Source organism: Bradyrhizobium sp. MOS001 (assembly GCF_004634465.1).
GTDB lineage: Bacteria > Pseudomonadota > Alphaproteobacteria > Rhizobiales > Xanthobacteraceae > Bradyrhizobium > Bradyrhizobium barranii.
Genome location: NZ_SPVJ01000029.1, coordinates 57,672 through 105,409 on the forward strand (window position 1 = coordinate 57,672; position 47,738 = coordinate 105,409).

The window sequence follows — 47,738 nt, forward strand, 5'->3', positions numbered from 1 at the left end:
GCCGACGGCGGCATCGAGCGTCGCCAGCGTGGCGCGAACGATGCGCTGGTCCGGCCAGCTCGCGCGCCAGACGATGGCGACCGGGCAATCCGCGCCGTAATGCGGCGTCAGCTCGGCGACGACCTTGTCGAGCAGATGGATCGACAGATGGATCGCGAGCACCGCACCGGTGGCGGCGAACGACGCGAGCTTTTCGCCCTCAGGCATTGCGCTGGCGCGGCCCGGCGTGCGCGTCAGCACCACCGTCTGGGCAAGACCGGGAAGCGTCAGCTCGACCTCCAGTGCAGCTGCCGCAGCCGAGAAGGACGGCACGCCCGGCGTGACCGTGTAGGGAATACCGAGCGCGCGCAGGCGGCGAAGCTGCTCGCCCATCGCCGACCAGATCGCGAGATCGCCGGAATGCAAGCGAGCAACATCCTTGCCGTCGGCATGCGCGGCAGCGATCTCCGCGATGATCTCGTCGAGCGACAGCGGCGCGGTGTTGACGATGCGGGCGCCGGGCGGGCAATGCGCCAGCACGCCCTCGGGCACCAGCGAGCCCGCATAGAGGCAGACCGGACAGGCCGCGATCAGGTCGCGTCCGCGCAACGTCAGCAAATCCGGAGCGCCCGGTCCTGCACCGATGAAGTGCACCGTCATGCGCCGTCTCCTTCCGCGATCGCGGCGGTCGCGGTGCGATCCCGCGAGACCACCCGCGTCGCAATCAATCGCGCGCGGGGGCCAGCCGCAACGAGCGCCGCGGCTTCAGCGACCGAGCCCGTGCCGAACTTTTCCGCGACGAGTTTTGACTGCGTCGGCGTCTCGATGCCGGCCAGCATGTCCGCCGGAACCGGCTTGATCGGTACGCCGCATTCGCGCGCGAGCTGCTTCAGCACTTCCGCGTCGGCCTTGTCGCTGACAGTCGCGACCGCCGCGAGGCCTTCGGAACCACCGGCTGCCAGCAGCGCCTCGCGCAGCGAAGCCAGCGTGACATCCTTCTTGAATCCGAGTCCGGCGACTTTCATCGAACCGCACTCCATTGCACCACGGGCCGCGACGCTTCCCAGGACCTGTAGCGACCGAGCGGCGCTGCATGGGCAATCTCGACCCGCATCAACTCGCCGCCGTGGCGCTGGTGCAGTTCGCCGAGCAGCGCCTCCGTCTCCAGCGTCACCGCATGCGCGACGAGCCGCGCACCCGGCGAGAGCCGTGACCAGATGGCATCGAACATCGCGATATCGAGACCGCCACCGATGAAGACCGCGTCCGGCACTTCCAGCGCAGCGAGAGCTTCGGGCGCGGACGCCGCGATGACATTAATCCGATGCGCCAATCCAAACGCTGCAGCATTGCTACGGATATTCGCGGCACGATCCTCGCGTGCCTCGATGGCGCTCGCCGTCCCGCCGCACAGCGCCCATTCCACCGAGATCGAGCCAGAACCCGCACCGATATCCCACAGCCGCTCGCCGGGTCGCGGCGCCAGCGCCGAGAGCGCCAGCGCGCGCACCGGCCGCTTGGTAATCTGGCCGTCGTGAGCGAAGAGATCGTCTGACAGGCCTGAGCTGCGGGGAATGCCTTGCCCGCCCCTCGCCTCGACCGCTACTGCGACCAGGTTTTCGGCGAGATCGCCCTCAAAGCTGTCGGCACGATGCTCAGCGATGCCTTCGCGCGCCCCGCCGAGCGCGGCGAGAGTCCAGAACGCCGAGGCGCCCCACCCGCGCTCGCTCAGCCATTTGGCGAGCTCACCGGCCGCCTTGCCGTCGCGCACGAGGCAAACGATGCGCGCACCTCGCACGAGATGCGGTACGAGACGCTCGAACGGCGCGGCATGAAGCCCGAGACAGGCGATGGCTTCGAGGCGCCAGCCCAGCCGCGCGGCGGCGAGCGAGAAGGTCGATGGCGCCGAATGCGCGATCCACTCGTTGGCATCGAGCTTCTCGGCGAGACTTGCACCGGCACCGTGCCAGAACGGATCGCCGGAGGCGAGTACCACCGTCGGCCGGCCGCGGCAGCTCAGCACGATGTCTGCGTCGAACGGCACCGGCCACGGGCGACCGCGCCCCTCCACATCAGCAAGCGCGAGATGACGCTCGCCACCAAAAACAGTTTCTGCCTTCGCGAGCGCCTTTCGGCTTGCCTCGGACAGTCCGGCAAGGCCATCTTCGCCGATACCGATGATGGTCAGCCAGGGATCAGCCATGACGCGCGCCCTCATTCTGGGCGGAACCGCCGATGCGAGTTTGCTCGCCGCGGAAATCGCACGCGCGGGCATCGACGCCGTGTATTCCTATGGCGGCCGAACCCGCGCGCCCGCCGATCAGCCGCTGCCGACCCGCATCGGCGGCTTCGGCGGCGTGAGCGGGCTTGCCGACTATATTCGCCGTGAGCGCATCACGCATGCGATCGACGCCACGCATCCCTTCGCTGCCGAGATGAGCCGCCACGCGGTCCAGGCGTGCGCGCAAACGGGAACGCCGCTGATCGCGCTCGAGCGCGCGCCTTGGACGAAGGCGCCCGGCGACACCTGGATCGAAGTCGCCGACGTCACCGCCGCGCTCGCTGCGCTGCCCGAGACGCCGGCAAAAATGTTCCTCGCCATCGGCCGGCAGCACATCGCGCCCTTCGCGAGCAAGCCACAGCACACCTACACGCTGCGGTTCGTCGATCCGCCCGAAGCACCGCTGCCCTTCGCTGCGGACGTGATCGTGTCGCGCGGGCCATTCACGTTCGACGGCGAGCTCGAAATGATGCGCACGCGCGGCATCGCATGGATTGTCGCCCGCAATTCCGGCGGCGACGGCGCACGCGCCAAGATCGACGCGGCCCGCATGCTCGGCCTGCCCGTGATCATGATCGCGCGGCCAAAACTGCCCGAACGGTTGCGGGTTGAGAGCGTGGCCGAGATCATGCAGTGGCTCGGTCATCGCGCCTGCCTCGGGGCATAGACCCAGCGGCCGACGCGGCGCGTCTGCGAGTTGCCGACGATCACAAGCGTGCGCATGTCGGCCATCTCAGGCGTCGCTTCGTTCAGCGTGACGGTCTCGATCCTTTCATCAGCGGCGCTGATCGCGCGCGCGAAGATCACGAGGCGCTCGCCGCAGCCGGTGTCCTTCAACACCGCAAGCGCGCGGCCAAAACCCTCCGGCCGGCTTGCCGAGCGCGGATTGTACATCGCAATGGCAAAATCGGCTTCCGCGGCCAGCCGCAGGCGCTTCTCGATCACCGCCCACGGCTTGAGATTGTCGGAGAGATTGATCGCGCAGAAATCATGGCCGAGCGGCGCGCCGGCGCGCGCGGCCGCCGCCAGCATCGCTGTGATACCGGGCAAAACGCGAATGGGAAGCTCGCGCCATTGCGGCGCCTGTTCGAGCGCCTCGAACACGGCCGACGCCATCGCGAAGACACCGGGATCGCCGGAGGAGACGACGACGACCTGCCCGCCTTCGGCCGCAAGCCGCAGGGCCTCGCTCGCGCGCTGCAGCTCTTCGCGATTGTCGGAGGGGTGCAAGGTGAGCCCTGCCCGCGGCGGCACGCGCGCAACATAGGGCGCATAGCCCAGAATGTCGGTTGCGGCGGCAAGGGCGGCGGAAACCTCGGGCGTCACCAGCGCATCGCTGCCCGGCCCGAGGCCCGCGATGATCAGCGTGCCCGTCATTCGGCGGCGTCCAGATGCCGGCCCTTGCCGTGCACGAGCACAATCGCAAAATAGGGACAGTCGGCGGCATCGATATCGGCGAGCCGCACCACGCGCTCGCCCGGCATGGTGCCGCGCTCGACCAGCCAGGCATCGTCCAGCCGGCCGGCGGACGCCAGCGCGCGACGCACCTTTGCGAGATTGCGGCCGGTCTTCATGATGACCAGCGCATCGGAATCGCGCATGCGCCGCTCGAGTTCGTCTTCGGCGAGCGTCCCCATCAGCACCGTCGTCACGTCGTCGCCAAGCGCGATCGGCTGTCCGACGCCGTTCCAGCAGCCGACCATGCCGGGAATGCCGGCGATCACCTCGATCTCGACACGGCCTTGCAGGCGCGTGTGCAGATGCATGAAGGAGCCGTAAAAGTAAGGATCGCCCTCGCAGAGCACGACGACGTCCACCGCACGCGAAAGCCGCGCCAGCCGTTCCGCCCATTCGTCGTAGAAGCCGGCCAGCAGCTGCACATATTCCGGGCTATCGAAGGCGAGCTCCGTCGTAACAGGATATTCCATTGCGTATTCGGTGACGTCGGAGGCCAACATGCCTTCGACGATGCGGCGCGCCTGGCCGGGCCGGCCCTTCTTGCGAAAATAGGCGACATGCTTCGCAGCCCGCACCGTCCGGTCAGCGCGCACGCTCATCATATCAGGATCGCCGGGGCCGAGACCGCAGCAGATGATGCGTCCCATGGCTATTCGCTCCGGCTCGCCAGTGCATTCACGGCGGCGACCGTGATCGCGGAGCCGCCGAGGCGGCCCTCGACTGTCAGCGCCGGCACCGGCGGATCGGCCATCAGCGCGGCCTTGGATTCGGCCGCGCCGACGAAGCCGACCGGGCAGCCGATGATCGCTGCGGGCCGCGGGCAGCCCGGGTCCTCGAGCATGTTGAGGAGATGAAACAGCGCGGTCGGCGCGTTACCGATCGCAACGATTGCGCCGTCGAGATGCGGTCGCCACAACTCCAGCGCCGCAGCCGAGCGCGTATTGCGCATGGACTGCGCGAGCGCGGGAACGGCCTCGTCGCCGAGCGTGCAGATCACGGCGTTGGCCGCCGGCAGTCTCGCGCGCGTAATTCCTTCCGAGACCATGCGCGCGTCGCACAGGATCGGGGCGCCTCTCTGCAAGGCCGCGCGCGCAGCAGTCGCCATGCCTGATGTGAAGCGGATATGCGCCTCGAGGCCAACCATGCCGGCGGCGTGGATCATCCGCACCACCACCTGCTCCTCGTCCGGCGAGAAGCGCGCAAGATCCGCCTCGGCCCGGATGGTCGCGAAGGATTGCCGGTAGATCGCCGCGCCGTCGGTCTCGTAGGTGTGCGGCATCAGTGGCCTCCGACCAGGATGGAGGGATCGCTGACGATGTCGGCACCGTTGAGGCCGCGCAGAACCGGCTCGTCGCGGGTCGAGCCGTCGCGGACGAGATCGAATCCGGCGCTGGTCGCAACCAGCGTCACCGCGGACGCGCCGGAACGCGCGCAGCCCTTGGCGCAGCCGGAGACGTGAAGGCGCGTATCGAGGGCGATGCGCGGCGCAAGGGCGGAAGCGAGTGCGCGGGTGTCGGCATGCGCCTCGCGGCAACGCGGGGCGCCGCTACAAGCAATCACGCGCAACGCCGGATCGTAAGGCTCGGTGATGAGGCCTGCCCCGCTCGGCATCTCGCGCTTGCCCTCGCTCAACACCATCCGCCATGGCGTCATGCGCAGCGCATGTCCGCAGCCGGAAAATTGATGGAGCGTCGTGTGCAGCATCTGCCCGAACGCCACGCCGACCAGGGCGCCATGCGGATAATGCCCGGGTCGTGACGCGGCCATGACCGGAGCAGGCTCGGTTTCGCCGCTCAAAGACTCAGGCAATACCGAGCCTACCGCGATATGAGCTGCCATGCGCCCTCGCCCGCCCTTCGCGCCGCCGGACGAGATGAACCAGTTCGCGAGCGCGAGGGCCGTGCTTACGGTCTCACCGCGCGCGACCGAGCGGCCCAGCCTTGCGCCATCGGCCCGCACCAGGAGCCGGCCGCCGTGATCGCGCTCGATGCGCACGTCGGCGGAATCGCCGGCGAGTACGCGCGACTTTCCATCGTCGATGGCGAAGCCGAACTTTGTGGGGAGATCGAGCGTGCTGTCGGCGAGCGCTTCCTCAAGCTCCGCGGCGAGCGCCTGTGTCTCATCACCGCTGTTCCAGAACGGCGTCACCAAAATGTTGCGCCGGGCTTCGATGTCGGTATCGGGGTCGAGCAGCCGCAGCAACGCGAGTCCATCGAGCAGCCGGCGATGGCCTTGCTCGCTGACGCCTCTGATCTGGAGGTTGGCGCGGCTCGTCACATCGATGAGACCATTGCCGTAGCGTTCGGCGAGCTCAGCAAGCCCGGCGACCTGTGCAGCTTCGAGGCGCCCGCCGAACGGGCGCACGCGAACCACCAGCCCGTCGCCCGATTGCATCGGGCGCAACGCGCCGGGACACCAGCCCTTGATCGCGGCCGCACTCATGAAGCCTCCTTCAGCGCAGCCGCGATCGAATTGCGGCGCGTTCGCCAGAGCGAGGCTTCGTGCAGGCGTGTGAAGCAGGTCTCCATCGCGGCGAGCGCCGCCGGATTCTCGCGGGCCATGAAGGTGCGGACATCGGCGTCGCCGAGCGTCGCATCGTAGTAGAGATCGAACAGATGCGGCGGCACGGCGCCGGCCAGATGCGCGAAGGCGGCCATGTGCTCCAGCGTCGCGGTGATCTCGGCGGCACCGCGAAAACCGTGCCGCATCATGCCGGCGATCCAGGCCGGATTGGCCGCGCGTGCGCGGACGACGCGGGAGATTTCCTCGGTCAGCGTCCGCGCGTGCGGCTGCTCGGGCCGCGTCGTATCGAGGTGATAGAGCGATGGTCCTGCCGCACCGAGATGCGCTGCGGCCGCCGCGATGCCTGCTTCATGCGCGGCGTAATCCGCGGCGAGCAGAAGATCGGTCTCCGGCAAGTCCTGGACGTGCACGAAAGCATCGGCGGATGCGAGCCGCGTCTCGATGCCGGCCCGATCCGGCTGCATCGCACCGTCCGCGGAGAACGCCCAGGACGATGCCGACAGCCAGGCTTCGCCGGCGGCATCACGCGTCTCGGCCGTAAAGGCATCGGGGATCGCGGACAGACCCACGCCGTATTGGCCGGGGCGCGGCGCGAACACACGCGAGGCGCGGTGACGATAGGGATTCTCGTCGCCCTCCTCCTCGCGCGTTGCGAGCGCCTCGGCGGCGGCCTCGAACAATTGCGCAAGGCCGGAGAAGACATCGCGGAACAGGCCCGACACGCGCAGCGTGACGTCGATACGGGGGCGCCCGAGCTCCGTCGGTGCGATGATGTCATAGCCGGTGACGCGGCCGGAGGCGTGATCCCAGCGCGGCGCAAGGCCGGCGAGATGCAGCGCCATGGCAAACTCCTCGCCGGCGGTCCGCATCGTCGCGGAGCCCCAGAGATCGACCACGAGGCCTTTCGGCCAGTCGCCGTGATCCTGCAAATGGCGACGCAGCAGCTCTTCCGCGAGCCTGATGCCTTGCGCATGCGCCGACGGCGTCGGCACCGCGCGCGGATCAACGGCAAAGAGATTGCGCCCCGTGGGCACCACGTCCTGGCGTCCGCGATACGGCGAGCCCGATGGCCCCGGCGCAACGCGCTGTCCCGCTAGCGCGGCACGCAACGCATCGCGCTCCGCGTCGGCGCAGGTGCCGCGGCCGAACACGTGCAACCCGTCGCCGAACTGGCTCTCCTTGAGATCGCAGACGAAGCGATCGATCCGCGGGATCGCTTCCGCCGGTGCAGCCGATGCATCGAGACCGAGATCGTCTTCGAGCCCTGCCGCACGCGCTTCGTCGCGAATCGCGGCGATCAGACGCTGACGTCGGGCGGGGTCGAGACCATCGGCGGTCGAATATTCGTCCAGCAAACGTTCGAGCCGGCGCAGGCCGTCCGGCACCGCGGATTGTTCCAGCGGCGGCGGCAGATGGCCGATGGTGACGGCACCCAAGCGCCGCTTGGCCTGCGCGGCCTCGCCGGGATCGTTGACGATGAAGGGATAGATGACCGGCAGATCGCCGATCAGGGCTTCCGGCCAGCAATGTGAGGACAGCGCCACGGATCTTCCGGGCAGCCATTCCAGCGTGCCATGCGCGCCCATGTGCACGACGGCGTCAAAACCCTGCTGCCGGAGCCAGAGATAGAACGCGACATAGGCGTGGCGTGGCGTGCGGGCGAGATCGTGATAGTCGGCATCGCGCGTGGTCGCATCGCCGCGCTCGGGCTGAACCGCGATGATCGATTGGCCACTTGCGATGGCCGCGAACTGAAATGCACCGTCGCGACAGCTCGGGTCATCCTCCGGCGCGCCCCAGGCCTGCGCGAGATCATCCTGCAAGGCTTGCGGCAAGCGCGAGAGCGCCGCGCGGTAGTCGGCGACGCTCCAGGTCAAGTTCTGCTTGAGCAGCGTCTCGCCGAGCGCCTGAACCGGCGCAACATCGATGCCGGACTCGGTCAGGTCAGACAGCAATGCCTCGACCGACGCCAGCGCATCGAGACCAACCGCATGCGCGATCTGATGCGGACGGCCCGGGTAGTTCGAGAGCACGAGCGCCACCCGTTTCTCGGCGGCTGGCGTCTCCGCGAGGCGCCGCCAGGCCGCAACGCGCGCGGCGACGGCGTTCACGCGCTCCTCGTCAGGGCGGTGCGCCAGATGCGAAAATTGCAGATCGGGATCGCGCTCCGCCGCCGATTTGAAACTCACCACGCCCGCGAACAGGCGGCCGTCGACCTCCGGCAGCACCACATGCATCGCGAGATCGCCGGGCGACAGGCCGCGCAGCGACTCCGCCCAGTCTTCGCGCCGTGCCGATGAGAGCGCGACCTGGAAGACGGGACATGATGCAGCATCGAACGGTGTCGTGCCGTCGTCGCCCATCGCCGAGAACGCCGTCGCGTTGACGATCGCGGCCGGAGGATTCGTCGCGAAATAGGTCCGCAGCCAGTCCGCAACGCCCGGAGCCTTCAGCGAGGTGACGAACGCGCCGTACGCGTCAAAGCCGCGCTCGCGCAGCGCCGCGATCAGGGCGTCGACCGGCCCGGTATCCGCGGCGGTGAGATAGGAACGATAGAAGGTCACGAACGCGAGCGGCTTTCCCTCGCCTGCCATCGGCGCAGCAATGACGCCACGCGCGGGATCGTAAAAGCCCATCTCAGGCAGGTTCATCTCGCCGACGACCGGGCCTGCGTAAAGGCCCGAGGCCAACGCGAGCTGCGCGATCGCGGCCTGGGCTGCAACAGGACCGCCGGTGTCGCAGAGCACCTTGAGCCGGCGCAGCGTCGAAACCGGCAGGGTCGAGTAGGCATCGAGCCGCGTGTCGTCGCGGCCGTCGGCCGGCAGCACGGCCAGCACGATGTTGCGGTTCTTCGCAAGCTGCTGCAGGGCCGCGAGCCCGTACGGCCAATAGGACTCACCGCCGATCAGGCGCACCAGGATGCCGCGCGCCTGCGACAGCGTGCGCTCGATATAGGTGTCGACCGACAACGGATGACGCAGCTCCGCGAGATTGGCGAGCCGCAGCGACGGCAGGCTGTTACGGCCGCGCCGCCAGCCGGCCGCGAACGCGGCAAGGTCGGAATCCGAGTACGAGAGCACCACGAGATCGGCCGGGTCCTGGCCGATGTCCCTTGGCGTCGCGGTCTCCTCGAGACCGCGGCTCTCGCGGAAGACGACGTGCATCAGATACCAGATCCTGAAAGCCCAAGTCCGACCTTGATCGCGGCCTCGTCGATATCGCCGTGCTCGCCGATCACGACAAGCTTCGACTGCCTGAGAGCTGCGCCCCAGGGCTTGTCGAACTGGTGGCGCACGCGCTCGCCGACCGCTTGCAGCAACAGGCGCATCGGCTTGCCCGCGACCGCGATATAGCCCTTGACGCGCAGCACGTTCTGCTCGCGCGAAAGACGCTGCACCGACGCGACCAGTGCGTCGATGTCGCTGATTTCAGGAAGATCGATCACAACGGAGGCGAAATCGTCGTGCTCGTGATCCTCCTCGCCGTCGTGATGCGAGGGGCGCGCGGCGAGATCGTTCTCTGCGGCGGCGCCAAGGCCGAGGATGACACGCGCATCGATCGCGCCATCGGTGACGGATAGCATCGGCACGCGGCGCGGCATCTCGGCGGTAATGGCGGCCTTGGCGGCTTCGATCCCTGCGGCCCCCGCAAGATCGGCCTTGGTCAGCAGCACGATGTCGGCGCAGGCGATCTGGTCCTCGAACACTTCCGACAGCGGCGTCTCGTGATCGAGATTTCCATCCGCTGCGCGCTGCGCTTCCACGGCAGCCGGGTCCGGCGCAAAACGGCCGGCGGCAACAGCCTCGGCATCGGCCAGCGCGATCACGCCGTCGACCGTGATCCGCGAGCGGATCTCCGGCCAGTCGAACGCCTTCAGCAGCGGCTTCGGCAGCGCCAGGCCCGAGGTCTCGATCAGGATGTGATCGGGCCGCACCGGCCGCGCCAAGAGCTTTTCCATGGTCGGAATGAAATCGTCCGCAACGGTGCAGCAGATGCAGCCATTGGCGAGCTCGACGATGTTCTCCTCCGGGCAATTCGCATCGGCGCAGGATTTCAGGATCTCGCCGTCGACACCCTCGCTGCCGAACTCGTTGACCAGCACGGCGAGCTTCTTGCCGTCAGGGTTTGCGAGCAGATGCTGGATCAGCGTGGTCTTGCCGGAGCCGAGAAAACCCGTGACCACCGTCACAGGGACTTTTGCGAGCGAGTTCATTCGGCGGCCTCCGGCAACACGGCAATGGGGGGAATGCGGGCAAGCGACTGCTTGCGGAAGATTTCGGGACGGCTGCGCCAGGGCACGAGGCCGTCGGGCGCGGCGGCATAGGCCGCAGCACCCGCGACCACGTCGCTCGCATGGGCCTCTGACAGACGGCCATAGACATAGGACCAGCGGCCGGGCGCGCTGAGCGCAACCGAGCAACCCTGGCTGCATGCCGACAGGCATTCGACGGGAACCACATTGACGCCCTCGGGCACGCCGGCGTCGAGGATCGCACCATGCAGGCGCTTGCCGGGCGTCGTCTCACCCTCGTCGAGCGTCTGGCCGGCACGGCAGGTAATACAGACGTGAAGTGTGACGGTCATCGCCTCTTCCAGGATAAACAGCGGGAGGCGAAGAGGCACACGGACCATTCCCCCGAAGGTCCGTTTCCCCGTCGCGGAACACCCCGTCCGCCGGTCCAAAACTCGTCCGCGCTGGCAGGTCTCCCGGCTTGCGGAGCAGGGCTTTTGGCCCTTCGATCCCCGCCTTCCCGATCCCCTGGGGGATCAGTGGCTTCGGGCATCTCTCCGGTCACGGTCGCGGGGGCGGCTGCAGTTTGGAGCCGAATCTTGTCGATTCGGACCCTATCGCATTCCCTCTTCGCCTGTCATAGGACAGGAACCAACGCCGGGCCACCATTTGCCCCCGGCCGCCTCTTGTCAAGCCGAAGGACCCTGTCAGATGACGCCTGAACCGGATACCCAAACGGCCGAGGAAACCGACGCCCGCCACGCCGCGAAAATGGCGAAAATCAAGGTCGCCCGCGACAAGATCATGGCGACCAAGAGCGGCGAAAAGGGCCTCATCATCGTCCACACCGGCGCCGGCAAGGGCAAGTCCACCTCCGCCTTCGGCATGATCGTCCGCTGTGTCGCCCATGGCTTCCCCTGCGCGGTCGTGCAGTTCATCAAGGGCGCCTGGGACACCGGCGAACGGCGCCTGCTCACCGGCCATTTCGGCGAGCTCTGCCAGTTCCATGCGATGGGCCAAGGGTTCACCTGGGAGACGCAGGACCGCGCCCGCGACATCGCCGCAGCACAGGCCGGCTGGGCGAAGGCCAAGGAGCTGATCTCAGATTCCAATCTGCGCATGGTCGTGCTCGACGAGATCAACATCGCGCTGCGCTACGACTATCTCGACATCGCCGAGGTCGTCGACTTTCTGAAAACGCACAAACCGCCGATGACGCATGTCGTGCTCACCGGGCGCAACGCCAAGGACGAGCTGATCGAGATCGCCGATCTCGTCACCGAGATGACGCTGGTCAAGCACCCCTTCCGCTCCGGCATCAAGGCGCAAGCCGGCGTCGAGTTCTGACGACGCCAGATTCTGAAAACACCATGGCGCGCGCATTGATGATCCAGGGGGCCGGCTCGGACGTGGGCAAGTCGCTCATCGTCGCCGGCCTCGCGCGCGCCTTCACGCGGCGCGGCCTGCGCGTGCTGCCCTTCAAGCCGCAGAACATGTCGAACAACGCGGCCGTCACCGTCGACGGCGGCGAGATCGGTCGCGCCCAGGCGCTGCAGGCGCTGGCCGCCGGCGTCGAGCCGCACACCGACATGAACCCGGTGCTGCTGAAGCCGGAGACCGATGTCGGCGCACAAATCATCGTCCAGGGAAAGCGCATCGCGACCGCGCGGGCGCGTGAATATGCGGCGATGAAACCGTCGCTGATGGGCGCGGTGCTGGAAAGCTTCGAGCGGCTGAAAGCGCGCGCCGATCTGGTGCTGGTCGAAGGCGCCGGCAGCCCGGCCGAGGTCAACCTGCGCAAGGCCGACATCGCCAATATGGGCTTTGCACGCAAGGCCGACGTGCCGGTCGTGCTGGTCGGCGACATCGACCGCGGCGGCGTCATCGCCCAGCTCGTCGGCATCAAGACGGTGATCAACCCCGACGATGCCGCGATGATCGAGGGTTTCGTCATCAACAAGTTCCGCGGCGACCCCTCGCTGTTCGACGACGGCTACAAGCTGATCGAGCAGAAGACCGCGTGGCGCGGCCTTGGCGTGCTGCCCTGGTTCGCGCGCGCCGGCGAGCTGCCAGCCGAGGATGCGCTGGGGCTGAGCGACGCGCGCAAGCCGGGCCAGTGCAAGATCGCCTGCCTCGCGCTGTCGCGGATCGCCAATTTCGATGATCTCGATCCGTTGAAGCTCGAGCCTGGCGTCGATCTCGTGATGGTGCGGCCGGGCGAAGCCATCCCCGGCGACGTCCGCCTCGTCATCATCCCCGGCTCGAAGTCCACCCGCGGCGATCTCGCCTTCCTGCGCGCGCAGGGCTGGGACATCGATCTCCTGGCGCATCACCGCCGCGGCGGCCATGTGCTTGGCCTCTGCGGCGGTTATCAGATGCTCGGACGCAGCGTCGCCGACCCTGACGGCATCGAAGGTCCCGCCGGCGACACGCCGGGCCTCGGACTTCTGGACGTCGCGACAATGATGAGCCCGCAGAAGACGCTGACGCGCGTCGCGGCTGTCCATGCCGCCACGGACCAGCCTATCGACGCCTACGAAATCCACATCGGCCACACCGACGGACCGGATCGCGCGCGCCCGTTTGCGAAACTGAACGGCGAGCCCGAAGGCGCGATCTCACGCGATGGCCGCGTGCAAGGCAGCTATCTGCACGGCCTGTTCACGTCGGATGATTTCCGCAAGGCGTATCTCGCAAAGCTCGACATTCCGGCAGGCGACGAGCCTTATCACAGCAGGGTCGAGAGCGCGCTCGACGCCCTCGCCGATCACATCGAACAGCATCTCGACGTCGGCGGCCTGCTCGCGCTAGCGCGCTAGCGCCTCGGCAAGGCGCGTCCATTCGGCTTCGCTGCCGGGAAGCCCGAGGCGCAGCCATGCCGGCTCTTTCGCGAATACGCGCGACCAGATTTGGCTACGCGCCAGTTTCTCCTGCGCAGCAAGCGCATCAGGCGTCTCGTAGAGACGAAACAGCGGCGCACCACCGACGAGCCGCCAGCCTTGCGACTGCACGATGTCGTCGAGGCGGGCACAGTCGCGTGCGAGCCGCGCGGACGTGGCCTCGGCCCAGGCGTCGTCGCGCAAGGCGCGGCAGCCGATCGCGATCGCAGCTCCCGACACCGGCCATGGCCCCGACATCGCCGCGAGCTTGGCGATGTCGGCCGCATGGCCGAGCGCAAACCCAAGCCGCAGGCCGGCAAGACCATAGAACTTGCCGAAGGAGCGCAGGACCAGCAGTCCAGGCCGATCCGCCTCGGATGCGAGCGACAGCTGCGGGGCGGCATCGGCAAAACTCCCGTCGATGACGAGACGGCCGACGCGCGGCAGCAGCGCCAGCAAATCCTCTGGCGCAAAACGCCGGCCATCGGGATTGTTGGGATTGACGACGACGGCGAGATCTGTGCCCGCCAGCGCGTCGAGCTCGCCGACCTCCTGGACATCCCAGCCTGCAGCCGACAAGACCCCGGAATATTCGTTGTAAGTCGGCCCGAGGATGCGCGCGCGGCCGACTGGCGCGAGTTGCGGCAGCAATTGAATGGCGGCCTGCGCACCGCCCATTGCGACGATCGGCGCGCTTGTGCCGTAGGCATGCTGTGCCGCCTGATGCAGGCTCTCGATCTCAGCGCGCGACGGCAGCGCGTTCCATGCGCGCGGGCTCACCTCACCCACGGGATAAGGCAGGCGGTTGATCCCGGTCGACAGATCGATCCAGTCCTCCGCGCGCCCGCCAAAACGCTGCTGGGCCAGATCGAGATTTCCACCGTGCTCGCGCATGCCCCGTTCTTTCACGCGAAGGCCAGGATCGCAAGGAGGCCGGCGAGCAGCAGCATGGCGCGGCGGTAGATCGTTAACCCCTGGCTGATGTCCGCGGCAAGCGGATCGCGCGCGCCTTCGTTGAGCCAGGGCTCATCGGTCGCGCTGCCGCGATAGATGCGGGGGCCGCTGAGCCGCACGCCGAGCGCGCCCGCCATCGCCGCTTCCGGCCAGCCGGCATTGGGCGAGCGGTGACGGCGGGCATCGCGCGTCATGCACGACAGCGCAACCGAGCGCCGCGACGCCAACAGGACGAACAGAAAGCCGGTCAGCCGCGCCGGAATGAAGTTTGCGACGTCGTCGATGCGTGCCGCGGCCCAGCCAAAAGCTTCGTGGCGTTCGCTGCGATGACCGATCATGGAGTCCAGCGTGTTGATCGCCTTGTAGCCCAAAATGCCGGGCAGTCCGAACAGCGCGCCCCAGAACACCGGCGCCACGATGCCGTCGGAGGCGTTCTCGGCGAGGCTCTCGATCGCCGCGCGCGCGATGCCGGCTTCGTCGAGCGTCGCGGGATCGCGTCCGACGATGCGCGACACCGCTGCGCGCGCAGCGGCGATGTCGCCCGCCTGTAAGGGCTTCGCGACGGCAGCGACATGATCATGAAGCGAGCGCAAGGCGACCAGCGGCCAGGCCAGCACACCCACGAGTATGATCTCTATCCATCCCCAGGGGAGCAAGGACTGAAGTACCCAGCCGATTGCGACCGAGATCGCAATCACCAGAAGCGCTCCAGCCACGCCCGCAGCACGGCGAAATGCCGGCGGATCGGACGCGCGATTCCAGGCGGCGTCGATGGCAGAGATCAGCCGGCCCAGCCAGGTCACGGGATGACCGATCCGCGCGAACAGCCACGACGGCCAGCCCAGCAGGGCATCCACCGCCATCGCCACCGCCATCGCCCCCGCAAAACCCACGCACGCCTCCTGTCCCGCCCCTGTTGCGCAAAGCGAAGGCGGAGCGCAAGCCCCCGGCCGCCTGATTTCGGCTTTGTCTTTGGCCGCGATTGGTGATTAGTCAGGCCCACAGGAGAACTTTATGGCCGTCATCTTGATCACGGGCGGAGCACGATCGGGCAAGAGCGCCCACGCGGAAAAGCGCGCGCGCAGCTTTCCGGGCCAGCCCATCTACATCGCGACGGCCGAGGCGCTCGATGCCGAAATGGAGGTGCGCATCGCCAAGCATCGAGCCAAGCGCGCGGCCGTCGACTGGATCGAGCGAGAGGTACCACTCGATCTCCTGCAAGCTCTGATCGAGACCGATGGCGCCGGCCCAAGGCTGGTGGATTGCCTGACCTTGTGGCTCTCCAATATCATGCATGCGGGGCGTGACTGGGAACACGAACTCATGAAGCTCGCCGCTTTCATGGGCGGCCAGAAGAGCCCCGTCATTTTCGTCACCAACGAGGTCGGCCTCGGTATCGTGCCCGACAACGCGCTGGCGCGCAGCTATCGCGACGCCGCCGGAATCATGAACCAGGTCATCGCGGCGGTTTCCGACGAAGTCGAGTTCGTCGTGGCCGGCCTGCCGATGAAACTGAAATGATGCCGCGCGCCGAGCTTTTCAAAGAGATTATCGCCGATCTCAGGATGGCGGCATCGTTCGTCACGATTCTGCCGGTGGCATCGTCGAAGCCCGCAGGCGAAGGCGCCATCGCGCGCGCGACCTGGGCACTCCCCGTCGCGGGACTGCTGGTCGGCCTCGCGGGTGCCTTGGTCTACAAGGTTTCCAGCCGGTTCGGACTGACACCGAACCTCGCCGCCCTGCTCACGCTGGCCGCGACCGCGCTCATCACCGGCGCGCTGCATGAGGACGGCCTTGCCGATACCGCCGACGGGCTCGGCGGCGGCCGGACGCGCGAGCGCAAGCTCGAGATCATGCGCGACAGCCGGATCGGCACCTATGGCGTCTGCGCGCTGATCCTGTCGTTCGGTCTGCGCTGGAGCGCGCTCGCGGCGATCGCCAATCCCTGGGCCGTCGCGCTCGCGCTGTGCGCCGCGCACACTGCCGCCCGCGCGGGCGTGCCGGCTTTCATGTCGCTGGTCCCGCCGGCACGATCTGATGGACTGTCGGCAAGCGCGGGATCGCCGCCGGGCCGCAGCGTCGCCATCGCTTTCGCTGCTGGAACGCTCGCCCTCGCCCTCGCGCTCGGGCCTGGCAAGGCGCTGGTCAGCCTGATCCTGCTGTCGCTCGCCGGCTTGATGCTGGCGCGGCTTGCCATCCGCCAGATCGGCGGGCAGACCGGCGACATCCTCGGCGCATTCGAGCAGACCGGCGAGATCCTCATTCTGCTGGTGGCGGCATCCTTCCGGATGGGAGGCTGATCTCATGGTCGAGTTCGACGACACCTTCCGTCAGCACTTGCGCGAGCTGTTCGTGTGGCGCCGCGACGTGCGCCGCTTCCGCGCCGATCCGCTGCCGGCCGGCGCCATCGATCGCCTGATCGAGACCGCCTGTCTCTCACCCTCGGTCGGCCTGAGCCAGCCCTGGCGCTTCGTTGTCGTTGAAGATGCCGCACGACGCCGCGACGTGATCGACGACTTCAGGGCATGCAACGCCGATGCGCTGAACTGTTACTCCGGCGAACGCGCCGCGCGCTATGCCACACTAAAACTGTCCGGTCTCGAACAGGCGCCCGGTCACCTCGCCGTGTTCGCGGACAAGGCGAGCGACATCGGCCACGGCCTCGGCCGCGCGACCATGCCGGAGACGACGGAATATTCCGTGGTCGCCGCGATCACCGCGATGTGGCTCGCCGCGCGCGCCGACGGCATCGGCATCGGCTGGGTGTCGATCCTCAATCCGGAGCGCGTTCGCACCACTCTCGACGTGCCCAGCTCCTGGAAGTTCATCGCCTATCTCTGCATCGGCTATCCGGAAGTCGAATGCGACCAGCCGGAGCTGGAGCAGGCGAAATGGGAACACCGGCGCGGCGCGGAGGAATTCACGCTGCGGCGTTAATCGCCGCGCCCCCGCTCCATCCTCCGTCATTGCGAGCGTGGCGAAGCAATCCAGGCTGCATCCGCGGAGGGATTCTGGATTGCTTCGTCGCACCAGCGCAAAATTGCTTTGCAATTTTGTCGCGGGCTCCTCGCAATGACGACGGAGAGAGCGGCGGCTTGTCGCTACGACCTGCTCTTGCCGGCGGCAGCCGCCACCGGCGCGGGGCTCTCCGGCTTCTGGAACATCAACAACGGCCGGAAGATGACGCGGCCATAGGCCTCGTAATGGTTCTGGGTCGAGACGGCCATCTTCAACGGCGTCGCGTAATTCGCCTCGAACGTCATGAACGACGCATAGGTCCATGAGAAGCCGACGCCGACCGAAGCGAGCTCGGTGATCCCCGGGAATGTCGAATAGACCGCACCCCAGTCGGTGAAGATGTAGGTGTCGAACCCCTTGAGCCACGACGACCAATTGTAGTGCAGCTCGGCGTTGAAATAATAGCCGCTGTCGCCGGATGCGGAGTTGGAGGGATAGCCGCGCACGGTGGTGGGACCGCCGATCGAGAAGATCTGGTCGCCCGGCAGCAGCTTCTCCTGCGTGTACTGCCAGCTCGCCAGCACGTTGGCGCTGAAATTCTGCGGCCCCGCCGCGCTGGTCGCGATCAGCGAGCCGGTATAGGTGTTGAACGCGCGGTTGTTGCCGAGCACATAATCATGCCAGGTGATGTAGTTCACCGCCGGCGAGACCGTGATCGAATAGGTGTTGCCGGAATTGGTCACCGAGAGCCCGGCGGTGGCCTTGTCGTAGTGGTCGTCGGTCACGGAGACCGTGGCGAAGCGGCTGACCGTCTTGCCCTCGGTCTCGGCGGCGTTGAGCAATATCAGCCAGTTCTGCGTCACCCAGACCGGCTGGCTGAAATTGACCGCGGCCTGGCTCGAGCGTCCGGTGACGTCGAGCGCGACGAACGGTCCCTGGATGATCTTGATCTTGCCTTCGGTATAGCTGACGCCGACGCGGCCACCCCAGGGATTGACCGGAATGCTGTAGGCGGCGTTGCCGTTGAGATTGCCGTCGGCGCGGACGCCGTAGAAGGTCAGGCGGTCGTCGACGCCGAACAGGCCGTGGCGCTTGTAGAAGGCTCCGCCCTCCCAGCGCCCGGTGTTCTCCGCGCCCTGGTTGTCGGTGAAGAGTTGCAAGGTGTCGACCGGCGGCTCGATCACGGCGAACTGGAGATCGGTCAGGCCAAAACTCGTGCCAGGCTGGAGCAGCGCCTTGATCTGCACGTCGTTGGTCCGGTTGAACCAGATCACGTCGCGATTGAGTTTTGGAACGTCGAGGACCTCGCCTTCGGGCTCCTTCACGCGCTGAAGGATGTAATCGGTGCGGGTCTGCTTGTTGCCCTCGATGGTCGTCTTCTGGAGCCGGCCCTCGGTCAGCTTGATCTTGACCACACCACCTTTGGCGTCTTGATCGGGCAGCGTCGCGATGCCCGTGACGATGCCGCGCTCGGTGTAGATGGCGTTGATGTCGGCAACGAGCTGCAATAGCGCGGCGATGTCGACGTTCTTGCCGACATATTTCTTCGCGATCTCGTCCAGCTCTGCCGGCGTGATGAACTTGGATGCGTCGAACTCGACCTTGCGCAGGCGGAATTTCGGCCCCCCCGGCTTCAGCAGCTGGGACTTTTCCCGCTCACCGCCGATCACCGCGGGACCGGTGAGCTTGGGCGGCGCGCTCTGCCGTTCGAGCTGGCGGCGCTGCCGGTCGACGTCGTTCTGGATCACGCCGGGATTGATCGAGGGCACTTGCGCGCGCGAAGGGGCGATGCAGCAAGCTGCAAGCCCCACCCCCAACGCTGCCCCCCAAATCCGCATCCCGAATCTCGTTACCATGCCTGTGCGAGACGGCCAACGGACGGCTTCGCCGTCTCGACCGCCGCATCCTTCCAGCCCGGGCGACCCACGCGCTGCCCCTGACGGCGCAGCTTGCGCAGGTCGCTCAGTCCCTCGATGTTGACGGCGGGACCGGAGCCGATGGTCTCGACCGGACGCGGCGTCAGCAGCGCATCGAGCCGCGCCTGGCCGGAGAGACCGAGCAAATAGAACGTCCCGCCATCCTTCTTCGCGAGCCAGGTCTCGATGCTCTCCTTGCCCTCGCCGTCGACCGGGATGTTGCGCACCATGCTGGCGCCGGTGAAGTCGTAGCAGCAGGTGTGCGTCGGCCCGTAATTGGTGACGCTCGCCGAGACGTCGCCGGTGTAGAACACCACGTAGGCGTTGCTGACATTGGCGTTGCCGATCTGGCTCATCGTGAACACGCCGCCCGGCTGGTAGAGCTGGAGCGTCGGCCCGTTGGTCGGCACCAGCGTCCGGTTGTTCAGGAACACCTGCTGGGTGGCGGTGGTGAGCATGAGCTGGCCCGGGACATAGCCGTTCAGGATCGTGACCGCATGCGCGTCGGTCCAGAAGTTCGCGTCCACCACCCTGAACTGGTTGACGATGATGCTGTCCGGGTCGATCGAGATGTTGGCGGACTTCGCGACGCCGCCGTTATAGCCGGTGATGTTCATGATCAGCGGGATCGCCGGATTCGAACGGATCTGCTCGCCCCTGACGTTGATCGTGTCTGCCGCCAGGTCGAGCTCCCGGACGACGCTGACCCAGTTGATCGTCAGGTCACCCGACGACGTCATCTTGACGATGTCGCCACTGATCCGGTCGAACGAGACCGATCCGGCCACATCGAAACGCGTCTCGCCGTTGGCGGTGATCGATCCGCCGCGGAGCGAGCCCGTGTCGGACTTGACGTAGAGGTCGCCGGCATCGCCCGGGATACCGGTCGTGGTGAGCTGGCTGAAGACGATATCGTTGACCGCATGCAGGGTCTGCGTGCCGCCGCTGATGGCGGTGCCAACGGTGATCCCTCCGGCCGTCGCGGTGACGTCGAGCGTGCCGCCCGCGCTAAGATTATCCCAACGAACGACGGTGCCGCTCAGGACTGCGTTGCCGGTCGTGGCCGTGAGGTTATGACCGGTGTTGGTCCCCGCCGCGATCAGCCTCGCCGAGCCATTGGCGGAGACCGAGCCCAGCGTTGGCACGCCGCCCGACATCACCGTTTGCGCCAGGATGAAACCGTTATCCGCATTGACGTTGACGCTGCCGGCGTCGCCGTTGATGCCCGTCGCCGTCAGCGCGTTGAAGGTGACGTTGTCGTGGGCGTGAATGGTCTGCGTGCCGCCGCTCTGCGCCGTCTGGAACGTGATGCTGCCCTGGCTTGAAGTCACGCCCAGCGTCGTGCCGACATTGAGGACATTCCAGTTGACCGGACCGCTCGCGGTCAGCAGGCCCGAGCCGGTCGTGGCGGCGAGCGTGTTGCCGGTGATGGTCGTGGCCGCAAGCAGCGTCGCCGAGCCGTTGGCTGAGACCGAACCCTGGCTCGTCACGCCGCCAGCCGTCACCGTCTGCGCGAGGATGAAGCCGTTGTCGGCGGTGACGTTGATGCTGCCGGCATCGCCCGTGATGCCGGTCGTCGTCAGCGCATTGAACGTCACATTGTCATGGGCGCGGAGGGTCTGCGTGCCGCCGCTCTGCGCGGTCTTGAAGGTGATGCTGCCCTGGCTTGCCGTCGCGCCCAGCGTCGTGCCGACGTTGAGCGTGTTCCAGTCGATCGGGCCGGTCGCGGTCAGCACGGCCGAGCCGGTCGTGGTGGCGAGCGTGTTGCCGGTGATGGTCGTCGCCGCGAGCAGCGTCGCCGAGCCGTGGGCCGAGACCGACCCCAGCGTGGTCACGCCGCCCGACGTCACCGTCTGCGCCAGGATGAAGCCGTTGTCGGCGGTGACGTCAATGTTGCCGGCATCGCCGGCATTTCCGGTCGTCGTCAGCGACTTGAACGTCACGTTCTGGCTGGCGTGGACCGTCTGCGAGCCGCTGCTGTCGGCGGTCCCGATGACGATGCTGCCGTTGTTCGCGACGGCACTGAAGCTGCCGCTCGCGCCGGTCGCCGTGCCCGCCAGCACCTGGTCGAGCGTCAGCGCGCCGGTGCCGATGATGTCCACGTTGCCCTTCACCGCGGAGAGCAAGCTCGCCTCGGTGTCGGTCAGCGCCTTCAGGTAGATGCCCCCGGCGCTCGCGCTCGCCGACAATTGTACGGCGTTGAAGGCGAGCCGGCTCGTGGCACTTCCGATACCGTTCGATGCACTCAGCGACAGCTCGGCGCCCGCGCCGGACGCGACGAACCTGGTCTGGCCGTCGCCATTGTCGAGGATCGCGCCAAGCGAGGCGACGCCACCGGCGGTGACAATGATCGAGGGCGCGTTCGAGGCCGCCGCATAGGACAGCGATGAATTCAGCTGGCCGATCGTCGCATCGCCCGTGGTGGTCACCGAGATCAGGCCGCCCGCGTTGATGGCCGAATAGGCGCCCATCGTCAGCGTCGCGGCAACCAGGGTGACGCCGTCCGAACTGCTGGTCGCAACCACCGGCGCAGCGCTGGTGCCGGCAGCGAAATTCATGCCGCGGTTGGCAAGCAGCTGCATCAGGCCGCCGCTGGTGATGTCGGCATTGACGGTGAGTCCGCCGCGCGCAGCGTTCAGCGTCAGCGCACCGCCGGCCGTCAGCGTCCCATAGGTGCCGCTCGTGCCGACTATGAGATCGCCGGTGACGGCGAGGATGCTGAGGTCGCCGACCGCCGAGCCGGTCACCGCGCCGGAGATATTCACCTGCAGCGGCTGGAAGGTCGAGCCGTTGAAGCCGATGTTGCCGCCGGCGCGCAGATCGAGGTCGGCGCCGAGGATATGGATCGCCGAACGGTCGGTGAAGCCGGCTTCGGCATAGATGCTGCCGGTCGCAGCGAGCTGGATCGCATTGCCGGCAGCAATGTTGCCGAGAATGAGATCGCCGGTGGTCTGCTTCAGGTAGATGCCCTGCGCCGACGAAACCTGGTCGAGCTGGTCGTTGGACGGATCCGCGAACGCGATCTGGAGCGCGTTCGTATTGTTCGCGGGGTTGCTTCCGGCGGTTCCCGAGGGGGCACCGACATTGCCGTGCTCGGCGATCAGGGTCAGGTTGCCGATATCACCTGATATCACGGCCCCGCTTGCGTTGGCGGAGATGCTGTTGACGGCGTCGAGCTTGACGTCGCCGCGGCCGGTCACCTCGATGCCGTTGGCCTGCGCGGCCGCGATCGGGCCGTAGTTCGCAGTGACGCCGCCGAGCGCGAGGCTGTTCTTGCTGCCGAGATAGATATTCGACAGCGCCTTGGCCGAGATCGCGATCGGGTTGTCGACGACGACGAGGTTCTGCTGCGACAGGCTGACCGTATAGGTCGTGACATGGGTCGTCGGGTCCGTGACCGCGCCGACGGTGAGCTGGCCGGGACCGGCCGTGGCGAGCAATCCCCTCTGCTCCGGCGTCAGCGACGAGGAATCGACGCTGGTGAAGGTGAACGTCTGGGGCGCGGCCGAATTGCCGACCGAGCCGCGCGGCGCGTACAGCATGATCTGGTTGGCGTTGACATTGGCCACGACGTTCTCGTCGATCGGCGGCGGCGCCGCGCCGACGGCCGACGACGACACCGTGTAGGCGAGCTGGCTCTGCGTCCACTGCGAGCCCGCGGTGATGATGCTATAGACCCGCTCGGTCGACGCCAGCGTATAGCTGTAGCTCGCATTGTAGGTATTGAGCGCCGTTTGCAGCGCCGTGTTGCTGGGCATTCGCTGATTGGCGGTTGCCACGCCGTCGAACAGTTTCGTGAACAGCGTCGTCGAAAGCGAAGTGCCGAACACCGTCCCCAGCGGATCCGCCGGCGCGGTGCCGAGCAATGTCGTCAGCGAGCTCTTGAGCTGGTCGGTGGTGATCTTGCCGAGCAGAAACTGGTCCCGCAGGAACCGCGTCGTGGCCTCGACCTGCATCTGCGTGGTCGTGACATTGGCGGGATCGATGATGCCGAGCTTGGCAGCCACCTGCGCCCGCAGCACCGTCAGCCCCACCGAGGTCGGATTGTAGGTGCTGCCGTCCTGGAACGCGATGTTCTTGAGCTGGAAGTAGTCGTTGTAGGCCGACGTCACCATCGACTGGTAGCTGTTGACGGCATTGGTGGCGGCGTTGCCGCTCAGCAGGTCGAGGCTCGCCCAGACGTCCTGCAGATGCTGGCTCTGCGCCTGGGTCAGACCAACCGCCGCGCGTCCGTTCAGGATGTTGGCTTGGTTGCCGTCGGAGCCTGCCGCCTCGAGGAACACCGGACCGCCGGTCGACTGGACCGTGCCGAGGCGCAGATCGCCCTTGGACTGGATGATGTAGGTGCCGGTGGCCGAGGCGCTGTCGAGAACGCCGCCATCGACAGTGCTGTTGGCCTGGACCGTGCCGGTCGCCTGGATCACCAGCGGATTGATGTTGGTCAGGGTGGACGCGCCGTTGACGACGGCGCTCTTCGCGCCGATCGCGCCGGAGGTGGAGTTGATCTCGATGTTCTTGCCGATCACGACGGGATTGGCGATGTTGTAGGCGGACGCCGAGTTGATGTCGCCGGTCGCCGAGAGGAAGACGCTGCCTTGCGGCGTGGTGCCTGCCGAATTCACCTTCACTTGATTGATCGACAGCGCGCCGATCGCCGAGATCGCGATGTCGCGGTCGATCGAGCTCGCGGTCAGGCTGCCGCCATAGAGTTGCACCTGGACGGGCGCCTTGGTGGTGCCGAGCGTGCCGATACCGCCGTCACCCCGAAGCGTCACGCTCGTCCCCGAGATCACCGGGTTGTTGGCATTGGCGGCGACCGTGATGGACGAGTTGGCGCCGGTGGCGGCAAGCGTCGTCGTGCCCTGCTGGTTGTTGATCGACCCGTTGATGACGATGCCCGAGGTCGAATTGACCACGACGTCGCTGCTACTGCCGCCGATGAACTTGATGTTGATCGGGTTCGACGCCTTGACCGTGTTGGTCAGCGTGAGCGTCAGGTGATCATAGATCGCCTGGTACCAGTTGTACTGGGCGTCCGCGCCGCAGCACGCGTTGGAATGGGTGTTGAGTCCAACGGGGCTCCCATCCGGGTTCACGCCTCCCGCCCAGTGATAGCTGCCTGTGGCGGTGGTGACTTTCTGATAGTTGCTGCTCTGCGTGCCTGAAACCAGGTTGGTCGAGCGGGTCCAGTTCTCGCCGGTGACCTGATTGGGCGTGAAGCTCCAGCCGTAGTCGAACTGCGTGCTGGTGGGTAGACGATCCAGCGTCGCGGTGTCGACCCATTGATAGAGCATGTTCTCCTGCGTCCGGTACTGGACGCCCGCCGTACCGGTCCTGGCCGTAAGCATCGACGGGTCGATCGCGGCCGCAGTGACACTGTTGGTCTCGTACCGCGACACCTGCTGACTGCTTGCAGCCTTGGGATCGTAAACCCACCACGTCGTCTTCCCCTTGAGCTGGTCGACGATCTCGACCACGCTCTGGGCAGTGACGCTGGTATTGATGGTGTTGGTGACCAGCTGGAGCCCGCTGGTGTTGTTGACGGTGACCGTGCCGGCGCCGCCTTTGATCTCGATGTTACCCTGGGTCTGGGTGCTGTCGGTCGAGGTCGAGATGATCTTGCCGTTGAGGTAGACGTAGCCGCCGGCGCCCTGCGCCACGCCATTCAGGATGAGCTGGTCGGTGAGAGCGTTGTACCTGACCCCGATCTTGGCGTCGCCGCTGGCCGACGCCGTCACGGAGCCCGAGATGTCGTAATAGACGCCGTTCCGCGCATTGGCCTGGGCCGCGGCAAAATCCGCGCCGCCGTTGCGGTTCTTGAGGCCGTTGCTGCCGTAGATGGCATCGTACGCCGCGGCGCCGATGTCGACCGAGTAATTGCTGCTCGAGCCGGCCTGGATGGTGCCGTTGATGTTGATCACCGACGCCGAGATGATGACCGCCTGGCCGCTGATGGTCCGGGTGGCAGTCGCGGTGGCCGGCGCGTCCGCGGTCTTCGGCGTGATCGCATCCGGCTGGATGTTGATCACCTGGAAGAAGCCCGAGCTGTCGCAGGCTGACGCACAGTTGAACGGCGTCTTGTACGGACCGCTATCGGTGTAGACGTTGCGGCCGTCATAAGTCGTTTTCTTCCACTGCGCGAGCACGACATTGGACGAGTCCTGCGACTGCCCCTCGATGATCTTGAGGGTCGCGATGTCAGGCACGCTGCCGGCATCGGGAGTGCTGGTGTTCCCAGGCGTACCCCTGCCCACCGGCAGGAAGATCGATGAATAGAGCGAGGTGCCGTCGTAATACGTCATCAGCATGCGCGCGGTGAAGATCGTGCTGGCGTCGGCGTTGCCGACGGGTTGATACACGCCGTGGCTGCCGTCGGTGCAGCAGTAATAGAAATAGGGGTGATCGGTTCCCGAAGCGATATGCGGAGCGGTATAGTAGTCGCCGTAGGCGCCGAGATAGGTCGCCGCCGTCATCACCGCGGTCAGCGCGTCTTCCGGCCTGTTTTCAGTGGTGGCCCATTGCGAGGTGACCGCGCTGCCGCTGTCGTAGAAGCTCCCGATACCGCCGAGGAAGGTGAAGGTGCCTTTGGGCACCACGATCTGGACGGTCGCGGCACTGAGCGACTGCGATGCGACGACGCTGCCGAGATTGTTGATGATCTTGAGCAGGCCGTTGGCGTTGTTGACGGCGCCGTTGAAATAGATGTCGGGCGTGCGGGTCAGCAAATTGCCGTTCTGGTCGATACCCTGGCCGGAGTCCGGATCCAGGCGGTTGTAGGTGGCGGAGACGTCGATGACCGGCGAGGCGCTCGGCATCGCGGTGAAAGTCACGTTGGAGTGCGAATCCGGGTCGACATGGTCGATCTGGCGGTAGGTGATGTTGCCTCCGGTCACATCGGCGACCGTGAGATTGCCCAGGCTCATGAAGTCGAGACCCTTGTTCTCGATCTTGATCAACGGCGAGCTGCGCGCGATGACCGCGGGCGCGGCAGGATTCGTGCCGCTGTTGCCGGTGAGCTTCTGGGCCAGGATCGAGACGTTGCCGGCGGACACCAGGATGTCGCCGAACGCGAAGGCGTTGCCGGGCGCGTCGGAGGTGAACGGCGCCTGCTTGATCAGCGTGTCGATCTGGCGCTGGATGTCGCCGGTCGGATCGGTGCCGGACGGCGACATGCTCGCGGGCGACGTGGGCGTCGCCGCCGCGAGCTGCGAGCGGACCTGCGCCGCGGTCAGGCCGGTCAGCGTCGCCAGCTGGTTGACCACCAGCTGGTAGGGATTGAAATTGCCGACGACGGCATACTGGACCGTCTGGTGGTTCCAGCTCATCACCGGGCTGAAATGATTGACGTCGGGGACGAGCTCGAGGACCGACGAAGAGCCGTTTGTCAGCAGGGTATACGGACTGGTCGTGCTCAGTGTCGGCGCGGCCGCACCGAGCTCGATCGTGATCGTCACATCGTTGTTGACGCCGGCCACCACCGTGCCATTGAGCGCGACATCGCCGGTTCCGCTGGTGTGGCTGTGATTGTCGCTGTTCTTGGCGCTGAAGATGTCCAGATACGGATTGTAGTTGCTGCCGTTGCCGGCCGCCGTGACTTGCCCCTGGGTTGCGCCCAGGTAGATGTCGCGCACACCGAGCACGCTCGAGGTGGGCGCAAGCGTCAGGCTCGTGGTGTCGTCGGCGTTGGCCGTGCCGCGATAGAGCGCGGAGATCGGAATAGCGGTGTTGTTGTAGACGACCGTCGTTGCCGTCGCCTGCACGCTGCTGAAGACGCTGCCGTCACCGGCGAGGCCCGCATAGATGGTGATGTCGCGCCAGGCCGCGATCTTCGCGTTGTCGCCGACATTGACGGACTGGTTGGCGTGGACCCAGCTGTTGGTGCTGGCACCGACGCCGGCGATCGCGCCGTAGAGGCTGGCATTGGCGTTGTTCGCCGCCGCCATCTTCGCGGCCGTGCCGATATAGATCTTGCCCACGCTGAACAGCTCGCGGGCATTGATGTTGACCGCGAGCGTGGCGTTCGCCGTCATGTTGGATTCGGCGCCGCCGCCGGCGAAGAAGCTGGCCGTGGCGAGGCTCGCCGTGTCGTTGGTGTTCAGCGTGTTGTAGGCCTCGATATTGATGAACGCCGCCGACGTCCGCGGATCGCCGTTGAGGCTCAGGACCGTGCCGGCGCCGATATTGGTGTTGACGTGCTGGGTGACGGTCGAGGTGCTGAGTGCGGCTGCACCCGAGAACGAGCCGCCGGAGCCCGACCGCGCGCCGCCGCCGCCCTGGTTGACGATGTCGTTGGCGATGACGACCATGTTGCCGCCCGCCGAATTGATTATCAGGTGCGTTCCGATCTCGGCAGTGGTGGTGGAGTCGACGTCGTTCTGCGCCTTGCCGGCCGAAACACCGGCCGTGGACGCCTGGTAGGCATCGCCGCTCGCGGCATAATTCGTGGTGTGCTTGGCATTGATGCGGAGGCCGCCGAAATAGAGCGTGTCATCCGCCGTGCCGCCGTCGAACCGTGCGTTGGTCACGGCGGTCGAGCTGGTCGTCGCGACCGCCGCGGCGCCGGCATAGGTGCCACCCGCGCCGACCGTCGCGTTGGAGACGTTGGTATCCGTGCCGGTGGCCGTGATCCGGAGGATGCCGGTGTAATTTTCGTGATTGAGATTATCCATGTCCGCCGGCGCACCCAGATAGGCATAGGTGTGCGCGCTCGACGACGTCTGCGCGACGGTGGCGCCGAGCGCCAGGAATCCGGTCGAAAGGCCCGTCCCCTCGGCATATTGGGCGCTGTCGTTCTCGGCCGCGATGGTGACGTCGGCGTTGGGAAGCCGGATCCCCATCCCGCCATAGGCGCTCACCGTCGCGTTCTCGGACGCCACGGCAAGGCTGCCCTGTGCGCCGATCAGCGAGCCGCCGCCGCCAGCGAGCGCCTTGGCCCACGTCGTGGTGCCGACGGTCGGAACCAGCGCCATGGCGGTTACCGCGAGCGCACCGCCCGAGAAGCTGACGTTGTCGCCGACATCGGCCGTCACCGTGGCGCCGACCGTGGACTTGGCGATGGCGACGCCGACGGCACCGCCACCGACCGAGACGCCGATTGCCTCGCTCGACAGGTTGGGCGCGATCGACGCCGACACCAGCGTGCCGACGCCGGCCGCCGACGTCGTGATCGAGGCACTGCTGCCGATCTCCGCCAACACGGACGAGTTCTCGTGGGCCTCCGCATCCGCACCGACGCCCGCGACGATGCCGCCACCAAGTGCTGTGGACGTCGTGGTCAAGGTGCCGGCGCCGCTTGCTCCAACTGCCAGAGTCGTGACGTTGACGGTGGAGCCGTTCAGAACCCTCGCAGCGACCGAGCTCGTTCGGCTTGCCGTTGCGACCGAAGCGCCGACAGCCACGGCGCCGCCGGTGACGCCGCCGGTGAAGACCACCTGGGTCGTCGAATCCTGCGCCATGACCGCGGCGCCAGTGCCGGTGCCGCCCGTGCCGGTGATCTGGCCGCCAAGCATCGCCACCACGGAGTTGCTGACATTGCCGACCGCGACAGCCGCATCGGCGCCGAAGTAAAGCGCCGCACCGCCGGCGATCGCCTCGGTGTCGATGGTCTTGCCGGCATAAGGTCCGGTGGTCGCGTCCTTGACCACCGCCGCAACGGTGACAATCGGTGCCGAGACGGCCAAAGGCGTATCTGCGGCCACCAGCACGCCGGAGCCGTTGCGTCCGTAGTCACTCAGATTGGCGAGCACGGTGCTGTTGACGCTGGTGTAGCCAATGCCGGCCCCGATGCCGACATTTTTCGCAAAGCCTGCGCCGAGCAGATACATCTTGGCCGCATTGGCGCTGGTGGCAGTGACATTGACCTGCGTGCCCGTGACGTTGCCGCCAGCGATCTGCGCGACGACGGCGTCGTTGCCGCCGCTCAGCACGCTGCTGACGTCGTAGGTCGAGCTGACGTTGGCGCTGTTCGGATTGCCGGCCGTGCCGCTGGCGACCGCGTTGCTGCCTTGCGTATGGTTGGTGCCGTTGTTCACGGACGCGATGGTGCCGTTGTTGCCCTGATTGAGCTGGCCGGTCTGCTGGCCCTGGGTGTCGGCATCGGCGGTGTTGGTGCCGATGATGATGACGCCGACCGTCGCGCCGATACCGACGCTGCCGCCGATGCCCGCGGTGACCGCGTAGGACAGCACCTCCTTGGTGCTGAGCGCATTGACGTTGATCGCGCCAGCCGAGTTCAGATTGCTGTTGCGGCTTTCCGCAATGGTCTGGCTCTTGAAGCTGATGACGTTGGCGGCGGCGCCGATGCCGACCCCTGCCCCGCTGGCGCCAACCGCGAGCGCCCCCGCGATCTCCTTGATCGCCACGTCCTCGGTCGCGTTGATGGTGACCGCGCCAGCCGCACCACCCGTCACCGATTGCAATGTGGTGTCGTAGACACCGGCGATGGTGGTGTTGTTGGCGATCTCGATGTTCGCCATGCCGGCGATCGCCGCCGTGCCGGTCGAGAGCGCACCGCCGATCGCATAGGCCTCGAAGCGGTTCTTGGTGGTGGCCTCGACGTCGAGCGCGCCGCTCAGATTGAGCGCGGTCGTGTGTGCAGCGCCATTGCCCTGATAGTGGAATTCGTCGCCGACATAGGCCTCGGTCCGGTTCGAGGAGACCTGGACCAGGAACGCCGCGCCGATCGCGGCCTGGCTGCCATAGGCGCCGGAGCCGTTCGCGGAGAAGATGCCGGTGTTGTTGGTGGCGTTCACCGTCAGCGATGCGGCCGTCAGCGCGCCACCGTCGACATAGGCTTCAGTCGTCGCCTGGAAGACGTTCAACCCGACCGAGCCGGTGTTGAAGCCGATCGCGATCGAGGATGCATCCTGCTCGGCATTGGCCTTCACGGTGACGGCGCCGACCGTCGGGCTCGACGACTGCGCGCCGCCGACAGTCGAATTGGTGATGTAGGCAAACGTACCGCGCTGCATCGTGGTGCTGATGATGGTAGCGCCGCCGCCGCCGTTGCCGGTCGGAGCCACGATGCCGGCACCGAACGCGCCGGAATAGGAGAAGCTCGACGCGGCGACCTCGATCTGCGGCGCCAGCGTCGACGAGGTCAGGCGCGTGTCGATGGAAGCGCTGTCGATATAGGCCCGGGTCTGCCCGCTCATCACATTGGTGATCGGGTTGATCATGATGGCGATGCCGCTGCTCGCGGCAACCGACGCGACGTTGGTCACGACCGCCTGGTGCGAGCTCGCGACCACGGTAAGGCCGCGCACGGTGTCCTGGGTCTCGGTGAGGTCGGGCGTGGTGTCGGTCGGGGCATGCGCGGTGCCGAGATCGAAGGCATGGACGAGCGAGCCGCTGTTGACCGACAGCGTGTCGGTGGTGCTGGTCCCGAGCGCATCGACCTTGGTGTTGGCGCCGCTGATATAGGCCGCGGTGGTTCCCGTGATCTGGTTGGTGACCAGCGAGCCGGCACCGCCGGCAGCGCCCTTGCTGATCGACACGGCACCCGCAAACACGGCCGCCTTGTCGTTGTTGCCGGCGATCACGGCGACGTTGTTGGTCGCGGTGACGTCGGCGCCGTTGATCCCGTTGGTGCCGGCGGCGGTGATGCTGGCGGTGACGTTGGTCCCCATCAGATTGGTGGCGACCGAACCGGCCAGCCCGACCTGCGAGGACATCGCGATACCGACGGCGACGGTCGAGATGCTGGCGTTCGAGTTCGCACCGACCGCGACGCTGCCCGAGGCGGTCAGCTTGGACCCGGTCACGCCAGCGCTGACATTGTTGGCGATGCTGCTGTAGACGAGTGCCAGGCCCGCGGCGCTGCCTTGCGTCGAGGCTCCCGCGACGGCGGCGGTTCCGGTGATGCTGGAATTGTCGGTCGCGTTGACGGAAATGTTCTTGGCCGTGACGGACGATTGCGTCGCGCTGGACTGGCCGTTGCCGATGGCCGCCGTAACGGTATTGGAGATGCTGCTGATCGTGGTACCGCCGACGCCCGCAAACTGTCCGGTCGCCAGACCAAAGCCGATCGTGACCGCCTGGATCTTGGAGGAGTCGACCGCGCTCACACTGACATTGCCGTTGCTGCCGGCGGTCATCAGGACGTTGGCGATATAGGCCGAATGCGTGGTTGCGATGGTGTTGTAGACGATCGAGGCGCCGACATTGTTCTTGCCCGCCTGGATGAGACCCGCAACGGAGACGATGCTGGCTCCCGGACCGTTGCCCGTGCCGCCGTTGAGCGCAGCCGCGCTGAAGTCGATGCAGTTCTGCCCGCCCGTGCCACCGGCGACCGTGCAGGTATCCGACGCGAGAAGATTGTTGTTCGACTTCTTGACGAGGTTGCCGAGCGCAGTGTCGAGCGCCGACACCGCGCCGCTGTCCGCCAGCACCGTCACGCGGCCGACATTGATGCTCACCGTCGAGCCGCTGTTGATATAGGCTGTCGTGGTCGGCGTGATCTCGCTGACGACGATCGCGCCGGCAAGTCCGTTGGCGCTGGCCCCGCCCCCGCCTGAGGCCGCACCGGCCGCAATCACGCTGGCGCTGTCGGCCATCACCAACAGGGTGTCGTAATTCGAGATCGCCGTGCTGCGGATATGCGCGTCGGTCGCGTTTCCGCCCGTGGGATCGGCGATCGAGGCATAGGTCAGCCCGATGCCGACTCCGGCCTGGCCGCCCGATATATAGAGAGAGCCGCCGCCGATCGCGATGTTCGTGGTCTGGTAGGCATCGACCTCGAGCGCCCGGTTGACGCCGGACGCCTGCCCCGTGATCGTCGAGCTCTCGATATAGGCGTTGGCGCTGTCAGTGATGATGCCGACGGAGGCCGACAGCGACGCTGAATTGGATTTCGATCCCGCCACGCCGATGGCAACGACGGTCTCCGAGCCGCCATTGAGCGCCTGCACCGTCACCGAACTCTGGTTGTTCATGGTGGTGCCGTAGATATAGGCGAGCGTCGCATTGTTCGACATCGCCGCCGCGATCGCGCCGCCGATCGCAGCCCCCGTGGCAGACCCTCCGGCCAGATTGAGCGCCGCGGAGCCGGAACCATTGTTGAGCATAGTGTCGTTCAGCGCCTGAACGATCGTGTTGGTCAGCACGGCGCCGGTCGTGGTGTACTTGTTGACCGTCGTGTTCCTGATATAGGCGCTGGTGCCGAGCGAGACGTCGCTCACCGACGAGCTGCCGGCGAGATCGAGGCTGAAGCCGCTTGTGCTCGATCCCGAGGTCGAACCAATCTTGCCCGCCGCCGTCGTCACGCCGGCGGTGCCTCCGGTCGAGGCGGCGCCGGCAGCGCCTGCCTTGTCGGAGAAACTCGACGACGCCGGGTCGGAGACGGCTGCCGCGACGGCGGCCGCCGTGATGCGTCCCGAAGTGGTCGCGCTGAGTGTCAGATTGTCGACATTGACCGCCCCGCTTCCGCCGCTGGTGCCGGCGAACGGATCGTTGGCGCTGAACACGCCGGGCCGGATGTCGGAATGGTTGTCGCCGATATAGGCGGAGGTGTCGGTATTTGCGCCGAGATAGGCGACCGACAAGCCGACCGCCGAACCGCCGCTCCCGTTATAGCTCATCGCGCCGGACAGCGTCACGACCGACAGATCCTGCTGCGCCAGAATGCCGACGGTCGGGGCATAGACGGTGGCCTGGCTCGAGATCGACGCGTGCGTCGTGTTGTTCAGGAAACCGAGCGAAGTGATGCCGTTCAGCGCCAGCGTGCCGGCAGCCTTGCCGGACGACGGTGCGACAGCGACGAACCGGTCGGAAGTGATCGCGTTGACGGCGATGTCGTCCGCAGCACGCAGCGTCGCACGGTCCGAAACGCCGGCGATGGTATTGGTGTTGAACTGGACGAGATTGAGCGCGCCGCCGACGGAGGAGCCGCCCGAGGTGTTGCCGAACAGGAAGCCGAGCGTGCCGACATTGCCGGCGGCGTCGATCGACGCCGTGGTCGTGGTGGCCGCGATCTGGAGGCTGGCGTTGTAGGTATGGACGTCGCCATTGTCCATCCCGACCGACCAGCCGGTGCCACTGCCGCAGGCCGCGGTCGCGCAGGTTGCCGTCAGGCTCGCGCTGCCGGCCACCCACGCCGTCGTGTTGTTGTTCACGACGAAATGGTTCAGCGAACCGGCGATGCCGATCGTGTCGCCAGCGTCCGCGGTGGCATTGGCGTAGCTGGTCAGGATGTTGCCGCCGACGCCGAGATTGCCGTTGAGGTGGCTCAGCACCGCGCCCAAACCATCCCACTTCAGCCAGGTGTTGGTGATCGGCAATTCGGTGGTGGCATCGACGGCGATATTCGCCGCGTTGACCAGGGTTCCGCCGCCGATATAGGCGTTCGAATTGTGGGTGAAATTGCCCCAGGCGACGGCCGCGCTGATCGCGGTGCTCTCGCCGGACACCGGGTCCTTCGTGATCGCGCTGGACGTCGCATTGCTGCGAACGCCGCGATCGATGACGTTGCTGGCGACGGCGACGTTGCCGCTGGCATAGATGCTCGGCGCGCCGCCGCTCGGATTCTGCGCGATCGCAGCGGTTGCGCTCTGCGTGCTGTTGGCCAGCGAGAGCGCGCCTGCGACTTTGAAATCGAAGCTCAACGGCATCAGCGAGCCCATATGGTCCCTGATGATCGACGTCGGCGCGGTGACGGCACGCAGTCCTCTTTCGATTGCCGCGATCAGTGCCGGGAGGCCGGCGATGGACGAAGCCATCGTGGAATTGAGCGTGGTATCGGACGTCGCTTCGACCAGAACGGACCCGTTCATCCGGTTGGCGGTATCGGTTCCGAGCGATGCGCCGAGCGTCGCGGTCGCGGACGTCGTGATGTCGCTGATGGCGAACGCGCCGCCGACAGCACCGCTCGCCCCCGTTCCGGGCGCCGCAACCGACGTTGCGCTGGTCGAGAACGAGTTGTTGTTGATCGCGCGCACCTTCAGGGTGCTGCCGCTCGTGTTCACCGTGCCGGCAGCAATATGCGCGCCGGTCGCGACGTTGGCGGTCGTCGTCACCGATCCCGTGGAATAGGCCACCGTCGGGACAATCTGCGCGCTCGTCGACGCCGCGAGGGCCGAGATGGCGATGGTCGCATCGTTGAGCGCCTTGATCTCGAGGTTGCCGCCGGCGTTGACCGTCGCGCCCGAGGCCACGTTGGTCGTGGCAGTGCCGTCGATCTTGCCGACGACCACGCCGGCCGCGACCGGCGTGAGGCTGCCGAGCAAGGTGGAGGCGACCGCCGGATCCGACGCGGTCTCCGTGGCATGCGCGGAAATGGTGACGTCGCCACGGCCGTTGATGTCGGCATGGCTGTTGATGTTGATGGTCGCAGTCGCGCTTGCCGCGACATAGCCGCCATTGAGCCCGAGCAGCGAGGCGGCAAGCGTCGAGCCGACAAGCGCGAAATCACCGGCCACCGAACCGTTCAGGAAGCTCGACACGGCCGTCGAGGTTGCGGTGATCGAGACGATGCCGCCGGTAATCTTGCCGTCGACCGTGATCGCCGTCGCGGCGGTGGCCTGGCCGGACAGCTTGATGTCGCTCGCCGTTGCCCTCAGCGTCACGTTGCCGTCGGCGTAGGTGGTCCCGCCGAAGTTGACCGACTGGGCCAGGATCTGCGCGCCATTCATGATCTCGATGTTCGGCGCGTCTATGATGACGTTGTTGGCGTTGCCGGTCGAATGGCCGGAGCCATCGAGACGGCGGGCATCGATCATCGCATGCGCGGCGAGCGTGATGGAATGATCGGCCTGGATGAGGTAGTCGGCACCGGCGCTGAGCCCGGCGAGCGCATTCACGATGGAGCTGTTCGACAGCGTCACGCCGGTGTCGCCCTGAGCGGCATCACCCACGACCACGTCGGTCGGGTCGATCAGCAGCGTGCCGGCCTTGCCGTTGTCCGCACTGAGATCGACCTTGATGCCTTTCCCAATGTCGATGATCCCGTTCGCGCTGAAGTCGACGAGACCGGCATTGCCCGTCTTCGCACTGGCATCGAACCTGGCGCCGCCCGCGACGGTCAGGTTCTGCGCCGCCTTCAGGCGGATCTCTCCGGCATTGCCGTTTGCGCTTGCGATGTTGAGATTGGCCTTCTTGCCGACATCGATGTTGTTGCCGGCCTGAACCGTGATGTTGCTCGGCGTCGCGCTCTTGCTCTGCGCAGTGAGGCGTCCGTTGATCCTGGCGTTGTTGACGGCGCCGATATGGATCGAGCCGTTGCTCACGGTGATCGCGCTGGCGCTGCGCAGGCCCTTGGAGTTGACGGAGGCTGCGAACTTCGCGGCGTGGTCGAGATTGGCGATGTCGCGCTGGCTGGCGCCGCCGACAAAGACGTTCTGCCCGGTCAGGCGCACACCGTCGATCGCGTTGATGCGGCCATAGATACGGATGTTGCCGTCGGGCGAGACAGGGAACGAGCCCGCCATCAGATTGCCGACCGCCGACTGGTTGATCTGCCCGCCTGCGCCGATCAGGCTGTCGGTGAACTCGCGTGTCGGCGTCGAGACGTTGAGGCTGCCGACATTCACCGTGCCGCTGCGGCCGACCACGAACCCCTTGGGGTCGGCGAAATAGACGTTACCGCCGATCGCGCCGTTCATGTAGGAGTTCAGCGTGCCGTTGACGTAGACCGGGGCGTCGCGAACGATGTTGACGAGGTTCTGCGTGCCGGTCGGCAGCTGCAGATTGACGGTGTTGCCCTGCCCGACGCTGAACTGCGAGAACGAGTTGAAGGCGTTGTTGCCCGAAATCGTCGACGTCGTGACGTTGGTCACGCTGCCTGATGTCTGAAGGCTCGTCCCGGTGCGGCCGTCCGGGGTGATCACGTTCGCCGTCTGCGCCTGCAGGCGGACGCTGAACACCGGCAGGAAGACCATCTGCATCGCGCAGAGCAGCGACATCGAGCGGAAGCGTGCCAGCCTCCGCAGCGTCGTCAGCTCGTCATTGTGTCGCGTCGCAGATGGTCCGCGCATTTCATATCCTCTTCATCGGCATTCGCGCCGATCCACAACCGGGTGGGAGAATGTCGTGAGGTCGTCCGGCATCAGAACTGGCCGGGCGGCAGCTTGAAGATGTCGGGGCTCTTGGCGTCCGCGACGTAGAACAGCAGCAGGCTGGTCGGGGTCAGCACACGCTGGTTGTTCTCCTTGTTCTCGAACGTGCCCTGCAGAAGCAGGATCACCGAGCGATCCTTGGCGTCGCTGCCACGGAACATCACGATGCCGCCGGCGACGGGCATGTTCATCGCGATCGAATCGGGCTTGAAGCCTTCGCCCATGAAATGGGCGCGCAGGATGTTGGCGTTGGAGAACAGCTTCTCCGGCGTCATCGCCGTGTCGGTCCCCTTCGACCAGACCGAGCCGACCTGGATCAGCGACTTGGACTTGTAGCCGAACACATAGGAGAGCTCGGCGGTGCCGCCGTTCGGCAGCAGCTCGGGAACGGAGAGCAGCAGACTGTGCGTCAGCTCGGACGCGTTGTCCTGCGCCCTGATCGCGTCGGGCTTGGCGCTGAAGTCCTTGGTCATCGCCGCGCGCACGTCGGATTCGTTCATGCCGAATTTGGCGGAGCGGAAGCCGTCGATCGCCTTGGTCGTCTTGTCGTCCGCACCGGCGGCCGGCGTCTCGGTCGCAGCAGCGACCGGCGCACCGGCGGCGGCAGCTGGCGCCGCACCGGCAGCGGCGGCTCTGGGTGCCGGCGCAGCCTTCTGCTTCGGCACCACTCCCTGAGCCGCGAGCGGCCCGGCTGCAACAGAGGTCAGCAGGCCCACGAGGGCCGGAAGAAGATAGATTTTGCGCATCGACAACCTTCGAAACAAACCTGAAACAACGCTTCAAAAAATCAGCCGCTCAGAAATCGACTTCTCCGAACCGTCGTCTCAACGAGACGGGAAATGTTGCAACGCCACAATGCGTTGCAGATCGTCACGGAGCAGACAAAGCTCGAAACAGCGACTCTTTGGCCGGGTAGGAATACGGTATCGGACTGCCGAATGCTGCGAATGAACATTCATAAGCGCATTTTTTCATCAATTGTGGACACCGCCCTTTCGCGTTAAGCATCCGGCTTGGGACAGACCATCGTGCAAAGAATTCCATGACCGAACGGCCTTCCGCGTTCGCGCTCGATCGCCGCGGCTTCATTCGCCTCGCGGGCACAACCGCTGCAGGATGGATTGCGATCGGCGCAACGTCAGATCGCATGCGGATCGTTGCCTCGCTGACGGGATTGCCGCTCGACGACGAACTGACCAGACGGAGCATGACCGACAGCCCGACCTCCCGCCTGGGTGGTCTCATCGTCGGCTTGAGGCAGCGAGGCTGGGTCGAAGGCGTCAACTTCCGCCTCGAACTTCGTTCGACCTTCGGCGGACCGGACAAGCTCAAGACCGCGGTCCAGGAGTTGCTCGAGCTCAAGCCGGACGTGATCCTGACCGGCTCGACCATCGAAACCGCCGCAGTCTTTGCCGCCACCAAAACCATCCCGATCGTTTTCGCGACCGCCAACGATCCCGTCGGCAACGGCTTCGTCGAAAGCCTCGCGCATCCGGGCGGCAACGTCACCGGCTTCACCAACAGCACCGCCGAAATGGGCGGCAAATGGCTTCAGCTCATCAGGGAGGCGGTGCCGGGTCTCGCGCGCGTCGGCGTCCTTTTCAACCCGGCGACCACGCCCCGCGCCGGGCGCTTCTTCCTCGAATCGATCGAGCAGGAAGCTGCGACATCAGGGGTGTCCGTGGCCCCCGCGCCCGTTAACGCGCCAACGGACATCGACGAAACCATCAGGCGCTTTTCCGAACCGCCCAAGGCGGCGCTGGTTGCGCTGGTCGACAGCTTCCTCGTGGTCCACCGTCAGGCGGTCGTGGCGGCGGCGGCCAAGCATCGCGTCCCCACGATCTATCCGTTCCATTACTTCATGGATGCGGGCGGACTGATGAGCTACGGGCCGACGCTGGAGGTGCGCTCGGCCGATTACGTCGATCTCATCCTGCGCGGCACCAAGGCCGGAGATCTGCCGGTGCAATCGCCGCGGAAATACGAGCTCCTGATCAACCGCACTGTCGCCCGCTCGCTCGGATTGAACATTCCATTCACGCTGCTGGCGCGCGCCGACGAGATCCGCGAGTGAACGAGGCGATCGACCAGGGACATTTGCGGACGCCCCCGGGCCGGTTGTTCCGAAAATATCTCTACTCGATCGTCGCCCTCGCCTTTGCCGCACTCGCCATCAACACCGGCTTCGACGTCTGGTTCTCCTATCGCGAGCAGAAGCAGCTTCTCGCGGCGACCCAGCGCGAGCAGGCAGCAAGCGCGGCCATCCAGATCGGCCAGTTCATCGGCCAGATCGAAAGCCAGATCAGATGGCTCTCGCGGCTGCCTCCGGAGCTGTCGAGCAACGAAGACGACCGCCTGAACGCCATCCGGCTCCTGCGCCTCTCGCCCGCGATCGCGGAAATTGCCGAGCTCGATTCGCAGGGCCGCGAGCAGGTGCGCGTGTCGCGCCGTGTCGCGGACAGAGTCGGCAGCAAGGCCGATCTCTCGGCCTCGCCGGCCTTCCGCGGTGCCAATGAAAGCCGGGCCTATTACGGGCCGGTCTACTTCCTCGGCGACACCGAGCCGTTCATGACGCTCGCCACGCGCGGGACCGGACGGAATCCCAATGTGATCGTAGCCGACGTCAATCTGCGCTTCATCTGGGACCTCGTCGCCGGGATCAGGGTCGGCAACACCGGCAAGGCCTATGTGGTCGACCGCATGGGAGTCCTGATCGCGCATCCCGATCTGTGGCCGGCGCTGCAACGGACCGATCTCTCCGGGCATGCCGACGTGCGCGCCGCACTCGATGGCGTGGGGCCGCCTTCGGGCGGCCTGGTCAAGGGGGATCTAACAGGCCTGCGCGTGCTCTCGACCTATGCGACGGTCCCCTCGCTCGGCTGGCTGGTGTTCGTCGAGCTTCCGCTCAGCGAAGCCTACGCCCCGATCTATGCATCGATCGGACGCGCGACGTTTCTCCTGGTCGTCCTGCTCGCCTGCGCGGTCCTGGTGTCCCTCTGGCTCAGCCGGCGCATGACCGTGCCGATCCAGATCCTGACGCAGGGCGCGCGGCGGATCGGCAGCGGCGATCTCGGCTTGCGGCTCGCGATCAAGACCGGCGACGAGCTGGAAGCGCTCGGCGACCAGTTCAACCGGATGGCCGCTCACTTGCGCGACTCCTATGCGACGCTCGAGCGCAAGGTCGTCGAGCGGACCGCCGAACTCGAAAAGACCCGCGATCAGGCCCTGGCCGAGCATGACGCGGCCGAGCGCGCGCGCAGGGCCGCCGTGCTGGCCAACGAGACCAAGTCGCGCTTCCTCGCCGTCGTCAGCCACGAGCTGCGCACGCCGCTGAACGGCGTCATGGGCGTGCTGCAGCTGCTCGACGACGGCAGCCTCGGCGAGGCCCAGCGCCGCCACCTCGCGACTGCGGAGGCATCGGGCGAAACGCTGATCGCGCTGGTCGATGCCATCCTGGAATATGCCCGCCTGGAGGCCAGCACCGAAACGCTGGAGACGCGCGACTTCCGCCTCCACCAGCTGATCGAGACCGCAGCGGAGCTGATGTGTCCGCAAGCCTTCGGCAAGGGCCTGACCTTCGACCTCGCCTGCGATGCGACGGTCGACACATCGGTGCACGGCGATCCGGTCAGGCTCAACCGCATCCTGCTCAATCTGATCGGCAATGCCATCAAGTTCACCCCGCACGGCGGAATTGCGCTCGCGGCGGCCGCCGAGCAACGCGACGATCATGTCCTGCTGCGCATCACCGTTCGCGATACCGGCATCGGCATCGCGCCCGACATGCACGAGCGCATCTTCGACGATTTCGTCCAGGCCGACGACAGCATCGCGCGGCGGTTCGGCGGCACCGGCCTCGGACTCGCGATCGCGCGCCGGCTCACGCGCCTGATGCGCGGCGAGCTGACGGTGGAGAGCACGCCGGGCGCGGGCAGCACGTTCACGCTTCAGGTGCCGCTCGGCCTCGCCGCAAGCGGCGTCGCGCAAGGCGCGGTCCCGCCGCCGTCGCGGCAGCTCCGGGTGCTGCTGGTCGACGACGATCCCGTCAATTGCGAGGTCGGCGAGGCGATCCTGAACCGGCTCGGCCATCGCGCGACGATCGCGAGAGACGGCGCGTCGGCCATCGCGCTCGCCCGCGATCAGGCATTCGACATCATCCTGATGGATCTGCACATGCCCGACATGGACGGCGTCGAGGCGGCATCGCGAATCGGCAAGCTCGGTCTGCCGAAAATGCCGCGCATCATCGCCGTGACCGCCGACGTGTCCACCAGTGCCCGCGAGCGACTCGCAAGCGCCGGCATCGCCAAGGTCGTCAGCAAGCCGATCCTGATCAACGCGCTGCGCGAGGCGATCGAGGACGCCCCGGATGAGCCGGCCGCACCACAACTCGCCGCGGGCGCATTGATCGACCTGCATTTCCTCGACGACCAGCGCGAGCTGCTCGGCCCCGCGCAAATCGAAAAGCTCCATCATTTGCTGGGGGAGACCAGCGGCAAGCTGATCGCAGACATCGCCAAGGCGGCAGCGATTGGCGATCACAAGCAGCTTGCGCGGCTCACGCACCAGCTCGGCAGCGCCGCCGGCGCGCTCGGCCTCGTCCGCTTGTTCGAGCGCAGCCGTGAGATCGAACTGGCGGCGCCCTCGATGTCCCCATCCGAATGCCAGAGCGCCGCGCGCGATCTCACCGCACTTCGTGATGCCTCGATGAGTGCGCTGGACGATCTGCTCCGGCCGGCCGAGCAGCGTTCAGTCAGTTAGGGATGCTCAGACCAGTTTGCCGAGCCCGGATTTGGCCTGGCGGACCATCTGATCGCTAGCGCCTTCCGTTTGCGACCCGAAGCCGAACTCCGCGGTGGACCGTTGTCATTCCTCAGGTAGCCCGGCTTTACGCAACGCGCTCGCCATTTTTTCGCGGAACGAAGGTTCGAGGCAGTACGTCCGAAAGAAGCTGTTTGCCTCGCGTGTGGAGAACTCAGGCTCAAGTTTCAATAGCTTGGTAACATGGGCTTTTGCTTCGTCGAGCCTGTCGAGGGATGCGAGCGCGTAAGCCATGTTGAGATGACTAAGCCAAAGACCCTCGACGTAACCACGGCGAAATGTTTCGTAAGCTTCCTGATGTTCACCTCTAGACCAATGTCGCTTTGCGGGCGCATACCACCACAAGCTCGGTGCACTCGCTCCCATTAAGCCAAGCGCTTTTTCGGCCATGGCCGCGCCAGCATCCCAATGTCCCGAAAACGCCAGGCTAAGCCCCAACGAACCTATCGCGTAGGCATCATATGGATTGAGTGCAATCGCCCTTTCAGCTTCGTACTGCAGCAAGTCGGTCTGACAATTGGCGAAGTATCCAATGGCCAGGCGAAAGCGAACGAAGCTATCATCCGGCGCTAGCTCGGCCGCACGCAGTGATGCCTTCAAGATCGCTTCGTTGAGATAGAGCCGCTTGTCGATGCTTCTCGCTTCGTCTTGAGGCAATCCGAACCCAAACGACCGCTGATTGAGCATAACGCCAGCCAATACTGCCCAGGCAGTGGCGTTGGCGGACTCCTCGCGGGTGACGCGATCGAGACATTCGCGCGCTCTGATCACCGCTGCGGGTGTGCCGACCGTTCCTGCAAGTACGCCTTGGATAATGCACTCATAAGAGCTGAGCTCGCCGGTCGGCTTCGCCTGCACCCGCTTGTACTCGGCGGTCGCAATAGCACCCGGATAGGCAGCGATTAACGTTGCAGCTTGACCAGCGAGTTCGTCTTGAAGCGATGTCGACGAGATAATTTCGGAGCCAACCTCAAAGTTCCTTGACCATACCGAACTCGCCGCGAGCGCATCACTCAGTTGAATACTGATAGCCATGCCTTTGGCCGAACCTCTCAGGCTGCCACCAATGACATACTGGGCGCTCGTTTTTCGTGCTAGTTGCCCGTATTCGGTCGTCGTCATTGGTTCAGCGAGGGAGCGCTCGATGACACGCAAGGAAGAGAACTTGCCAATCGAGGCGCCAATATGCTCGGTCAAGATCGAGGCAACTGCATCATATCTTGGGTCTCCAGTATTATTGATGAGAGGGAGGATCAGAACTATCGGCCCCTGAGAGTGGGTCGGCTTGATCACTGAGCCCGTCGGCGTGCGCGGTGCAGTACTCGCGTGCACAAGCTCGGTGCGAGCCGGTTTCCAGGTCGTCCAATAGCCAATCAATCCAACGGCCAAAGCGCCTACCGCTGCCAGTAAGAACATCATGCCGAGTACGGTATTGGGACCAGATTTGATGTTGGCCAGTAGATGCATTGCTCGGCGAGCAGCGGTTTCTTTTACCGCGCTGTGGCCGATCAGGCCCGTTTCCTCGTGGCTTCTCACAATCCTGAACGGACCAAACGGGTACTTCCTTTGGCGAACATGCGAGACTGGCTCGCTACCGTGGCCAAGTATCGTGGGCGACGTGGACGCAGTTGAGGCCCGTGTCGCTTGGCTAGGCGTCTCCCAGACCACGGCGTAGGATCTGATGGGACAAGCAATGTTCTTGAGGTTTTGCTCGCCCAAATCAGCGAACTGTACCCCGACCTTGCCTCGGATTTGATCGTAGGCAGAAGACGCGATGCATATGCCGCCCGGCTCCGCGATGCCCTCAAGCCGAGCCGCGATGTTAACGCCATCCCCAAAGATGTCGTGGGGTTCGACGATTACGTCGCCGATATTGATACCCACGCGCAAAGCAATGCGCGTGTCTCCTAATTCGTCGATCGTTATCTCCTTGATACGGGTCTGGAACTGCACGGCCCCGCGGACCGCTTCGACCGCGCTTGGAAACTCTGCCAGGAATCCGTCGCCGGTATTCTTGACGATGCGGCCGCGGTGTTCGGCGATCGCCGGGTGGACAGCCTCCGTTAAAAGGGAAGTCAGTCTAGCGTGTGTGTCCTCTTCGTCGCGATGCATGAGTCGCGAATAGCCAACCACGTCGGCGGCCAAGATAGCCGCTAACCTGCGCTCAACCCGGACTGGCCGCTCCTGCGCCATGGTACGCAATTCCAAGCCGCCCCTATTCTACAATGGGTTGCAAGGATTGCCCATCCGTTTGTGCCGCCTTCTGGCCCAAAGGCAAAATACCCCGCTTCTCGGCCGCTGTTCGGGGCCAAGCAGACATCGGCCGGCCGCTTGATGAGCCCGCGCCTACCTCAGCGCGTCCGCACACCCGCCTCCTCCTCGCGCCCAAACCGCTCAACCAGAAAATCGATGAACAGCCGCACCTTCACCGACAAATGCCGGGTCGGCGGATAGACCGCATAGAGCGCCAGTGGCGGCGCGGAATATTTGTCCAGCACCGTTCGCAGCTCGCCCTTCTTCAACGCATCGGCGGCAATGAACTCCGGCAGCAGCGCGAGCCCCCTGCCCTTGATCGCGACGTCGCGCAGCACTTCGGCATTGTTGACGCAGAGCGACCAGGCCGGCTGGATCCAGTGATCGCCGTCGCTGCCCGTGAGCTTCCACTGATTGCCTGTCAGCAGGAAGCCGTAGGTCAACGAGACATGCTCGCGCAGGTCCTGCGGATGCTTTGGCGTGCCGTGACGCGCGAGATAATCGGGCGAAGCGCAGATCATGCGCGCCACCGGCATGATTTTTCGCGCGATCAAACTCGAGGATTCCAATTCCGCAATCCGCAGCGTCACGTCAAAGCCGTCCTGGACGGGATCGAGCAGATCGTCGCTGAGCACGATCTGGAGCTGAAGCTCGCCATAGCGCGCCATGAAATCGGCCAGCACAGGACCGAGCCGCATCGTGCCGAACGACATCGGCGCGTTGACCCGTAGCAGGCCGCGCGGCGCCGACTGGGCCTGCGCCACCGCCTGATCGGCGGCCTCGATCTCCGAGAGGATCACGACCGCGCGCTCGAAGTAGCGCTGGCCGTTCTCGGTCGGGCTTGCGTGGCGCGTCGTCCGGTTCAGAAGCTGGACGCCGAGGCTCTCCTCGAGGTCGGCGATGTATTTGCTGATCGCCGAGCGCGACAGCCGCAGCTGCCGGCCCGCCTCGGCAAAACTGCCGCTTTCGACCACCTTCACGAAGGCCCGGAGGCTGGCGACCTTATCCAAGGGCCGGCCCCGGCGATTGTTTCCAAATCGTAGACATAGATGTCATATTTGCATGGATTGTCTCCAATCCAAAGCGGAACGATATTTCCACCCAGAGCAAGACCGCTCCCCGAATTCTGGAGGACGACAATGTCTGGACTGCACCACGTCACCGCGATCGCCGGCGATCCCATCCGCAATTTCGGCTTCTACACCCGGGATCTCGGCCTGCGCTTCGTCAAGAAGACGGTCAATTTCGACGATCCCGGCACTTACCACTTCTATTACGGCGACGAGACCGGCCGCCCCGGCACCATCCTGACCTTCTTCCCCTGGGCCGGCGTGCCCGCCGGTCGCCGCGGCGTCGGCGAGACCCATCAGACCGCCTTCCGTGTGCCGCAGCGCTCGCTCGGCTACTGGACGCAGCGCTTCACCGAGAAGGACATCGCCTACGAGGCGCTGGAGAAGCGTTTTGGCGAGTCCGTGCTGCCGTTCACCGACCCTGACGGCATGGCGCTCGCGCTTGTGGGTGTCCCCGGTGCCGAGAACGAGCCCGGCTGGAGCAATGGCGACGTCCCGGCCGAGCACGCGATCCGCGGCTTCCATGGCGTGACCTTGCTGCTCGACAGCGCGGCGAAGACGGCTTCCGTGCTCACCGACGTGTTCGGCTTCAAGGAGACCGGACGCGAGGGCTCGGTGATCCGCTTCAAGGCGCCGGGCGATGCCGAAGGCAGCGTCGTCGACATCTACGAGGCCAAGGGCTTTTTGCGCGGACATCAGGGCGGCGGCTCCGTCCATCACATCGCCTTCCGCGCGGCCGACGACGCCGAGCAGGGCCGGATGGCGCAAAAGCTCGTGAGCAATCACGGCCTGCATCCGACCGAGCAGAGGGACCGCAACTACTTCCGCTCGATCTACTTCCGCGAACCCGGCGGCGTGCTGTTCGAAATCGCGACCGATATCCCCGGCTTCGCCGTCGACGAACCGGTCGCAACGCTGGGACGTGATCTGAAGCTGCCGAGTTTCCTCGAAGCGCAGCGCAAGCAGATCGAAAATGTTCTGCCGAGCCTGGAAGAAAGCGCGTCATGACCGAGAGCACATTCATCCATCGTTTCGAGCCCGCGACCAGCGCGGGCTCCCCTCCGATGCTGCTGCTGCACGGCACCGGCGGTGACGAGAACGACCTGCTTGGGCTCGGCAAGATGATCTCGCCCGGCTCCGCGCTGCTCTCGCCGCGTGGCCGCGTGCTCGAGCACGGCATGCCGCGCTTCTTCCGCCGTCTCGCCGAGGGCGTGTTCGACGAGGACGACGTGCGCCGGCGCGCGCTGGAGCTCGGCGACTTCGTCGCGGATGCGCGGAAGCAATACGGCATCGCCGCGCCGGTTGCGGTCGGCTTCTCCAACGGCGCCAACATCGCAGCCGCGCTGTTGCTGCTGAAGCCGGACGTCCTGGCAGGCGCAATCCTGCTGCGTGCCATGGTGCCGCTGTCGGATCCGCCGAAGGCAGAGCTTGGCGGCAAGCCGATTCTGCTGCTGTCCGGGCAGGCCGATCCGATCGTGCCGGCGAGCAATTCGGCAACGCTTGCGGCGCTGTTGTCGGAAGCCGGCGCGCGTGTCGACCACAAGGTCCTGCCGGCAGGCCATCAATTGTCGCAGGCCGACGTCACGCTGGCCCGCAACTGGATCGGCAGCGTCGACGCCAAAGCGGCATGAACCAACGAGCGGCGCATCGTTCACGAACGGTGCGCCGCTCATTCGCCTTGCGATCCGTCAGGCAGATTTTCGAAGCGATTGTTTCTTCGGTTGCGGTCTCGCCGCGCGGCCAATGGCGGCGATCGCCTCCATCTCGTCGACGAGGCCGGACCGATCGATATCGACTTTCATGGCCTCGCCGAGCAGACAGGCCGCCTTCCTGAATTGCGGCTCTGCAATCAATCGGTTCACCGCCGCGGCAATTTCCGCTTCGGAGGCGGTTGGAGGCAATTGAAGCCCTGCCCCCTTCGCTTCGACGCGCGCGGCGTTGGCAGCCTGGTCTCGCCCCATTGGCAGGATGAGCTGCGGCAGTCCGTTGATGAGTGAACGCGTGGTCGTTCCGTGGCCGCCTTGCGAGATCACCACGGAAACATCCTTCATGACGAGGTCATGGGGAGCGCCCCGGACCAAATGCACGTTCTTCGGAGCCCGGAGATCGGCGACGTCGACATTGGGACCGGCTGTTGCAAGGGCATCGATCTCGACCGCCTCCATCGCGTTGATAATGCGCTGAAACAGCTCGCGCTGACCCTGCGCGCCCGTGCTGCATGCGATCAGCCCGCGAGGACGATCCGACTGAGCCGACCATGGCGCTCGCCACGCCTCCGTCTGCCGAGATTTTGACCAGTTCGGTACATCGAGCAGCGGTCCGACATAGCGGAAATTGTCGGGCAGCGCGTCCGCTTGAAAGTCGAACGCTCGACTGGTCGCGAGCAAAAGCCGGTTGGCCCGATCGAACAGATCGTAGACATCTGCCAGAAGCGGAAGACCCAGATCGGCACGCGCGCGGTTGAGACTTGGCAGAAACACATTGAGTGTTTCGGTAAGCCTGGCATTGGCGGCGTCGACTTCGGCGCGCTCTTCCGGCGTTTTCGGTTGCCTCAACCCGCTGGTGGCCGGCGGCATTCCCGGCAGGGGCCGAATGCTGACATGAGGGGACAGCAGAGCGAAAGGCACGCCTGACGCCTCCGCCCCGAGCGCAGCTCCAAACAGCACGTCAAGCACGAGAACGGCATCCGTCGGCATACGGCCGATCTCATCCCGTACATCGGCCGCATAGAGCGCAGCAGGATCAAAGACGGCCTGGCGTAGAAAGTCTTTCACATCCGAGACGTCCACCGGATCCGCAGCCTTTCCGGTCGGGGCGCGGCGCCATGCGACAAATGCAAAGCCGGAGGCCTCGACTTCCGAGCGCATCGCCGGATCCGCCATCACCCGGATATGATGTCCATTCCGGTGCAATCTCCGCGCCGCAGTCAGCAGCGGGCTCAAATTCCCGAGGGTCCCCCACGACGCCAGCAGAAAATTATAAGACATCGTAGAACCCTTTCGTCACGGTTGCGAATGCGCTGTCGCAATCCATCCTGCGCAACCCAATGCAGGCTTCCGGACGGACGCGTGGCTGCGCTTGTGTTCGCGCGGGCCACGCCAAGAATGGAGCGGCGCGCGCTACCGAACGATGTCTCCCCGGAGGGAGATGGTTACAGCCGTAAGGAGAGGAAGGCCGCTTATGGGCCAACGCGGACATTGGAGCTGATGGCCAGGTCCGCTAAGCGGCAAGAGCGGTCCAACTGTTCAGGACGCGGATTTGTCCGCTAAGGGCCGATTTTGTTGCAAAAGTCAGTTGAGACGAGCCGGCAAGCGTGATTCCGTTGTGATGACGCGAATCGCGACGAGGTCGATCCATGATGGGCCGT

General features: G+C 65.9%; 28 protein-coding genes and 1 riboswitch (1 of these 29 only partly in view). Of the genes, 10 read left to right on the forward strand and 18 right to left on the reverse strand.

Going from position 1 to position 47,738, the window contains the following annotated elements; all coding sequences use genetic code 11:
* The 3 genes in view from cobM to cbiT are tightly spaced (each overlapping or abutting the next) and all read right to left on the reverse strand, a layout consistent with a single transcriptional unit that may run on beyond the window.
* Positions 1-639 carry the 5' portion of a precorrin-4 C(11)-methyltransferase gene (gene cobM / locus CT676_RS28420; RefSeq protein WP_135215874.1) on the reverse strand. Its footprint begins 144 nt before the window's first position, so only the first 639 of its 783 coding nucleotides appear in the window; its start codon is at positions 637-639; its stop codon lies off the left edge, out of view.
* A complete protein-coding gene (locus CT676_RS28425; protein WP_167768191.1) occupies positions 636-1,004 on the reverse strand; it encodes a cobalamin biosynthesis protein in 369 nt (122 codons plus the stop codon). The genes cobM and CT676_RS28425 overlap by 4 nt, the downstream gene beginning before the upstream one ends.
* Positions 1,001-2,182, reverse strand: a complete 1,182-nt coding sequence (gene cbiT, locus CT676_RS28430; RefSeq protein ID WP_135215876.1) for a precorrin-6Y C5,15-methyltransferase (decarboxylating) subunit CbiT — start codon at positions 2,180-2,182, stop codon at positions 1,001-1,003. Before cbiT ends, CT676_RS28425 begins: the two co-directional genes overlap by 4 nt.
* Here cbiT and CT676_RS28435 point away from each other — a divergent pair.
* The gene (locus CT676_RS28435) at positions 2,181-2,927 is read left to right on the forward strand and encodes a cobalt-precorrin-6A reductase (RefSeq protein ID WP_135215877.1); all 747 of its coding nucleotides are present in this window, start codon (positions 2,181-2,183) and stop codon (positions 2,925-2,927) included. The genes cbiT and CT676_RS28435 overlap by 2 nt on opposite strands.
* Here CT676_RS28435 and cobJ read toward each other — a convergent pair.
* Genes cobJ through CT676_RS28470 form a run of 7 tightly spaced genes read right to left on the reverse strand, consistent with a single transcriptional unit; the run spans position 2,903 to position 10,825 of the window.
* Positions 2,903-3,637, reverse strand: coding sequence for a precorrin-3B C(17)-methyltransferase (gene cobJ, locus CT676_RS28440; protein ID WP_085403131.1), 735 nt, complete (start codon positions 3,635-3,637; stop codon positions 2,903-2,905). The two genes, CT676_RS28435 and cobJ, sit on opposite strands and share 25 nt — an antisense overlap.
* Complete coding sequence (locus CT676_RS28445) at positions 3,634-4,365, reverse strand: precorrin-2 C(20)-methyltransferase (protein WP_085403130.1); 732 nt, start codon at positions 4,363-4,365, stop codon at positions 3,634-3,636. Before CT676_RS28445 ends, cobJ begins: the two co-directional genes overlap by 4 nt.
* Positions 4,366-4,367: 2 nt before the next feature.
* On the reverse strand, positions 4,368-4,997 hold the full coding sequence (locus CT676_RS28450) for a precorrin-8X methylmutase (RefSeq protein WP_085403129.1): 630 nt from the start codon (positions 4,995-4,997) through the stop codon (positions 4,368-4,370).
* Complete coding sequence (cobG, locus tag CT676_RS28455; RefSeq protein WP_085403128.1) at positions 4,997-6,160, reverse strand: precorrin-3B synthase; 1,164 nt, start codon at positions 6,158-6,160, stop codon at positions 4,997-4,999. Before cobG ends, CT676_RS28450 begins: the two co-directional genes overlap by 1 nt.
* Positions 6,157-9,405 carry a cobaltochelatase subunit CobN gene (cobN, locus tag CT676_RS28460; RefSeq protein WP_085403127.1) on the reverse strand — a complete coding sequence of 1,083 codons (3,249 nt, stop codon included), beginning with the start codon at positions 9,403-9,405 and terminating at the stop codon, positions 6,157-6,159. The genes cobG and cobN overlap by 4 nt, the downstream gene beginning before the upstream one ends.
* A complete protein-coding gene (cobW, locus tag CT676_RS28465) occupies positions 9,405-10,454 on the reverse strand; it encodes a cobalamin biosynthesis protein CobW (RefSeq protein ID WP_085403126.1) in 1,050 nt (349 codons plus the stop codon). The genes cobN and cobW overlap by 1 nt, the downstream gene beginning before the upstream one ends.
* The gene (locus tag CT676_RS28470) at positions 10,451-10,825 is read right to left on the reverse strand and encodes a DUF1636 domain-containing protein (RefSeq protein WP_028148471.1); all 375 of its coding nucleotides are present in this window, start codon (positions 10,823-10,825) and stop codon (positions 10,451-10,453) included. Before CT676_RS28470 ends, cobW begins: the two co-directional genes overlap by 4 nt.
* Before the next feature lie 95 nt (positions 10,826-10,920).
* Positions 10,921-11,143, reverse strand: a riboswitch (cobalamin riboswitch).
* Between the two features lie 40 nt (positions 11,144-11,183).
* On the opposite strand from CT676_RS28470, the gene cobO reads away from it, so the two are divergent.
* Both cobO and CT676_RS28480 read left to right on the forward strand, forming a co-directional pair.
* On the forward strand, positions 11,184-11,819 hold the full coding sequence (gene cobO, locus CT676_RS28475; RefSeq protein ID WP_135215878.1) for a cob(I)yrinic acid a,c-diamide adenosyltransferase: 636 nt from the start codon (positions 11,184-11,186) through the stop codon (positions 11,817-11,819).
* Between the two features lie 23 nt (positions 11,820-11,842).
* Complete coding sequence (locus tag CT676_RS28480) at positions 11,843-13,291, forward strand: cobyric acid synthase (RefSeq protein ID WP_135215879.1); 1,449 nt, start codon at positions 11,843-11,845, stop codon at positions 13,289-13,291.
* On the opposite strand, the gene cobD is transcribed toward CT676_RS28480, so the two are convergent.
* Complete coding sequence (gene cobD / locus CT676_RS28485) at positions 13,280-14,245, reverse strand: threonine-phosphate decarboxylase CobD (RefSeq protein WP_085403123.1); 966 nt, start codon at positions 14,243-14,245, stop codon at positions 13,280-13,282. The two genes, CT676_RS28480 and cobD, sit on opposite strands and share 12 nt — an antisense overlap.
* An 11-nt stretch (positions 14,246-14,256) precedes the next feature.
* On the reverse strand, positions 14,257-15,198 hold the full coding sequence (cbiB, locus tag CT676_RS28490) for an adenosylcobinamide-phosphate synthase CbiB (protein WP_167768192.1): 942 nt from the start codon (positions 15,196-15,198) through the stop codon (positions 14,257-14,259).
* 121 nt (positions 15,199-15,319) lie between these two features.
* Between cbiB and cobU the strand changes: the two genes are divergently transcribed.
* Genes cobU through bluB form a run of 3 tightly spaced genes read left to right on the forward strand, consistent with a single transcriptional unit; the run spans position 15,320 to position 17,242 of the window.
* On the forward strand, positions 15,320-15,826 hold the full coding sequence (gene cobU / locus CT676_RS28495) for a bifunctional adenosylcobinamide kinase/adenosylcobinamide-phosphate guanylyltransferase (RefSeq protein WP_063984439.1): 507 nt from the start codon (positions 15,320-15,322) through the stop codon (positions 15,824-15,826).
* Complete coding sequence (cobS, locus tag CT676_RS28500) at positions 15,823-16,605, forward strand: adenosylcobinamide-GDP ribazoletransferase (RefSeq protein WP_085403121.1); 783 nt, start codon at positions 15,823-15,825, stop codon at positions 16,603-16,605. Before cobU ends, cobS begins: the two co-directional genes overlap by 4 nt.
* A gap of 4 nt (positions 16,606-16,609) precedes the next feature.
* On the forward strand, positions 16,610-17,242 hold the full coding sequence (gene bluB / locus CT676_RS28505) for a 5,6-dimethylbenzimidazole synthase (RefSeq protein WP_085403120.1): 633 nt from the start codon (positions 16,610-16,612) through the stop codon (positions 17,240-17,242).
* A 164-nt stretch (positions 17,243-17,406) separates the two neighbouring features.
* Here the strand turns inward: bluB and CT676_RS28510 are convergent, their stop codons facing one another.
* The 3 genes from CT676_RS28510 to CT676_RS28520 all read right to left on the reverse strand — a co-directional run bounded on the left by CT676_RS28510 (position 17,407) and on the right by CT676_RS28520 (position 36,973).
* The gene (locus CT676_RS28510; RefSeq protein ID WP_085403119.1) at positions 17,407-19,101 is read right to left on the reverse strand and encodes a ShlB/FhaC/HecB family hemolysin secretion/activation protein; all 1,695 of its coding nucleotides are present in this window, start codon (positions 19,099-19,101) and stop codon (positions 17,407-17,409) included.
* Between the two features lie 11 nt (positions 19,102-19,112).
* Positions 19,113-36,146, reverse strand: a complete 17,034-nt coding sequence (locus tag CT676_RS28515; protein ID WP_135215880.1) for a leukotoxin LktA family filamentous adhesin — start codon at positions 36,144-36,146, stop codon at positions 19,113-19,115.
* A 71-nt stretch (positions 36,147-36,217) separates the two neighbouring features.
* Entirely contained in the window at positions 36,218-36,973 is a 756-nt protein-coding gene (locus CT676_RS28520) for a hypothetical protein (protein WP_085403209.1), read from the reverse strand.
* Between the two features lie 296 nt (positions 36,974-37,269).
* On the opposite strand from CT676_RS28520, the gene CT676_RS28525 reads away from it, so the two are divergent.
* Positions 37,270-38,301 carry an ABC transporter substrate-binding protein gene (locus CT676_RS28525; protein ID WP_085403118.1) on the forward strand — a complete coding sequence of 344 codons (1,032 nt, stop codon included), beginning with the start codon at positions 37,270-37,272 and terminating at the stop codon, positions 38,299-38,301.
* Positions 38,298-40,988, forward strand: a complete 2,691-nt coding sequence (locus CT676_RS28530; RefSeq protein ID WP_085403117.1) for a hybrid sensor histidine kinase/response regulator — start codon at positions 38,298-38,300, stop codon at positions 40,986-40,988. Before CT676_RS28525 ends, CT676_RS28530 begins: the two co-directional genes overlap by 4 nt.
* Positions 40,989-41,093: 105 nt before the next feature.
* Here CT676_RS28530 and CT676_RS45400 read toward each other — a convergent pair whose 3' ends face one another.
* Together CT676_RS45400 and CT676_RS28540 are read right to left on the reverse strand one after the other, a co-directional pair.
* Positions 41,094-43,241: an adenylate/guanylate cyclase domain-containing protein gene (locus CT676_RS45400; protein ID WP_244623289.1), complete on the reverse strand. Its 2,148-nt coding sequence runs from the start codon at positions 43,239-43,241 to the stop codon at positions 41,094-41,096.
* A 158-nt stretch (positions 43,242-43,399) separates the two neighbouring features.
* Positions 43,400-44,311 (reverse strand): LysR family transcriptional regulator, encoded by a 912-nt coding sequence (locus CT676_RS28540; protein WP_085403115.1) that lies wholly within the window; start codon positions 44,309-44,311, stop codon positions 43,400-43,402.
* 129 nt (positions 44,312-44,440) lie between these two features.
* Between CT676_RS28540 and CT676_RS28545 the strand changes: the two genes are divergently transcribed.
* On the forward strand, positions 44,441-45,379 hold the full coding sequence (locus CT676_RS28545; protein WP_085403113.1) for a ring-cleaving dioxygenase: 939 nt from the start codon (positions 44,441-44,443) through the stop codon (positions 45,377-45,379).
* Complete coding sequence (locus tag CT676_RS28550; protein ID WP_085403112.1) at positions 45,376-46,002, forward strand: alpha/beta hydrolase; 627 nt, start codon at positions 45,376-45,378, stop codon at positions 46,000-46,002. The genes CT676_RS28545 and CT676_RS28550 overlap by 4 nt, the downstream gene beginning before the upstream one ends.
* A 57-nt stretch (positions 46,003-46,059) precedes the next feature.
* Here the strand turns inward: CT676_RS28550 and CT676_RS28555 are convergent, their stop codons facing one another.
* The gene (locus tag CT676_RS28555) at positions 46,060-47,358 is read right to left on the reverse strand and encodes a glycosyltransferase (RefSeq protein ID WP_085403110.1); all 1,299 of its coding nucleotides are present in this window, start codon (positions 47,356-47,358) and stop codon (positions 46,060-46,062) included.
* Positions 47,359-47,738 lie beyond the last annotated feature (380 nt).

What these genes read in the sequence shown, in the direction of transcription:
- CT676_RS28435 (WP_135215877.1), top strand. Translation starts at nt 2,181, where the DNA reads ATGACGCGCGCCCTCATTCTGGGCGGAACCGCCGATGCGAGTTTGCTC.
- CT676_RS28450 (WP_085403129.1), bottom strand. Translation starts at nt 4,997, where the DNA reads ATGCCGCACACCTACGAGACCGACGGCGCGGCGATCTACCGGCAATCC.
- cobO (WP_135215878.1), top strand. Translation starts at nt 11,184, where the DNA reads ATGACGCCTGAACCGGATACCCAAACGGCCGAGGAAACCGACGCCCGC.
- cobD (WP_085403123.1), bottom strand. Translation starts at nt 14,245, where the DNA reads ATGCGCGAGCACGGTGGAAATCTCGATCTGGCCCAGCAGCGTTTTGGC.
- CT676_RS28520 (WP_085403209.1), bottom strand. Translation starts at nt 36,973, where the DNA reads ATGCGCAAAATCTATCTTCTTCCGGCCCTCGTGGGCCTGCTGACCTCT.
- cobN (WP_085403127.1), bottom strand. Translation starts at nt 9,405, where the DNA reads ATGCACGTCGTCTTCCGCGAGAGCCGCGGTCTCGAGGAGACCGCGACG.
- cobG (WP_085403128.1), bottom strand. Translation starts at nt 6,160, where the DNA reads ATGAGTGCGGCCGCGATCAAGGGCTGGTGTCCCGGCGCGTTGCGCCCG.
- CT676_RS28545 (WP_085403113.1), top strand. Translation starts at nt 44,441, where the DNA reads ATGTCTGGACTGCACCACGTCACCGCGATCGCCGGCGATCCCATCCGC.
- cobW (WP_085403126.1), bottom strand. Translation starts at nt 10,454, where the DNA reads ATGAACTCGCTCGCAAAAGTCCCTGTGACGGTGGTCACGGGTTTTCTC.
- CT676_RS28515 (WP_135215880.1), bottom strand. Translation starts at nt 36,146, where the DNA reads ATGCGCGGACCATCTGCGACGCGACACAATGACGAGCTGACGACGCTG.
- CT676_RS28445 (WP_085403130.1), bottom strand. Translation starts at nt 4,365, where the DNA reads ATGGGACGCATCATCTGCTGCGGTCTCGGCCCCGGCGATCCTGATATG.
- CT676_RS28550 (WP_085403112.1), top strand. Translation starts at nt 45,376, where the DNA reads ATGACCGAGAGCACATTCATCCATCGTTTCGAGCCCGCGACCAGCGCG.
- CT676_RS28480 (WP_135215879.1), top strand. Translation starts at nt 11,843, where the DNA reads ATGGCGCGCGCATTGATGATCCAGGGGGCCGGCTCGGACGTGGGCAAG.
- CT676_RS28525 (WP_085403118.1), top strand. Translation starts at nt 37,270, where the DNA reads ATGACCGAACGGCCTTCCGCGTTCGCGCTCGATCGCCGCGGCTTCATT.
- cobJ (WP_085403131.1), bottom strand. Translation starts at nt 3,637, where the DNA reads ATGACGGGCACGCTGATCATCGCGGGCCTCGGGCCGGGCAGCGATGCG.
- CT676_RS28425 (WP_167768191.1), bottom strand. Translation starts at nt 1,004, where the DNA reads ATGAAAGTCGCCGGACTCGGATTCAAGAAGGATGTCACGCTGGCTTCG.
- CT676_RS28470 (WP_028148471.1), bottom strand. Translation starts at nt 10,825, where the DNA reads ATGACCGTCACACTTCACGTCTGTATTACCTGCCGTGCCGGCCAGACG.
- bluB (WP_085403120.1), top strand. Translation starts at nt 16,610, where the DNA reads ATGGTCGAGTTCGACGACACCTTCCGTCAGCACTTGCGCGAGCTGTTC.
- cbiT (WP_135215876.1), bottom strand. Translation starts at nt 2,182, where the DNA reads ATGGCTGATCCCTGGCTGACCATCATCGGTATCGGCGAAGATGGCCTT.
- cobS (WP_085403121.1), top strand. Translation starts at nt 15,823, where the DNA reads ATGATGCCGCGCGCCGAGCTTTTCAAAGAGATTATCGCCGATCTCAGG.
- cobU (WP_063984439.1), top strand. Translation starts at nt 15,320, where the DNA reads ATGGCCGTCATCTTGATCACGGGCGGAGCACGATCGGGCAAGAGCGCC.
- CT676_RS28510 (WP_085403119.1), bottom strand. Translation starts at nt 19,101, where the DNA reads ATGCGGATTTGGGGGGCAGCGTTGGGGGTGGGGCTTGCAGCTTGCTGC.
- CT676_RS45400 (WP_244623289.1), bottom strand. Translation starts at nt 43,241, where the DNA reads ATGGCGCAGGAGCGGCCAGTCCGGGTTGAGCGCAGGTTAGCGGCTATC.
- CT676_RS28555 (WP_085403110.1), bottom strand. Translation starts at nt 47,358, where the DNA reads ATGTCTTATAATTTTCTGCTGGCGTCGTGGGGGACCCTCGGGAATTTG.